Here is a 56044-nt window from a genome sequence, read left to right as displayed (position 1 = left end):
CTGCCGGTCACGGGAGTCGACGGCGCTGTCTCAAACTCCGACTGCGTGGAGGGCGCCGGCGAGGCAGGACGCGACGGGGCGGGCGTTCCCGGTGCCGGCTGCACGTCCGGCGTGGCGGGCCGGGAGGGCGCCGGAGGGGCGACAGGAGCCGGGGCCGGTGCAGGGGCCGGTACGGGCGCCGGTGCGGGCGCCGGGTTCACGGGCGGCGCACTCCTCGTCGCAGGCGGAGCGGACGCGCCCGTCTTACCGAAGGCCGAGTTGAGCCCCGGGCCGAAGCGGGTGGCGAGCGCCCCGCCGGCGCCTCCGGCAAAGCCGCCGGCGAGCGCACCGGTGAAAATCACTGCAGCGTTGAACGGTGTGCCGTTCTTGGCATTGATGGCACCGCCGATCGAGTTGATCACCGCTCCCGGCACGAAACCTTCGGTGGATCCCAGCAGCGCCTTCTTGAGGATCGGCGAGTTGCGGATAAAGTCACCGGTCGAGCGGAGGCCGGGCCCGATGGGACCGGGCAGCGACGTCAGGAACCGGCCTGCACTGGAGGTCGCACGGCCCACCTTGGCCCCTATCGAGGGGATCAGGCGGATGGCGGCCATGCCTCCGCCGAAACCGAGGGTCAGGAATCCGACGACGAGCGCGCCGACGTCGAGCTTGCCCGTGGCCAGGGTATTGAACGCTGTGAGAAGCCCGAAGGTGAGCGCCCCCAGTGCGAAGCCGACGATGGGGAAGAAGATGCTGACGATGCCGACCACGATGCCCAGGATGATCTGGAGTACGGGGTTGTTCTTGAACCATTCGAGGAATTTCTGGAACAGGCTGCGCGCGGGCACCACGGTGACGTGCTCGAGCTCGTCGCTCAGCTTTCCGGCGGCCTGCTCGCGCAGCGCCTTGGCGTCGGCGGCCAGCCTCCGGGCTCCGGTGAGCACGCCGCGTGCGTCGTCGATCTGCGCCCCGCGCTGCTGGGCGGCTCGGCGGTCGTCGGCGCTGGCGTCCGAGGCGGGCTGCGGCGGAGCTTCGGCCGCGAGGGTCGCGACGGGCAGCGCCTGGTCCATGGCGCGGTCGATCTCGCTCTGGGTCTCGGAGAGCGTCCGGGCGTAGGCCGAGTAGGCCTCCGCCGCCTCGCGGAAGGACGTCGCGGCCTTGCGCAGCTTCTCCGGATACTTCGTGCCGACCACCTCCCGAAGCTTTTCCATCGCCTCTCCGCGCCCCTCTGTCACTTCCTGGCTGGTGAGGACGTCGGCTGCAGCGGCGGCGTCGTCGCCGAGGCTGGTGTACGTGGGGACGAGCTTCCCCAGCAGGGCCTCAGGGTCCCCGGGGGTGGGGTCGGCGTCGAGGCCCAGTACCTCGAAGCTGTTGACATGACGGCGTGGCATCTACGTGTCCTCTCTTGTAGTACCGGCCGGGCCGGCAGGCGGAAAAGCTGGAATCGGTTCGGGAAGAGCTGGTGCATTGGTTTCGGGAACCTGCACGGCGATGAGCTGCCCGTCGCCGAGGTGGAGGAGGCCCCGCCCGGAGGTCGTCGGGGTGCCCACGACGCCGCGGCCGAGCCGGACGCCGATCAGTTCGCCGTCGGCGATCGACTGCGGGGCCAGGAGCAGCCCCTGCCTGTTCCGCCGGGCGAGGGCAACCCATCCCCCGATCGCGTTGCCGAGAGCTTCGGCGTTTCCTCCTGCGAGGACCGCCCAGCCCTCCCCTGCGGCGCCGCCCGCCAGGGCCTGGACATCAGCGGAGAAGTCGTTGGCCAGCACCATTTCGGCGTCGTCGATGATGAGCATCCCGCGCTCCTGGGGAACCCGTGACAGGGCCTGCCGGAGGTCGGCGGACGAGGTTTCCGGGTCGACGAGCACCGCGGCCACGCCCGGATGCCCATCGAGGGCGCGCAGCGGGCTGCGCCGCGGCGCGATGACCACGATGCCGTCGCCGCGACGCAGCGCCTCCAGGGCCATGGTGAGCAGCACCGTGCTGCGGCCGCTCTTGGGCGGCCCGGCAACCAGGAAGGTGGACGTGTCGCTGAGGTCGGGACCGAGCGGGACCAGGTCGTCACCGCCCAGGCCGACCAGGATCCGATCGGCCGGCAGGGCCGCGTCGGCCTGGGCACCAGCCTCCGCGTAGCTGATGCGGTCGGGCAGGGCTCGAAGCGGACGCGGGCGCATCCCGTCCGGGACGTTCCGGTCGCGTTCCCGCAGGCGGGAGGCCAGCTGCTCGAGGGCCAGTGCCTGGGCGGCGCCGCTGACCTCGTCGGCGCCCTGGAGCGCCGGGAGGACGCCGATCTGGACCTCGACCCCGTCCCTCGGGCGCAGTGCGCGGCCCGGCGGCATGTTCTCGGGCACGGCCTTCGGGCGGATTCCCACCATCGACCAGTCGGCGGAGTCGTTGAGCCGGAGGACGAGTTTGTCCTCGGTGGTGCCGGCATAGCGGCTTGAGGCAAGCGAACGGTCGCCGGCGAGGATGAGGTGCAGCCCGACGGTGGCTCCGTCACGCAGGATGGTGGTGAGGCGCTCAAGGAGCGACCCGTTGTCATAGTTGGCGTATTCGCGGTCAAACACTTCGAACCGGTCGACCAGGACGACGAGGTGGGGCGGCCGCTCCTCCTCGGGCAGCTGGCTCCGGAGTTCGTGGAGGTCGGAGACGCCGCGGGCGCCCAGCATCCGCTGGCGGGAGTGGAGTTCCGCGGTCAGCCGCGTGATCAGGCGTCCGAGCCGCTCCGGGGAGCGGTGGTCGATCACCGCCCCGACGTGCGGCAGGTCCGCGAGCGCGTTGAGCGCGCCGGTCCCGCAGTCGATGCCGTAAAGGTGGGCGTCCTTCGTGCTCACGGCCGTGGCGATGGCCGCGGCGAGCGTCCGAAGCGCCTGGGAGCGTCCGCTCTGCGGCGCGCCGATCAGGTGGAAGTGCCCCATCGTGTCGAGGTCGAACTGCAGCGGCAGCTGCTGCTGGAGCTGCGGGTCGTCGATTAGACCCCAGGCGGCCGGGGCGAGGGAGGCATCGGTGCGTCGCGCCTCTGCTTGCGTAACCGCAGTGTCAGCTGCCAGCTCGATCCGCTGGGGAAGGGGCGGCAGCCACGGCCGGGACGGCGGGGCGATCCCCAGCTGATCGGCGGCCCGCGTGAGCGCCGCGGCGAGGAACGCCATGTCGGTGGTGAGTCCACCGGCCGACGACGGATCAGCGCCGCCGTCTGCACCGCCCGTCCCCGGGGTGCCCGGGTGCGCCCCGGGGTGGCCGGCACCCGGGGTGGGCGGAGCAAGCGGAGGAACGCCGTCGCCCAGCTCGGCCCAGGGAACCCTTCCGACGGCGGCGGCCGCCACCGCGGCAGCGCCGGCCGGTCGTGCCGATGCCCGGCGTCCGCCCACCCGTGCGGCCTGGAACGGCAGGAGGACCGAGGCGCTCATCCGGGCGAAGGCCCGTCCCGGCGTGGACGGCGAGAGGGTCGCACTGTCCGGGGCGTCGATGATGTCGCGGCTTTCCGAGGCGTCGGTGGTGCGCAGGGCGATGCGCAGCGTCGTGTTGGCGCGGATGTCGGCCGAGACCGCCCCGGAGGGGCGCTGGGTCGCCAGGATGAGGTGAAGCCCGAGGGACCGGCCCCGCTGGGCGAGGTTGACCATGCCGCTGACGAAGTCGGGGAGCTCGCGGACCATTGATGCGAATTCGTCGATCACGATGACCAGGCGCGGCAGGGCGGGAAGTGATGGGTCGAGGCTGCGCCGGTCGAGGTAGTCCGGGAGGTCCTTGGCGCCGGCGTCGGCCAGCAGATGTTCGCGCCGGCGCAGCTCCGAGTTGAGGGAGGTCAGGGCCCGCTCGACGAGGTGCGTGTCGAGGTCGGTGACCATGCCGACGGTGTGCGGCAGGTCGGCGCATTCGGCGAAGGCACTGCCGCCCTTGTAATCGACCAGGACGAAGTTCATCTCGTCAGGCCGGTTCGCCACGGCGAGCGATGCAACGAGGCTCTGGAGCAGTTCGGACTTGCCGGAGCCCGTCGTCCCGGCCACGAGGCCGTGGGGGCCGTCCCGTTCGAGGTCGACGACGAAGGCGCCGTCGAGCCCTACCCCGAGCCGGGCCTGGGTGCTCCGGGCCGAGAGCAGCCACCGTCCGGCCACCTCGTCGGCGACTGAGTCTGACAGGCCAAGGAGGTCGACGAGCCGGACGGCCTTGGGCAGCACGGTGCCGTCGCTGTCGCCGACGGCGCGCAGGGGCGCCAGGCTGCGTGCCACCGTCTCATACCAGGCGGGGCGGGGCGCGTCGGCGCGGATCTGCTGGGCGGTTCCATCCGCGCCGAGCACCTCGCCGCGGCCGTCCTCGCCCACCGATAGAACGACCGAGCACTCCTCGGGCAGCCGCTCCGCCTCTCGGTCGATGCAGATGAAGAAGACTCCGACGCCCGGGCCCTCGCGGAGCAGGGTGACGATACCGGGAAGGAAGCGCAGGCGCCGGGCCCCGTCGAGCACGACAAGGATCCGGTTTTCGTCGACCGAGGGGTCCTGCGCGCCGGTCCGGGCGGCCTGGCGGGCCTCGACGAGCTGAACGAGTTCGGCCACCCGCCGGGCGGTGGAGTCGGCGGTGGTTCCGAGGTGGAAGGCTCCGGGCTGTCCCTCGCGCCGCACGTGCGGCAGCCAGCGGCTCCAGTCCCACGCGGATGCGGAATCGGGCTTGCCGCCCGTCAGGATGTAGAGGTCGAGGTCGTTGGGGCTGTGAAGGACCGAGGCCTCGGCCACGAGCCAGCATGCCGGGCCGGGTCCGCCGGCGATCCCGGTGACACCGGCCGCCTGCAGGTCCACCGTCACCGGCACCTCGGCCAGTCGGGGCGAGGTCGCCCTCCGGTGCTCGTCCTCGTTGGCGTCCTCGACAAGGATGCTCGAGGGCACGCTTCCGGTTCCGGCCCGCAGGACGAGGAAGTCGATGTCGGAGCGCCGCCGCTCCCAGAGCCGGTCGGTGGGCGTCGCCGCCATGGCCAGCAGCGCCGCGGGGTCGGGGTGCACCGAGCGGAGGATGCGCTGTTCCAGGAGCACCGCCGCGGAAATGTCCTCACCGATCCGTTCGGTGGTCTCCCGGTAGTCGGTGACCCGCCGCTCGTGGTCCTGCAGCTGGCTCTTGCGGTTGCCGCTGCGGCTCAGCAGGGCGGCGACCGGGGACAGCAGGCCGAAGAGGATGAACCGCCAGTTACCGGTGATGACCACCGTCAGCAGCGAGGCCACAATCGGGATCAGCACCAGGGGCAGCAGCGGGATCGCGTTGCGGGGCGGTTCCCCGGGCTTGCGGGGAAGCCGGAACCGGGTGGCCGGCGGCGTGTGCCGCAGCCGCGGCGGCCGGTTGAACTCGCGCCCCAGGCCGTCGTCGGCCACGCTGACCGAGGCGACGCGCAGTGTCCGGGAAGCGACGTCGAGCAGCAACCCGTCGATGGAGAGCAGGGTGCCCTGGTCCCATGCCGCCTCGGCACCGGGTGCCAGCGGATCTCCCGAAATGTCGACGCCGGTGGTGCGTGCCGACACCCGGGTAGCGCCGGAGGCCTGGACGGTGATGGAGGCCGTGATGTCGCTGCCTCCCGGAGTCCGGATGAGGCAGTGCTGCCCGGAGCCCACGTCGTAGTGGCCGGCCGCGAGCCGGTAGGTCACCCCGGCGTCCTGCCCGCCGACGATCCGGACTTCGACGAGGCCGGGCGAGGTGACCTCGTCGGGCCCGGGGCCCCCAAGGCCGAGGGTGATGCCGTCGTGGATTCCGGCCCCGGCCAGTGTCTGGAAGGGATCGAGCACCGACCCGCCCGCGAAGAGTGGTCCCTCGGAAGGGCCTCCAAGCTCCTCGGCAATCGCCGCTGCGAGGCTTCCCACCGGTGTCGTCGGATCGGCGTCCACCTCAAGCGGGATGGGGACAACCGAGGACGGCTGGAAGGCGGTGACGGCGAAGCGCATGGAGTTCCTCTGTCGGGGCGGGTCGGGATCGGGGAGGCCGGTCAGCGGCTGAGCGTTGCACCCAGCTGGTTGTCGGTCTCGTTGAAGGCCTGGCCTACGTTGCGGACGTACTGGCCAATGCCTTCGAGGCTCTGGTTGACCTGGTCGAAGCCCCGGGCAAACTCCTCGAAGAACGGCTGGAAGCGCTGCTGGGCCGCGGGGGTCCGGTAGCCCTCGGCCAGCAGACCGTCGATCTTGCTGCGCACCACCGTGAGCTTGGCCTGCAGCTCGGCGAAGTGGTTCATCATTTCGCTGGAGGTGCTTTCGGTGGCCTCGCTGTCGACGTCGAACTTGGGCATTGGTTTCTCCTTCGGTTGGGCCGGGGTTCCGGCTGGTGTTGATCACCTAGTACACGGGGGCGGTGCGGGGCGGGTTCAACGCCCAGCCGATTTGAGGTGTGAAGCGGCTCACAGGCCGGTGGCCGTCAGCGTCCGGCCGAGGATGGGAACGGTGAGCATGCCGTCCCGGGAGACGGTCCACCGCCAGTGGGCCCCGCGCAGGGATCCCGGGTACACCGCAATCCAGCCGCTGCCCGGCGCCGAGCAGCGGGCCACGACGTCGTCGAGTTCCTGCTGTGACCGGCCCGGCTGGATCAGCAGCACACCCGTCAGCTGCTGGAGGATCGAGGTGCTGGTGATGAGGCCGGCCTGCCTGGGGCTGGGAACCGGCGGCGGGAGGAGCCCGAACCGATCGAGGTCCTCAACGGTGGCCACGGACGCCGAGCGGGGAAGTTCGGAGGGGCCAAGGGACAGGAGAACGAGCTGCGGCGCGGCCAGGCTGAGCTGGGTCACGACGGACCGGGCGATGTCGAGGGCGAGCGCGGGGTCCCCCTCGATGCCCAGGGCTCCCCGGCACCGGGCGAAGTCGAGGAAGACCTGCTCGGCGGGGTCCCCGCCGACGCGGGCGACGGCGGGTGAGCCCGGTCCGGCGGCGGCCGGAAGGGGCCGGGTGCCGGGGTGCCCCGGCAGTGGATCCTCAGGAGAGTCCCCGGGGTGTCCGAGCACCTCGGCTCCCCCGGCGCGCACGCTGACCGCCACCGCCGGGGGAAGGGAGGTGGAGCTGCGGAAGGCAGCCGCCGCGGCGGCACCGGCGGCTGCGTCCTCCTGCCAGAGGGCGACCAGCTCGGAGCGGCGGCGCAGCGAGGCCCGGCGTCGCCAGCCGGCCACGACCCAGGCGCGTGCCGCCCGGATCAGGGCACGAAGCCGGCGCAGACGCAGCCGGATCCGGCGGCGCAGCACGATCGCCGTCGTCAGTACCGCCACCCCAAGGCCACCCAGGACGGCGAGCACGATCGGCCACCGGAGGCGGTCGACGAGGGCGTTGGATGCTCCATCGTCCGCAGCGTCCCCCGCCGCCTGCTCCGCTTCGCCGCCGGGCTGATTGGACGCGTTTCCGGGGTCGGCTTCGCCGCCGGACCCGTTGGCGGCGTCGGCGGGCTCGTCCAGCAGCGCTGAGCGGACGTCGGGGCCCTGCGCGTCATCGGGCAGGATGAGGATCCAGCCGGCCTCAAGGGCCGCCGGGTCGGTCAGCGCCGACCCGTCGGACTGGCGGCGGCCCGCGTTGAGGTCGAAGATCTCCTGCGCCCGGCCGGGGTCGCCGAGGGTGCGTTCGGCGACCTGACCGAGGGAGTCCGGGGCGCCGCCGTTCTGGCCGGGTGCACGGACGATGGCGACCTTGACCTCCCGCCCCTGCTCCTGGTTCTGGGCGGGGATGGAGGCCGCGGCCGCCGGGGGCAGGCTTCCCAGCACCGGAGGCCCTCCGGTGACGACGGCGGCGAGCACGGCCAGCTGTGCGAGGCCGAGGGAAGCGGTGCGGGAGCGTCTCAGGGCGTGCGGAAGCCCATTAGGTGGTGTCACGCCCTCCACACGTAAAGGAAGGGCGGGTGGTTCAACGCCCGGAGGACCGGTTTTTGGTCAGCGCTCCTGCAGGGCGTCCAGTGCCACCGCCATGGCGGCCGCGACCCTGCCGTCGAGGCGTGCGCCCGGCACCGTGACGTCGTACCGGTCCCGCAGTGAACGTCCCCGCTCGGAGGTCATCACGAGCTGACCGGAGGCATCGACGAAATCGAAGTGGAACACGAACGGTGCGGGCAGGGACTCGGTGAGCGGCACGAGGTCCCAGAGGCGGCGCGCGATGGCCACCCCCGCGCTGCGTTCGCTGCCCACGGCCTGCACCCCCGGGGCGTCGAGGTGCCAGGTGGAGCGCAGCAGCGACTTGCCAAAGTCCTTCCGGAAGCTCCCGATCGGGGTGCCGGCGGCGTCGAGGACATCGTAGGTCGCGCCGAGGTCGAAGCGCTGCCTTGCCTTGAAGGAGAAGATCGGGGTTCTCCGCGACTCGTCGGCGTAGAAGGTCACCTGCTCCTTGAAGGCCGCCCGCTTCTGCTGGGCAACGGCGAGGAGCCCGGCCGGCTGGCCGTTCCCGTCGACGGCACGGATCTCGTAGCGGTTCACCATCAGGGTGATTTTCTGCGCGACGGCGAAGCGTTCGATGCCCTGCAATGCGTCCATGCTTGTTCTCCTTCTCGGGTCGGTGCCGCGGACGGCGGCCTGGACCGTGCGCCCGCGGCCCCCACGTTGCGGATGCACGGGTGCAGGGACGACATTCGGCGCACCCGGTGCGTTCGGTTGGTCGCCAGCTTACCCACAGCCAGGGATTACGGGCTTGGCCGCTGCGGCCGACCGACGCCGCAGGTCCGGATGGAATTGCTGAAGTGTTGACTCCCCCTTGGTCCCATGACACTATTTGGTCAGTTGTGATACCGGTATCAAAGTGATTCGGTGCGGACTGCCAGACGGACGAAAGGACCAGCCTGTGCTCGGCTTCAAAGAAGAGGAATTCCTCACCCAGACCCGAAGTGCACTCGATCTGCAGGGGCAAATTGAAGAATTCGTAGAATCCATCGAACAGCGCGGTTTCGACAATGTATTCCTCATCGGCGCCGGCGGAACGTATGCCGCGATGCTGCCCTACGAACACCTGATCCGGTCCCGGTCGACCCTCCCCGTGCAGGCGGCGATCGGCAAGGAACTGATGCTGACGGACAACCCCACCTTCGGTGCCGGTTCAATCGCGGTCTTCGCCTCGGTTTCGGGCACCACGGAGGACGTGCTCGAAGCCATCGAGTACGCCAGGTCGCGCGGCGCCTACACCATCGGGTTCACCGGCTTCCCCGAAAGTCCCTTTGCCGCGGCCGTCGACGTCGCGCTGGTGACCGAGCCGAAAACCTGGCCCTTCGACCTTCCCCTGCTGCTGCTGTCGACCCGGATCCTCAACGGGCGCGGTGAGTTCGACGACTACGACGAGCTCACCCGGGAGCTCAAGTCACTTCCCGAAACCCTGGTCGAGGTGGCGCGGCAGGCCGAGCCGCTCGCCGAGGCGTTCGCCGAGAAAAACAAGGATGCCGACTACCACTTCCTCGTGGGTGCCGGAAACCTGTGGGGGTTCACCTACCTCTACTCGATGTGCATCCTCGAGGAGATGCAGTGGCTGCGCACCACCCGCGTCCACGGCGCCGAGTTCTTCCACGGCTCCCTCGAGCTGATCGAGGAGGACACCAGCCTCCTGCTCTTCGTCGGCGAGGACGAGAGCCGTCCGCTGATGGAGCGCGTGGGCAAGTTCGCCGAGAACTACAACAAGAACACGACGGTCCTGGACACCAAGGACTACGAGCTTGCCGGGATCAGCGGGAAATTCCGTGCCCTGCTCGCCCCGCTTGTCCTCGACACGGTGACGGGCAGGTTCAGCAAGCACCTCGAGCGGGTCCGCAACCATTCACTGGACCTGCGGCGCTACTACCGCGTCGTGGAGTACTAAGGGCCGCTGAAGGCCGCCGCGATGTTCCAGCAGATCCACGCCGCGGGCCCGGGAATTCCGGGTCCGCGGCTCGAGACGGGAAACCCATGAAAGTAGTTGGCTTCGGCGACAATATCGTTGACCGCTTTATCGACCGGAAAGTGATGTATCCCGGCGGCAATTGCGTGAATTTCGCGGTCCTGGCGAAAAAGCTTGGCGCGGAGTCGGCCTACCTTGGGGTTTTCGGTTCGGATGAGCTTGGGGAATTCGTCCGTTCGGCCCTGATCGACAACCGCGTGGCCATCGAGCGGTGCCTGACCCGCGACGGCCCCAACGGGCTGACCGAGATCCAGGTGCGTGCGGGGGACCGGATCTTCCTCGGCTGGAACGGCGGAGGTGTCACCATCAGCGACCCCTTCGTCCTGGGCCCTGGTGACCTTGACTACCTGGCGGGCTTTGACCTGGTCCACTCCAGCGTCTATTCGGCCTCGGTCCCCCAGCTGCCGGCCCTGCGCTCCACCGGGGCGCTCGTCAGCTTTGACTACTCCTCGGAGCCCGAACACCGCTCGGCGGGGTTCCTCGCCCGGACGGCGCCCTACGTGGACCTGGCGCTGCTCTCGCTGGGCGGGATGTCCGAGGCCGACGCCGTCGCCGAATTGGAGCGTGTGGTCGCGGCCGGAGCGCCCATCGCGCTGGGGACCCGCGGGGAGCAGGGCGCCCTGCTCGCGGCCGGCGGGGAAATCTATGCCGAGCCGGCGGCCCCGACCGACCCTTCGCGGTTCATCGACACTATGGCCTGCGGGGACGCCTTCCTCACGGCCGCCGTCCTCTCCCTGCTGGAGGGGGGATGGACCCGGGAGCGCTTTCCCGGGCCGCCGGCCTTCCGCAGGGCGCTCTCGGCCGCGGCCGCGGCGGCGGCCGAGCAGTGCTATGTGGAGGGTGCCTTCGGCGGCGGCAGGGCCGTCGGCACACCGATTAGGATCATCTAGGACAGTTCTTGGCCAAGGGGCGGCATGCCGCTGCCCGCAGTAGAGGGGAATTCCGATGTCGACGGAGCGTCAGCGCCATCCGGCTGCTCCGACAATCTCGGAAGTCGCCGCCGCCGCCGGCGTGGGGCGGGCCACCGTGGCCCGCACGCTGGGAAACTACGGCTCGGTCAGCGACGTGACCCGCGCCCGCGTCATGCTTGCCGCCGAACGGCTCGGATACCAGCCGAACACCCTCGCGCGCAGCATGACGACGGGCATCACCAAGACCCTGGGCATTGTCCTCGCCGATGTCGGCAACCCCTTCTTCTCCGGGGTACTGCGGGCCATCGCGGAGACCGCGAAGGGCAGCGGGTATGACGCCATCGTGCTCAGCACCAATGAAAACCTGGAGCTGGAGCGGGATGCGATTCGGGTCCTCCTCGCCAAGCAGGTGGACGGCCTCGTCGTCGCCTCCGCCGCCGGACGCGGCGACGACGTCTCGCACCTCGCCGCCGCCGTCGACCGGGGCACGCCCATGGTGCTGATCGACCGGCTGGTCGACTCGCTCGAGGTGGACTCCGTTGTCATCGACAACCGGGACGCGGCCCGGCGGGCCGTTGGATCGATGATCGCCCAGGGCCACCGGCGGATCGCCTTCGCCTGGGGTCCGGTGACCCTGAGCCCGGCCACGGACCTCGATCAGATGCATCGAATCCTCGACCGTGCGCTGTGGAGCGACGGCGAGCGGCTCCGGGGCTACCTCGATGCGCTCGAGGAGGCCGGCCTGCCCTTCGACACCGCCCTGGTGACCCATGTGCTGAAGAACGAGGACCAGGCCACACGGGCCGTCAACGGCATGCTGGCCCTTGCCGACCCGCCGACCGCCATCTTCACCACCGAGACGGAGGCGACAGTGGGCGCCCTGCGCGCCATCCGCTCGCGGAACCTGCACATGCCTGCCGAGATCTCGCTCATCGGCTTCGACGACAGCCCGTGGGCGGCCGTCATGGACCCGCCGCTGACCATGATCGAGCAGCCGATGCGCCACCTCGGCGAGACCGCCGCGGCGCAGATCCTGCGGCGCATCGAGGGTGACGAGTCTCCGGCGGAGCGCCACATCGCCCCCTCCCGCCTGATTTCGCGCTCTTCGGACGGGCCGGCCCCCCGCACCTGACCGGGTTCCGCACCCGCCCGCGGCGGCCCTCCCGGGGCGCATTTGCCTCACCCTCTTCCCAGCCCGCACGATTCATGATTCACTGTGGTACCGGTATCAATCCGTCCCTAAATGCAACCTGCGGGAGCGCAGCGTGAAAGGGACGGCCGGTGTCAGGACCAGCCCCGCGGATCGGCGGCCTCAGTGAAAGAAGAACCAATGCGAAAGTGCACATACCCAAAGGCCGCGGCCCTTCTCGTCGGGGCATCGTTGGCGCTGAGCGGATGCGGCGGCTCGTCCGCGGCGGAGCCCGTCGATGTGTCGGCCGAACCCAAGTACTCGGGAAAGCTCGGCATCCTCACCAAGTTCGGCGGCGACCCGCTGGAGCCCTACTTCGAGGACCTTGCCGCCCAGTACACCGAACTGCACCCCGATGTCTCCTTCGAGCTGATCCAGGAGACCGACCAGAGCATCAAGGACAAGACCAAGACGCTCACCGCCTCCCAGGCGATGCCCGACATCTATTTCACCTGGGCGGGGAACTGGGCCGACAATTTCATCGACGGCGGCCTCGCGGCCGACCTCAGCCCGGTCATCGCCCCGGGAACCGACTGGGGGGACACCTTCGGTGAATCCTCGCTCGAGGCCTTCGAGAAGGACGGCAAGTACTACGCCGTGCCGCTGTACAACAACGGCAAGTTCATGGGTTACAACAAGAAGATCTTCGAGGAGGTCGGCCTTACGCCTCCGGCCAGCTTCGACGAGCTCATCTCCTCCTGCGCCGTACTCAAGGATGCCGGGTACGAGCCGATCGCCTTCGGCAACAAGGACGGCTGGCCCGGGCTTCACTACCTCCAGCAACTGTTCGCCTACAACGTCCCCGCGGACGTCCTCCAGGCCGACTTCGACCCGGAGACGGCCAAGCTCGATGATCCCGGCTACCTCACGGCCATGGAGGAGTTCACCACCCTGGTCAGCGAGTGCACCGGAAGCGGAAAGGACTCCAACGGCGTGCTGTACACCACGGCACAGCAGGCCCTGGCGGAGGGCAAGGCCGGCATGTACTACCAGGAGATCCTCGAGTTCGACTCAACGGCCGCCGAGGGGACCCCCCTGCAGAAGGACGGCCTGGGAATCTTCAAACTGCCCGCGGCCGGGGATGCGCCCGGGGACACCGAGGCCATCGAGGGCTCCCCCGAGGGCTACCTGATCAACGCTCGATCCGAAAACGCCGCCCTGGCGGTCGACTTCATGAAGTTCGCAACCACTGCGGAGAACGCGGCCACCCTCTCGGCGCCGCCCTACGGCCAGCCCAGCGCCGTCAAGGGCGCCGTATCGGAGGAAAACTCGAGCGGACCCGTGATCGAAGGAATCGAGCAGGTCAACGACGCCTCCGCCGGCATCATCTGGCTGGATTCAGTCACGGTGCCCGACGTCGCCGATGCCTGGCTCGCCGGCGGGGAAGCGCTGGTCGGCGGCAGCAGGAGCCCCGAAGAGGTCCTTGAGTCGGTCCGTTCCGCCTCAGAGGCAGCGAAGTAAGCGCTGTTGTCATGACTGTTGCCAACTCTGCCCGTGCCGCTGCCGTTCCGGTTGCCGGGGCCGGAGTCCCGAACCTTTCCTCCCCGCCCGCCAGGGCGGGGAGGAAGGACGCCCGCGGGTGGCGGAACCTTATCTGGGTCCTTCCCGCCATCGGGCTCCTTGCGGCCTTCGTCTACCTGCCGCTGGTGCAGAACCTGGGGTTCAGCGTCCTCGAATGGGATATCTACAGCGGCGGCCAGACCTTCGTCGGTGCGGAGAACTACGCCAGGATGTTCGAGGATCCGATCTTCTGGAAGTCGGTGGTCAACAACCTCTGGTACGCGGGGATCTCCATCGTGTTCCAGGTGTTCGGCGCCCTGGCGCTGGCGGCCCTGATCGAGGGACTGCGCAGCGACCGGTGGCGGCGCACCCTCCGGGCCGTGTACTTCATACCGTCGGCGGTGTCCCTCACCGTCGCGGGGCTGCTGTTCTACTTCATCTACGAGCCGCAGATGGGAATCCTCAATGCGGCGCTGGACGGTGCCGGTATCGGCCAGTTCACCCAGGCCTGGCTCGGCCAGGAAAACACGGCGATCTTCGGCATCATCGCGATGAGCCAGTGGCAGGGTTTCGGCTACTGCACTCTCCTGTTCGCCGTCGCCCTGCAGCGCATCCCGACGGAGCTCTACGAGGCGGCGGCCATCGACGGCGTCGGCCCGTTCCGCCGCTTCTTCTCGATCTCCCTGCCCCTGGTCCGCGAGATGAGCAGTCTCATGATGATCGTCACCGTTTCGGGGGCGTTCCAGGTGTTCAACGAGGTGATGGTCATGACGGGCGGGGGCCCGAACAATTCAAGCCAGGTCCTGGGGACGTGGCTCTACCGCAGCGGATTCGTCAAGAACGACTTCGGGTATGCGTCCGCGATCGCGACGGCGATCTTCGTCATCACCCTGTCCCTGGCTGTGCTCCAACTCTGGTATTCCCGTCGAAGGAGAGTCGAATGGTGACGCGCGGTTCCGTGTTGCTCGTGCTGGGCAGGGGCTTCGTTTCGGCCTTCCTCCTGGCCCTGGCAGTAGTAGTCCTGTACCCGCTGCTGTGGATGGTGCTCAACGGGGTTAAGTCCAACGCCGAACTGTTCGGGAACCCTTTCGCCCTGCCGGTGGCGTGGCGGTGGGAAAACTACGCCACGGCCTGGAACCGGGGCGTCGGGGATTACCTGATGACGAGCGTCCTCGTCACCGTGACGTCGACCCTCGCCACGGTCTTCATCAGCGCCTGGGCCGCGTACGGCCTGACCCGGGTGCGGATCCCCTTCAGCCGGACGGTGCTGATCCTCATCCTGGCCGGGCTGATGCTGGCGCCCACGGTGGCGCTGATTCCGCTGGTTCGGATGTTCCAGGCGATGGGTCTCTACAACACGTTCTGGGCCCTGCTGATCCTCTACACGGCGTTCCGGATCCCCTTCACGACCTTCCTGATCCGGGCCTACATGATGGATCTTCCGGCGGAGGTCGACGAGGCCGCCGCGGTCGATGGAGCGTCAAAGGCGCGCGCCTTCTGGCAGGTGATTCTGCCGATGTGCCGCCCCATCATCGTCTCGACGGTGATCCTCAACATCCTGTTCACCTGGAACGAGTACCTGTTCGCGATGATCTTCACCAGCGGCGGGGATTTCCAGACCCTTCCCGTGGGCCTGACGAACCTCATGTCCCGGCACGGGACGGACTACCCGGTTGTCTTCGCGGGGATGGTTATCGCGGCGGCGCCTGTGATCGTGCTGTTCTTCGCCGGCCAGCGTTATTTCATCCGGGGGCTCGCCGACGGCATCGGGAAGTAGGCGGCCGAGGCGCCGGCGGGCCTACGTCGAGGAGGCATCGGGGGACGGCGTGCCGAACCAGCGCAGCAGCTGCGCGTCGAGGCCCGGCTGGTCCGCGCCGGCCCAGGCCACGTGCCCGTCCGGCCGGATCAGCACGGCCGGTGCGTCAAGGTTGTCGCTGCCATCCAGCACGCGGTCCTCAACACCGTCCACCCGGTCCTCCCAGCCGCGGACGGACAGCCTCCCGGTCCGGTCGAGCAACAGGCCGCGCCCGCGGTGCATCAGTTCGTACAGCCGCCCCCGAGCCAGAGGCAGGTCACGGAGCCGCCTGCCGACCAGGTCCGGTCCGACCCCGAAGTCGTACCGGATTCCGATGGCCGTGATCTTCCCGACCAGGAAGCGGCTCACGACGTCGAAGTCCATCAGCTCCGTCAAGAGCCGGCGGACGGCCTGCGGGCCCGGCCCGGGAGACATCAGCTCGCTCTGCGCGCGGGTGTTGTTGAGGACATCGGCGGCCACCGGGTGCCGCTCGGCATGGTAGGTGTCCAGCAGGCCGGCCGGCGCCCAGCCCTGAATCTCGGCCGCCAGCTTCCAGCCAAGGTTGAACGCGTCCTGGATACCAAGGTTCAGCCCCTGCCCGCCGAGCGGAGGATGGACGTGCGCGGCGTCGCCCGCCAGGAACACCCGTCCGACCCGGTAGTGCTCGGCCTGGCGGGTGGCGTCACCGAACCGGGAGAGCCAGCGGGGCGAGTGGACACCGAAGTCGGTGCCGGCGATGGCCCGCAGCTGGCGTTTCACCTCCTCAAGCGTCGGAGGTACCGCCCGGTCCCCGGTGACGCCGGCGGCGGGGACGACGACGCCGTGCAGGCCGTTTCCCGCCGGGCCGACCCCGAACCCCTTCTGGGTTCTGCGGACCTTCTCCACGACCGCCTTCACTTCCTCCGGCGGGGCAGTCAGTTCCATCTCGCCCCGAAGCCATTCGTTCCCGGCCGGCTCCCCCGGAAAAGGAACGCCGAGCAGCTTGCGGACTAGGCTGTGGCCGCCGTCGCAGCCCACAAGGTAGCGTGCGCGCAGCTGCGTTCCGTCGGCGAGGTCCACCGTCACGCCCCCGGGGTCCTGCTGCAGGCCGGCCACCTCCCTGCCGCGCCGGATATCGGCGCCGAGGCCGGCCGCATGCTCGGCGAGCAGGCGGTCGGTGACCGGCTGCTGGATGCCGAGTACGTAGCCGTGGGCGGTGTCCAGGTGGTCGGGCCACGGTCTGTCGATTCCCGCGAAGTGGCCGGCGCCCGGATACCGCCGGCCGTGCGCGAGGAAACGGTCGAGCAGCCCGCGCTGATCGAGGATCTCGATACTGCGGGCATGCAGGCCGAGGGAGCGGACCTGCGTGGTCGGCTCGGCGTCTTTCTCAAGCACCACGACGTCCACACCGTGGAGCCGCAGTTCGGCTGCCAGCATCATCCCGGTCGGTCCGCCGCCGGCGATGATTCCATCGATCATGAGGTCCCCTTCAGCAATTGGCGCAGCGGCCGGTCCTGCCGCGCCGTCCCAAACACACGCCCTGTCGTCCGGCCGCAGTCCGCCATTGTGCCCGCGGGAGGGGGCCTTGCGGCAAGATCCCCCCGGCGCTGTATCCTGAAGACGGCAGGGAGATGGCGATCTCGCTGCCTTTTGTGTAAGCACCTCCGGCGTCCGCTGCGGACGGGAGTGCTGAGTAGGATGAGGAAATGACTGGCACTCCTCGACGCGCGTCCTCCCCGTCCGGGCACGCCGGCCCCCGGCGGGCGGCCCGATGACCGACCTGCAGGCCCTCTGGGCCGGCCCCGAGTGGCGCAGCCAGGCCGAGCAGTGGATCCAGCTGGTGCTCGAAAGTTTCTCCGTCCGGCAGACCGGGCCCATCGAGCAGCCCCGCATCCGTTTCTGGTCCACCCAGCTCACGGTGCCGACGGACCTGGGCGTGCTGTGGTTCAAGGAGAACAATCCCGGGCAGCTCGCCGAGGCCTCGGTGGTCGCGGCCCTGGCCGAACTGGTGCCGGACCACGTGGTGAAGCCCCTCGCGGTGGAACCCAGCCGCGGCTGGATGATCACCCCCGACCACGGGGCCACCCTCGCGTCCTTGAGGTCAAACGACTACCAGCTGTGGGCCCGGGTCCTCACCGACTTCGCAGACCTCCAGAAGGCACTTCTTCCGCACGCCGACCGGCTCACCGCCGCCGGGCTGGTGAACATGAACCCGGAGGTGGCGGCGAACTTCGTCGAGAACCAGCTGCTGCTCCACACCGGGCTGCCCGCCGAACATCCGATGTTCCTCTCGCATCAGGGCGCCGACCACGTGCTGGCCCAGCTGCCGCGGATCCGGGCCGCGGTGGAGACGCTGCGCGCCCTCGGCGTCCCGCTCTCGCTGGACCACAACGACCTCCACCCGCGCAACGCGTTCCTTCCCGGCTCGAGCACCGAACCGCTGCGCTTCTTCGACTTCGCCGACGCCTACTGGGCCCACCCCTTCAGTGCCCTGCTCGTGCCGATCACCCTCATGTGCGAGCAGTGGGCGACGACGCCGGCGGATCCCCGCGTTCGGCTCGCGGTGGGGGCCTACCTCGAGCAGTGGACCGACTTCGCGCCGCTTCCCGCCCTGCAGGCATCCCTCGACTCCGCGCTGCACCTTGGGCGGGTCCACCGCTACGGAGCGTGGCTGCGGCTCCTCGTCTATGCCGATGACGCCTCGATGAGCACCTACGGCCCGGGTGCGCTTGAATACCTCGCGGACCTGACCAAGCCGATCCTGTCGGCGTGAACCTGCGGTCCTGTGCAAAACCGGCCGGTTCCGGCTAGGGTCGGGGCACACCGTCGAACCGTAGACAGGGGTATGCAGCATGATGAACAAGATCGTCTTCGCAGCAGGAATGGCCGCCGGATTCGTCCTTGGCACGCGGGCCGGCCGGGAGAGCTATGAGGTGCTCAAGGCCCGGGCGGAAAGCCTGTGGAACAGCCCCCGCGTCCAGGAGAGCGTCTCCGGGGCCACCGGGGTCCTCAAGGAGAAGCTGCCCGCGGTCCAGGAGCAGGCAAGCGGCGCGGTGAAGAAGGCCCAGGACGCGCTCTCTGGCGTGCTGCACAAGGATGCCGGACACGACGGCGCCGGCCGCTCTGCCGACGTCACCGGCCCAAGCGGCGGAAAACCCGGCGTCGTGGCCGATCCTCCCTTCGAGAACCAGTCCGACGCCACAAGGCCCGACCTCACTCCCTGATGCCGCCGCGGAGGGGAGCCGCCGTCCGGCAGGAGGACGGCCGCGGGGAGAGCACCAACCAGCGCCTCGACCGCAACTGGCTCGAGCTGCTCCAGGAGCTGCGGGTCATGCAGACCGGCATCCAGATCCTCACCGGGTTCCTGCTGACCCTGCCCTTCCAGAGCAGGTTCGATGAGCTCGACCGGTTCCAGGTCGTCGTCTACCTTGTCCTGGTCACGCTCTCGGCCATCATCACCGCCGTGGTGCTGAGCGCGGTAAACCTCCACCGCGTCCTCTTCGGCCTCCAGGTCAAGGCGGCGCTGGTCCGCAGCGGCGACCGCATCATGCGGGCCAGCATCGGCCTGACCGGCCTGGTCCTGTCCGGAACGGCGGGCTTCATCTTCGACATCGTCCTCGGCCGGATGGCGGGTTTCGCGGTCACCGCCGGGCTCCTCGTCATCGTGGTGCTGCTGTGGGTCGTCTATCCCCGGCTGGTGCGCAGCCGCGCCGTCGCCGGCCGGGCCGGCGGGTCAGTCTGAACCGGCAGGCGGGTCGGTCCGAGCCGGCCGGCTCTGCGGCCAGGACCCGCGCCGGTCCAGGACGGCCGCCAGCTGGTCGGCGCGGTCGGAGACCAGGCCGTCGACGCCCTGGTCGAGGAGCCGTTCCATCGCTTCCGGTTCGTTGATGGTCCAGACGTGGACCTGGAGCCCGGCCTTCCGGCACCGCCGCACGTAGCCGGGGGTGACCACAGGGATCCCGCGGTAGCTCAGGGGCACCTGCACGGCGTCCACGCGTGCCGCCCGGCGCAGCGGCCCGGTCAACCCGAGGTGGCCGCCGAGGCGGATCAGCCCGTTCACGGCCATGCCCGCCGAGGACGCCGTCCGTGCCTCGAGACGCCGCAGCACCCGGAGCCTGCGGAGGTCCGAAAACGAGGCGACGAGCACCCGGTCGTGGGCGCGGAGCCGATTGATGAGGTCCGCGAACGGTTTCACCGACCCCTCGTCCTTGATGTCGATGTTCAACCGCAGCTCCGGCCACCGGAGCAGGACCTCCTCGAGGGTGGGGATCGGTTCTCCGCCCCGGATCCTCACCCCGGCCAGTTCCGCGCGGGTCCGGGCAGCGATCGGGCCGCGGGCGTCGGTGACGCGGTCGAGGGTTTCGTCGTGGAAGACCATCACCACGCCGTCCCGGGTGCTCCGCACGTCAATTTCGAGGTACCCGAATCCCAGCCGGGCCGCCTCCGCGAAGGCGGACAGGGAGTTTTCGGCGCCGGCCGGGGAGAAACCGCGGTGGGAGAACCCCAGCGGGCGCTGCCGGCCGTCGGGGCCCGTGTTCTGGAAGTAGGCGAGCGTCATGGGTGCAACCCTAGTGCGCCGCCCGTCATCCGATCAGGCGGTCCGGAGTGCCTCGAGGCGCTGTTCCAGGACCTGCGCCACGCCGTCGTCCTCGAAGGCCGGGGCGCGAAGGTTGGCTGCGGCAAGGGCGTCGGGGTGGCCCGAGGACATGGCGTAGCCCGATCCGGCCCACTTCAGCATCTGGATGTCGTTGGGCATGTCACCGAAGGCGACGACGTCCTCCGCCTCAATGCCCAGGCCCTCCGCGTAGCGCGAGAGGGTCACGGCCTTGTTGATGCCGGGCACCGCCATCTCCAGCAGCGCGATGCTCGGCGCCGAGTGGGTGGTGGAGACGAGGTGCTCGACAGCGGGGGCGACGGTCCGCAGGAATTCATCGGGTGTCACCTCGCGCTCCCGGGCGAGGAACTTGATCACCTGTTCGCCGGGCAGGGACTCCTCGAAGGGAAGGGCCTGCACGCCGCCGAGCAGCTCGGAGGTGCCGGGGTCGGCGAAGCCGGACTCGATCTTGAAGCCGTTGATCGTTTCGGCGGCAAATCCCGCCGCCGGGTACAGCCCGCGGATGATGTCGCGTGCCTCGAGAATGCTGCCGGCGTCGAGGAGATGGGCATCAAGGACGCGTTCGGCCCCCAGGTCGTAGGTCACCGCTCCGTTCGAGCAGATGACCGTGCCCTGGTGCTGCAGCTGCTCCCGCAGCGGATCGAGCCACCGCGGAGGCCGGCCGGTCACGAAGACCACCTCGACTCCGGCGGCCGCGCAGTCAAGGAGGGCCTGGACCGTCCGCTCGCTCATCCTGCCGTCGTGGCCGACGATCGTGCCGTCAAGGTCGCTCGCCACGAGGCGCATGCATTACTCCTTCAGAAAGATGGGACATCAACCCTACCCCCGCCCGGGCGGGTGCCCGTACCGGGCGGCGGCTGTCAGTGGTCGGTGAGTTCGTGCCGGGTGGGAGGGTTCGCCCCGGCCCGGGAGACGGTCACGGCCGCGGCGCGCGCCGCATAGGCCAGGACGTCGGTGAGCTGCGCGGTGGTGATGCGCCGCAGCTCACTGCGCCGTTGTGCCCCGTCGAATTCGAGGTCGACGAGGGCTCCGAGCAGGGCCGCCATGAAGGAATCCCCGGCGCCCACGGTGTCCGTGACGCTGGTGACCGGCGCGCTGACCTCGGCGCTTCCGGCGGCGCAGATACCCCAGGGCCCCTTGGATCCGCGGGTGACAACCATCACCGACGGGCCAAGGGCCAGCCACTCCCGTGCCGATTCGAGGGCAGGGCGGCCGGGGTAGAGCCATTCGAGGTCCTCATCGGAGGCCTTCACGACGTCGGACAGCGCCACGAACCGTTCGGCCTGGCTGCGGGCGAACCCGCGGTCCGCAATGATGCTCGGCCTGCAGTTGGGGTCATAGGAGATGGTGGCCAGCGGATGGGCCACCTCGACCAGGGCCAGCACGTCGTCGGCCCCGGGCGCCAGCATTGTGGCGATGGATCCGACATGCAGCAGGGTGGTTCCCTGCAGCAGCGCCTCCCGGCGCTCAAGGAGTCCGGGCAGCTCCCAGACGAGTTCGAACTGGTACGCCGCTCCACCTGCGGGATCGAGGCGGGCCGTTGCGACACTCGTTGGCTTGGAGTCGGGGCCGATCGGGAACAGCACCGAGTTGTCCGAAAGGTAGCTGCGGATCAGGTGCCCGTAGTCGTCATCGCCGTAACGGCCGATGAACTGCGCGGGGTGGCCCAGCCGGGCCAGGCCCACCGCGACGTTCATGGGGCTTCCCCCCACGTGCACGCGGGGCGGGGCGGTGTCGCTGACGACTTCGTCGATGAGGGTTTCCCCGATTACGGTGAGCACCAATTCAAACTACCAGCCCGGGCTGAACGCGCGCTTGGAATGACGCCCGCCCCCGGCTGGAGTTATCCGCCCTCCGGAATTGCTGTTTTTGCGGGTGGGGGCTTGCCCCGGAAGCGCCGGACACTGTAGATGATAAGGACCAGGGCGATCAGGGAGGACAGCACCATGCTGATGCCGGTGGCCGAACCCCCGAAGAGCCACCACCTGGATTCAAGGGGCCACCAGGCCGGCACCCCGGGCTGGACGGTCCAGACAACTCCGCACCCCATGACGGCGAAGGCGCAGAGGCAGCTCGCGGCAATGCGCGGGATGGTTTTGACGCCGATGGCTGCAGCATGGAAGGCCCGTGCCTTCATGGGGGCAAGCCGCCGGCGCGCCCAGGCGTACTGCTGCGAGAGGATGGCGAGGCCGCCGACGAGCATCAGCAGGCCGGGGCCGGGAAGGACAAGCGCTGCGCAGCCAACAACCACGCAGGTCCAGCCTGTTACTTCGATGCCGGTGCGCCGCACCCACCCATGCACCCTGATTTTTGCGGCCATTCACACAGGATGACACACGATCCTGAATGAATTCGACCGGCGGATCCCGCTCCGGGTGGAGCGGGGGAACAAAAGGTAAAGTACATTCGTTTGCATATAAACCTCCGGCCGGGGGTGGAGTTCTTCGAAGAGGGGTTTGACTGTGACGGCAAATACGAGCGGTTTGCACCATGTGACGGCGATTGCGGGGGATCCGCAGCGCAATGTCGATTTCTATATCCGCGGCCTCGGGCTGCGCCTGGTGAAGCGGACGGTGAACTTCGACGATCCGGGCACGTACCACCTCTACTACGGCGACGAATCCGGCCGGCCGGGCTCGCTGCTGACCTTCTTCCCCTGGAAGGGGGTTCCGGCGGGCAGGATCGGCGCCGGACAGTCGACGACCACGGCGTTCTCGGTGCCCCAGGGCACCCTGGGCTGGTGGCAGAGCCACTTTAAGGACCTCGGCGTCGACTCGCAGATCACCGGAAGCTCCTCGGCGGAGGAGCGCCTGTCGCTGAGGGACCCGGACGGGCTGCAGATCGACCTTGTGGCATCCTCCCTTGAAGACCCCCGCGACCCGTGGGACTCGGCGTCGGTCCCGGCACAGTACGCGGTGCGCGGACAGCACTCCTCGGTGCTGACGGTCGCCGACCCCGAGGGCACCCTGGCGACCCTGACCCAGGACCTCGGCCTGGACATCCTCTCGGAGGGTGCGGACAGGTACCGGCTCTCGACCGGCGCAGGCGAGCCGGGCACGGTGGTCGACGTGATCGCCGACCCGCGCGCCGACCGCGGCCTGATCGCCGGCGGCACGGTGCACCACGTTGCCTTCCGCGTCCCGGACAAGGCCATCCAGGCGGCCTGGCGGGACGAGCTGACCTCCCGGGGGCATGCCGTGACCGAGATCCTCGACCGGCAGTACTTCACCTCGATCTACTTCCGCGAACCCGGCGGAACCCTGTTCGAAATTGCTACCGACACCCCGGGCTTCAATATCGATGAGCCGCTCCTTGAGTTGGGACGCGGCCTCAAGCTGCCGCCGTGGCTCGAGCCCAGCCGCGAGGCCATCGCCGCCGCCGTGGCCCCGCTGAGCCTGCCCGAGGAAAACAACCCCGAGCTTGCCGGGTCCACCGGGGACGCCGCGACGGAGCCGGCGGATGACTGAGACCCCGGCTCCCTCAGTGCACCCCTGGCCCCACGTTTTCGAGCCCGGCGACCCCGGGACTCCGGTGCTGCTGCTCCTGCACGGCACCGGCGGCACCGAGCACGACCTGCTCCCCCTGGCCCCGCGCCTGTCCCCCGGGGCCGGAATCCTCTCCCCCCGCGGGCCGGTGAGCGAGAACGGCATGAACCGGTGGTTCCGGCGCCTGCGGGAGGGCGTATTCGACACCGCCGATGTGGTTGCCCGGGCCGGGGAACTTGCAGGCTTCCTCGACTGGGCCCGGGAGGCCTACAGCCTCGGGGACCGGCCGGTGACCGCCGTGGGGTTCTCCAACGGGGCCAATATCGCCCTGGCCACCGCACTGCTCCACCCCGGGGAGCTCGACCGGGTGGTGGCCTTCTCGGGCATGTATCCCCTGGACGCGCACCCCGTCGACGCCGACCTGGCCGGCACCCGCGTGGCACTGTTCAACGGCGCCGAGGACCCCATGGCCCCCCAGGACAGCGTCGAACGGCTCACCGGCGTCCTTCAGTCCCGCGGCGCCGACGTCGAACGTGCCACCCACCCGGGCGGCCACGGAATCACCGCCGACGATCTCACAGCCGCCGCACTGTGGATGAGTCGGGATGGAGCCGTAAGGTGAAATCATGACTACACCGAGCAACTCAACCGCTTCCCTGTCCGCCAAGGCCGAGGAGTTCCTCAGCCTCCACCGGGCCCCGGAGATCCTGCAGGTCGTCAACGTGTGGGACGCCATTTCGGCCAAGACCATCGCCGAGGTTCCCGGAACCCGTGCACTGGCCACGGCGGGCCACTCCATCGCGTCGAGCCTGGGCTACCAGGACGGCACCGTCCCGCTCGATCTGATGATCGACGCCGTCTCGCGCATTGCGGCGGCGACCGAACTGCCCGTCAGCGCAGACCTCGACGCCGGGTACGGCAACGCGGGTGAGACCGTGCGGCGTGCCATCGGCGTGGGCATCATCGGCGCCAATATCGAGGACCGGATGGAGCCGCTGGCCGACTCCGGGGCGAAGATGGAGGCGGCGGTTAAGGCCGGCGAGGCGGAGGGCGTCCCCTTCGTGCTCAACGCCCGCACCGACGCGTTCCTGCGCGGCGCCGGCCGCGACCCGGAGGACGTCCTCGCCGAGGCCATCGAGCGCGGCAGGGCCTACCTCGAGGTCGGCGCGTCGACCGTCTTCGTCCCCGGCCTCTTCGACGAGGACACGGTGCGTGCCCTGGTCGAGGGGATTGGACACAAGCGGGTGAGCGTGATCGGGATCCCGGGTTCACTTCCTCCCGCCAAGCTCCAGGAGCTCGGCGTCGCCCGCATTTCCTACGGTCCCTGGACCCAGCGCGTCGCCCTGACCGCCCTCGCGGATACCGCTGCGGAGCTGCTTCGGGGCGGGTCGCTGCCCGAAGGAACCCGCCCGCTCAACTAGGGATTACCCGGCGGAACCCTGCCGGGTGGTGGCGGCCTGGTCGACGGCCGCCACCACCCGCTCCCACGCTTCGGTGCCGGGAGTGATCATCGCGAAGTGGTCGCCCGGAATCACCAGGAGCTCAGCCGACGCGCCCGCCTGCGTGGCGGCGGCCACGTAGCTTTCGGACTGGCTCAGCGGAACCGTGGTGTCCTCTTCCCCGTGCAGCGCGTAGACGGGCACGGAGAGCGGCACCGCGTTCAGGGGATCGGCCCACCGGTACCGTTCCGGCTCGGCCGTCGGGGAAGCGCCGAGCAGGTCCTCGACGGCGCCGTTGCTGAGGTTCAGGTCGTGCGCCTGGGCGAGATTGAGCACCCCCGACTGGCTCACGACCCCCGTCAAGGGCACCGCCGCCGGCCCGGCACCCGGGGCGTCGGCGGGAAGGGAGTCGCGTCCTGCCGCCCACACGGCGAGGTGGCCGCCGGCGGAGTGGCCCAGGGCCGTCACGGTCGTGAGGTCGAGTCCGTGCCGCGCCGCCGCCTCGGCCAGAAGGTCGATCCCGGCTCCGATGTCCTCGAAGGTCCCCGGCCAGCCGCCGCCGTTGCCGACCCGGCGGTACTCGAGGTTCCAGCAGGCATACCCCCGGTCCGCCAAATCCCGGGCCAGCGGTTCGCCGAGGTCGGCACCGTAGGTCGAACGCCAGTACCCGCCGTGGATGATCACCACCACCCCCGGCTTGGAAGCCCGGGAGGGCAGATAGAGGTCGGCGAACTGGCTCGGGTCGGAGCCGTAGCCGTAGCGCCGGGCGGCGCCGTCGGCCGGGGTCCCGGCACGGTCGGCCGGGCGGGCGCAGCCGGGCAGCACCGAGGCCCCCAGCGCGCCGAGGAGTGCCAATACGTTGCGTCGTCCCGGCTGCTTCACACCGGAAGCATAACCGTCGCGGGCGGCGGCTAGGATTGCAGAAACGCCGAGACCAGGAGGCCCTTTGTGAGTGCGTGGGATGACCTCGACGACCGCCTGCGCCCGGCGGTCGAAGCGTCGACGCAGGAGTTCACGCGGGTGCGGCCCCAGCTCGAGGCGGTGACCGAGGAGATGCGCCGCAGCATCTCGGCGATCTTCGACCCCTCGGACCTGCGGCCCCTGTTCGTCACCGCGCGCACCAAGACCGTTGAATCCTTCCGCGACAAGGCCTCCCGGACACTCGCGCCCACCGAGCCGGGGGCGCTGCCGGCGCTCGTCTTCCCCGACCCGCTGCGCAACCTCACCGACCTCGTCGGGATCCGGGTCATCACCACCCTCCCCCACGAGGTGGACCTCGCCGCGAACCTCATCAAGCGCCAGCGGCAGGACTTCGACTGCCGCGGGGACCGCGAGAAGGACATCGGGTCGATCGAATCGGGCACCTACGGGTACTCGAGCCGGCACCTGATCATGCGCAGCATCCACAACGACGTCGTGCGGCGGTACCAGCAGGCCCTTGATCCGGACTCGAAGGCCGGCGGCAGCTACCTCTTCGAGGTGCAGGTCCGCACCGTCCTCGCCCACGCCTGGTCGGAGATCGAACACGACATCCGCTTCAAGGCCTCCAATCCCAAGGCGTGGAGCCCCTACTTCGACCGGCAGTTCACCGGGACGGCCGCGATGCTCGAAACCGTCGAGTCGGCCTTCGCCGAACTCCACGAACGCTACGAGACGGTGACCGGGTTCTGGGACGAGGCCGGGGAGGGCAGCGCTCCGCTGACCCCCAACCGCGTCCGGCACGTCTGGCAGACCCTGCTGCCCCACGTCGACCGCAAGGCCGACGACAACTGGGGCTGGGCCGCCGAACTCCTTGCCGCCCACGGGCTGCGGACCACCCTCGAACTCGTGGCCCTGCTGCAGGCCGATACCATCACCACGGTGCGCCGCGCCCTCGACCACCGGTACTCCCCCGGCCCCGACCGGCTGCTCGACGACATGCTGCTGTGGCACTACGGGCAGCGCCACATCGACCTCACGGCCGAGGCCCCCGACGCGGAGTCCACACCGCGCCGGGACAGCCTGCAGCGCAGGATGCGCTCGATGCAGAACTACCGGGCCCTGCAGGAGAACTCCCGCTGATCCCCGCCGCCCAGCGCGCCGCGGCTTCAGGCCCGTCCGCGGCGTCAGGCCCGGCACCTAAGTGCCGGTTACTGGTTCTGGGAGTCGTCGGGCGAGGACTCGTCGAGGGTCCAGCCGGTGATGAAGCCGGCGTCCTCCCCGGCGTCCCGGGTGTGCTGCCATGCGCGCTGCCGCTGGTCCTGCAGCGACTGGCGCAGTGAGGCCTGGGTGGAACCGAGCGCCGGGACCCGATCGATCACGTCCATGGCCAGTGAGTACCGGTCGATCTGGTTCAGCATGGCCATGTCGAAGGGCGTGGTGGTCGTCCCCTCCTCCTTGTAGCCGCGGACGTGAAGGTTCGCGTGGTTGGTCCTCCGGTAGGTCAGGCGGTGGATCAGCCACGGGTAGCCGTGGTAGGCGAAGATCACGGGCCGATCCGTGGTGAACAGGTTGTCGAACGCCCGCGCCGTGAGCCCGTGCGGGTGCTCGGCGGTGTCCTGCAGCCGCATCAGGTCCACCACGTTGACCACCCGGATCTTCAGCGACGGGATGCCCGCCTTGAGCAGGCCCGCCGCCGCGACCGTCTCGAGCGTCGGCACGTCGCCGGCGCAGCCGAGGACGACGTCGGGGTCCGCTCCGGCATCTTCGCGGCCGGCGAAGTCCCACACCCCGATACCGCGTCGAACGTGCAGGCGGGCCTCCTCGGGCCCGAGCCAGGTGGGATTGGGCTGCTTGCCGGTGATGATCACGTTGACGGTGTCCCGGGTCTTCATGCAGTGCTCGGTCACGGCCAGCATGGTGTTGGTGTCCGGCGGCAGGTAGACGCGGATCACGTCGGCCTTCTTGTTCACCACGTGGTCGATGAACCCGGGGTCCTGATGGGAGAACCCGTTGTGGTCCTGCTGCCACACATGGCTGGAGAGCAGGTAGTTGAAGGAGGCGATCGGACGGCGCCAGGACAGGTCCTGGTGCACCTTGAGCCACTTGGCGAACTGGTTGAACATCGAGTCGACGATGTGGACAAACGCCTCGTAGCAGTTGAACACCCCGTGCCGTCCGGTGAGCAGGTAGCCCTCGAGCCAGCCCTGGCAAAGGTGCTCGCTGAGCACCTCAAGGACCCGGCCGGAGCGGGCCAGGTGCTCGTCGACGTCCTCGGTGCGTGCCTGCCACGCCTTGTCGGTGACGTCGTAGACCGCCGAGAGCCGGTTGGACGCCGTCTCGTCGGGGCCGAAGACGCGGAAGTTCGTGGGGTTCGCCGCGATGATGTCGCGCAGGTACCCGCCGACGGTGATCATCGGGCTCACCTTTTCGCTGCCCGGTGAGCTCACCTTCACGGCGTGGTCGAAGTAGTCGGGCAGCTTGAGGTCGCGCAGCAGCCAGCCGCCGTTGGCGTAGGGGGTGGCGCTCATCCGCAGGTCGCCCTCCGGCGCGAGGGAGGCGAGATCGGGGCGCAGCTCCCCGGTTTCGGCGAAGAGCTCCTCCGGTCGGTAGGAGCGCATCCACTCCTCGAGCTGGTGCAGGTGCCCGGGGTTGGTGTGGATTTCCGACAGCGGCACCTGGTGCGAGCGCCAGGTGCCCTCGACCTGCTTGCCGTCGACGACGTCGGGCCCGGTCCAGCCCTTGGGTGAGCGCAGGACGATCATGGGCCAGCGCGGCGTGCCCTCCGGGAGGTCCCCGCCGGACCGGGCCTGCTGCTGAATGTCCCGGATTTGGGCGAGGCATTCGTCCAGGGCCGCCGCGAAATCCCGGTGGGCCTGCGCGGTGGCGCGCGGGTCGCTGACGGTGACGAAGTGGGGCTCGTAGCCGTAGCCGGACATCAGCTGCCGCAGCTGGTCCTCGGGCATGCGGGCCAGCACCGTGGGGTTGGCGATCTTGTAGCCGTTGAGGTGCAGGATCGGGAGCACGGCGCCGTCGAGGGCGGCGTTGAGGAAGTTGTTGGAGTGCCAGCTTGCCGCCAGCGGGCCGGTTTCGGCTTCGCCGTCGCCCACCACGGCCACGGCGAGGAGGTCGGGGTTGTCGAACACGGCGCCGTAGGCGTGGACGAGGGCGTAGCCGAGCTCGCCGCCCTCGTGGATGGAGCCGGGCGTCTCGGGGGCCGCGTGGGAGGGGATGCCGCCGGGGTAGCTGAACTGCTGAAACAGGTCCTTGAGGCCGGTTTCGTCCCTGCCGATGTGGGAGTACACCTCGGAGTAGGTTCCCTCGAGCCAGGCGTTGGCGACGTTGGCCGGCCCGCCGTGCCCCGGCCCGGTGACGAACAGCATCGCCTGCCGCTGCTCCCGGATCACCCGGTTCAGGTGGGCGTAGATGAAGTTCAGGCCTGGGGTGGTCCCCCAGTGGCCCAGCAGCCGGGCCTTCACGTCGCCGCCTTCGAGCGGGCGCCTCAGCAGCGGGTTGTCCCGAAGGTAGATCTGGCCGACGGAGAGGTAGTTGGCGGCCCGCCACCAGGCGTCCAGCCGGTCGACATCGGGTTCTGGCATGGTGTTCCTCCTCGGGTTGGGCGACGCCGGCGGAGGACGCTCCGCCGGCCGGTTCTCAGTTTTCGACGGTCACATCGGAGGGTTTCTTATCCGGCCGCCAGCCGCGCCAGACCGGGTGCCGCAGCCGGCCCCCGCCGGTGCGTTCGCTGTACTGGACCTCGCCGACGAGGGCCGGGCGCACCCAGCGCGCGTCCGCGGCGTCGGGGGCGGGAACGTCGGGCAGCGGCGCCGTCTTGCGGGCCATCTTCTTGAGGCGGCCCCCGACCTCGGCCAGCTCCCGGTCGGTGAGCCCGGAGCCGACGCGGCCGAGGTACTTCAGGTTCACCCCGTCGGGCACCGCGACCAGGAGGGAGCCGATCTTTGAGGCGCGGTTGCCCTTCCCCGGACGCCAGCCCACCACCACCACCTCCTGGGTGCGCTGGTGCTTGATCTTCAGCCACGCCTCCGTGCGGGTTCCGGGCCGGTACACGCTGCTCCGGCGCTTGGCGACGATGCCCTCCAGCCCCAGGTCCCTGCTGGCCTCGACAGCCTCGGCCAGGGTGGCGTCAAGCTGCCCCGGAACCTGGATATGCCCGTCCTTCGGGGCGCTGACCGCGCCTTCGAGGATCTCCCTGCGGTTGCTGTACCCGAGCGGGAGCAGGGAGGTGCCGTCGAGGCCGAGGAGGTCGAAGAGCATGAGCCGGACCGGTGTGGTCGCCCGGGCGGCGTCGATCTCGGAGGCCGAGGTGAGTTTCATCCGGGTCTGCAGCAGACTGAAGTCGGGCCGGCCGCTGGCGTTGAGGGCCACGATCTCGCCGTCGAGCACCGCCGTCTCGGCATTCACACAGTCGGCGAGGTCCCCCAGTTCGGGGTAGAGCAGGCTCATGTCGTTGCCGTTGCGGCTGATCAGGCGAACGCCGCCGGCCGCGACGAGGGCGATGGCCCGCACCCCGTCCCACTTCAGCTCGAACGCGAAGTCGGATTCATCGGGCAGGACCGTGGAGGTGGCCAGGGCCGCCAGCATGGGCGGCACGAAGTCCGGGGCGGCGCCGGGCCCGGCCACCGGACGATCCGCCGGCGCAACCGGGACGGGGAGTCCGGCCGGGCCGGTTGCGGGGGCGTCGGGCCCGCTCTCGGGGGAGGAAGCGCCGGAGGCGGCACCGGAGGAGATTCCGGCCGGCTGGTCCTTCATAAGGTGGATGAGCCAGTTCCGTCCTCCCGACCCGGAGCCGCCGGTGTTGATCAGGGCGTACCGCCGGACGGCGCTGCCGGAGCGGGCCAGGCCGCCGTCCTGCCTCCCGTACAGGGTGCAGATCACCTCCTTGCCGTCGCGCCACTTTTCCAGCTCGTAGGTCCCCGCATCCCAGATGCTCATCTCGCCCGCCCCGTATTCCCCCTTGGGAATACTTCCCTCGAAGGTCCCGTATTCCAGCGGGTGGTCCTCCGTCTGGACCGCCAGATGGTTCCGGTCCGGCGTGGCGGGCGGGCCCTTGGGCAGGGCCCACGAGACGAGCACGCCCTCGCGCTCCAGCCGGAGGTCGTAGTGGAGGCGGCGCGCATGGTGTTCCTGGATGACGAAGCTGTTGCCCCCGGGCGGTCCGACGGCTTCCGGGACGGGCTCCGGGGTCCTGCCGGCGTCGCGCATGGCCCGGTACTGGGTCAGGCGGTCCGGGGCGGAGCCGGCGGTGCCGGAACCGTCCTGCGGGTCGAGGTCGAGGCCGGCCAGGATGTCCCCCTGCTCCCGGACGCGCCGCAGCACCTCCCGGTAATCGAGGTGGGCCAGGTCCGGGTCGTCGAGCTCGGCCCAGGTGCGCGGCGCGGCGACGGTCGGGTGGAAGCGTCCGCGCAGCGAATACGGCGCCACGGTGGTCTTGTTCCGGTTGTTCTGGCTCCAGTCCACCAGGACGCGCCCGCCGCGCAGGGACTTCTTCATGTCGCTGACCGCCAGGTCGGGGTGGTCGGCCTCAAGGGCGCGGGCCAGCTCGTGCGCGACGCCGGAGACCTGCTCGGAGGTCAGCTTCCCGTCCAGCCGGCAGTACAGGTGGAGGCCCTTGGAGCCGCTTGTCACCGGCCACGGCTCAAGGCCCATGCCGGTGAGGATCTCCCGGGCCAGCCGTGCCACCTCGGCGCACTCGGGCAGGCCCGCTCCCGGCCCGGGGTCAAGGTCCAGCACCATCCGGTCCGGGTTGCCCACCGCCGAGTGCGGGCCGAACCGCCACTGGGGCACATGGACCTCCAGGGCCCCGATCTGACCGAACCAGGTGAGGGTGGCCAGATCGTTCACCACCGGGTACACGTTCGTGTGGTCCTTGTGCCGGATCGGGTGGCGGGGCAGCCAGGCCGGAGCCGCGGCGTCGAGGTTCTTTTGGAAGAAAACCTGGCCGGGGGCGTCGGCGGTCCCCACCCCGTGCACCCAGCGCTTGCGGGTCGCGGGCCGGTCGCGGGCATGCCGGATCAGGGGCTCGGCCACCGCCGCGTAGTACGCCAGCACATCGGCCTTGGTGGTGCCGGTCTCCGGGTACAGCACCTTGTCCAGGCTCGAGAGCCGCAGGGAACGCCCGTCGACCGTGACGGTCTGCACGTTGCGGGAACCCGGGAGAGCCATTTCCCTAGTGTTGTCCGGATGGGCGCCGAATTCCACTATCGGGAGGCCGCGGATCCTCCCGGCGGCCTCACCCGGTGCGGCGGGTCAGGACGAGAACTGGGAGGTGTACCGGTCGACGTAGACCTGCCAGAGGGCCGGATCCTGGCCGAGGCTGCGCTCATTGAGGTAGTCGTCGAGGCCCATCAGGGTCAGGTGCCAGCCGGCGGCGGAAACGGCGATCTGGGCGGAATCCGCGGGCGAAATCGTCAGCACCAGCAGGGTGCCGCCGTCCTCCTGGCGCGTGAACTCCCACCGCAGGACCTCCCGGTCCCAGGTGAAGGCCAGCACGGTGGGCTTCGAGGCCTCAAGCACCGTGCCCTTCAGCGGGCGCTGGCCCGGCAGCTTGAAGATGACCTCGGCGTCCCGGCGCGGCAGGATGTCCATTTCGGCGGGGAACCAGTACTTGAGCTTGCCCGGATCCGTCAGGTGCTTCCACAGCACCGCCGGCGGGACAGCGAACCGCATCTCGAAGCGCAGGGCGGGTGCGCCGTCGTCGGTGGTGGTGCGGCTTGCTGTCGGTTCTGCGGTGGAGGAAGTCACCTATCCATCGTAGACCGCGGAAAAACCGGCTCTGGCTAGGTGTGCTGCCGGTGGTGTTCACTTGTTCCATGAGAGCCATCTGGAAGGGAGCCGTCGCGTTCGGGCTGGTGAACGTGCCCGTGAAGGTGTACAGCGCCACCGAAGACCACGACATCGGCCTCCACCAGGTCCACGACAAGGACGGCGGGCGGATCCGCTACCAGCGCCGGTGTGAAATCTGCGGGGAAGTGGTCGACTACAAGAACATCGACAAGGCCTACGACGACGGTGAGCACACAGTGGTGCTGACGGAGGAGGACCTGGGCTCGCTCCCGGTCGAGAAAAGCCGAGAGATCGAGGTCGTCGAGTTCGTTCCCAGCGACCAGATCGACCCCATCATGTACGACCGCTCCTACTACCTCGAGCCCGATTCGGCCTCCACCAAGGCCTACGTGCTGCTCCGCAGGACCCTCGAGGAAACCGACCGGACGGCGATCGTCCAGTTCTCCCTCCGGCAGAAGAGCCGGCTCGGTGCGCTGCGGGTCCGCGGTGAGGTCCTCATGCTCCAGTCGCTGCTCTGGGACGACGAGGTGCGCGAGGCCTCCTTCCCCGCACTCGAGGAAAAGGTGCGCATCTCCGCCAAGGAGAAGCAGATGTCCGCGGCCCTCGTCGATTCCTTCTCGACGGATTTCGATCCTGAAAACTTCACCGACGAGTATCAGGTGCAGCTGCGCACCCTGATCGACGCGAAGATCGAGAAGGGCGACACCCTGAGCACCGAGGAGACCTTCGGCGCGTCGGCGGAGGAGGACGACACCAATGTCCTCGACCTGATGGAGGCCCTGCGCCGCAGTGTCGAGAAAAACCGCGAGAAGAAGTCCGGCGGCAAGAAGGACTCGAGCAGTTCCAAGAAGAAGGGAGCGTAATGGGTTTCTTCACCGACTCCCACGGCAGGCAGGGCATCGCCCAGCGTCCCAATGCCCTGATCCTGGCCTGGGCCGGGCTCGGCGCGGCGTCCCTGATGGCCCTGAAGGATGAAAACCGCAGGGTGCTCGGCCAGGCCAGCACCGCCAGCCTCGCGATCTGGGCCGTCCTTGAGACCGCCGCCGGCCACAGCGGGTTCCGCAGGACCGCCGGGGCCCTGACCCTGGCCTGGCTGGTGCGTCGCTAGCGTTCCTCGAACACGTCCGGGACGCCGTCCTGGTCGGCGTCGACCGACTCCTTGGCTTCGATCTGCCGGTAGTGGCGGTTGCGTGAGCGCAGGATGACGGATGCGGCGAGCGCGGCGAGGAGCGAGCCGATCAGCACCGCGACCTTCGCATGGTCGTCCTCGGCGGTGCCCTGGCCGAAGCCGAGCTCCGCAATGAGCAGGGAGACGGTGAACCCGATGCCGGCCAGCAGGGCGGCTCCGACAATATCCACCCAGGACAGGTCGGGGTCGAGGTTGGCCTTTTCGGCTTTGGTCACGAGCCAGACTGCCAGCAGGATGCCGATCGGCTTTCCCACCACCAGCGCCAGGACGATACCCACGGCGATCGGGTCGGTGATGGCGTTGAGGAACCCCGAGGCGCCGCCGATCGTCACCCCCGCCGAGAAGAAGGCGAAGACCGGGACTGCGACACCTGCCGACAGCGGCCGGAGGCGGTGTTCCATGGTGTCCGCGAGCCCCTCTTCCTCCGGCACGGCCGGGTCCCCGGGCCGGGCTTTCCCTGCAGGCCGGACCGGAACGGCGAAGCCGAGCAGCACCCCCGCTACCGTGGCGTGGACCCCGGAGGCATGCACCAGCGCCCAGACGATGAACCCGAGGGGCAGCAGGATCAGCCACGGGGCCGCCGCGTGGCGCTGGAAGAACCGGGAGAAGCGGTGGGCGAGGAAGGCGTAGAGGGCAAGCGGAAGCACTGCCAGCAGCAGGGGCGAGGCGGCGATGTCCCCTGAATAGAAGAAGGCGATGATGCTGATGGCGATCAGGTCGTCAACGACGGCGAGGGTGAGCAGGAAGATCCGCAGTGCCCCGGGAAGATGGGATCCGACGACGGCAAGCACCGCCAGGGCAAAGGCGATGTCGGTGGCCGTGGGAATCGCCCACCCGCGCAGCGCGTCCGAGCCGCTGCCCAGGATCACCGCAACGTAGATCAGTGCGGGCACCACGACGCCGCCTACAGCGGCAGCCACCGGAACGATGGCCCGGTCGAAGCGTCTCAGGTCACCGGCCACGAACTCGCGCTTCAGTTCGAGCCCGGCGAGGAAGAAGAAGATGGCAAGCAGGCCGTCGGCCGCCCAGGCCCCGAAACTGAGTTCGAGGTGCAGCGGTTCGTAGCCGAATCTGGTGTCGCGCAGGGCGAAGTAGCCGTCGGCGGCGGGGGTGTTGGCGAGGATCAGTGCCAGTGTCGTCGCAAGGAGCAGGAGCGCTCCGCCTACCGTCTCCCTGCGCAGGATCGAGGAAATCCGTAGGTGTTCGGGGTAGCTGGCCCGGGTGAAGACCCGCTTGGCCGCGGGCCTGCCGGAGGGGTTTACGGGTGGGGAGGGGTTGGAGGACAAGAAAAGCTCCTTGTGTCGGCGGTCGCTTGAGACAGCGCCGACCAGACTTCCCGGCTCACCACCATCCAGTCTACCGGGCGGCGCACGGAACCGGAGCGGTCCGCAGCCCGGGCCCTTGCCCGGTACTCCGCGGGGGCCGGGTTTGGAGCGAGCGGGAAATGGCCTAAGCTATTGAAGAACCATTCGCCTGTGTAGCTCAGTCTGGTAGAGCATCCGCTTCACACGCGGAAGGCCCGGGGATCGAGGCCCCGCGCAGGCACCACTCGCCCTCCCGCAGTCTTTTCTGCGGGAGGGCTGCGTATTTAAGCCCCTTATGCGCCGGCTTCCCTACCCCGTTCCCCTTCCAGGCACGGCCGGCCCGCCGGCCGTATCCCGCCTGCGCTGTCCGGCATGGTGGAACCTCAAAAAAAGTCGGCTTACCACTTGGCACTCTACCCCTGAGAGTGCTAATTTAACTGCGGGTTGAGCGGAACCCGCTCAACTCTGGTAGACGAAAAACCACCACCGTCGGTGGCCGTTGTGCGAAGGAGTTGTTTTCAAATGGCCATGAAGTTCGACCCGTTCCGGGAATTGGACCGCGTCGCCGGCACGCTGCTGGAGCCCCGGCAGGGGCTGCGCCTGATGCCCATGGACCTGTACCGCGAGGGCGACCACTACATCCTGGCCGCCGACCTTCCGGGCATCGATCCGGGCTCCGTCGATATTGACGTCGACGGCCAGCTGCTCACCATCCGGGCCGAGCGCACCCTGCGCGGGGCCGAAGGGGTCAAGTGGCTGACCCGCGAGCGCGAGAGCGGATCCTTCCTCCGCCAGCTCAACCTCGGCCAGGGGATCGACATCGACGCCATCTCGGCCCGTTACGAGAACGGCGTGCTGAGCGTCAACATCCCCGTGACCGAGCGGGCAAAGCCGCGGAAGATCGAGATCATGTCGGGAACCGATTCCGAGGCCGTCAAGGGCGGGTCCGTCGAGGGCGGATCCGGGCAGAAGACCGTCGAAGCCTAGGAGCTGCAGGGCTCTCCCGTTCCCGGGCCGGGCCGGGCGCACCGAGCGCCCGGCCCGGCCTTCGCCTTTTCAGCCAGCGGATTCTCCTTGCAAACACCAGCGCCTGCGGAAAGGATGGCGGGATGGATTTTTCTCCCGCCACAGCCATCGTCACGGGATCCGATTCGGGGATCGGCAGGGCCACCGCGCTGGCCCTGGCCGAGGCCGGCCTCGATGTCGGCATCACCTGGCACTCGGACTTAGAGGGGGCGGAGGAGACCGCCCGCGGAGTCCGCGCCTTCGGGCGGAAGGCCGTCGTCGCCCAGCTCGACACCACCGACGCTCCCGCCTGCGGCGACGTGGTGGATGCGATGGCCGAGGAGCTCGGCGGCGTCGACGTCTTCGTCAACAACGCCGGGGTCAAGGGCGGCACCCTGTTCCTCGAGACCGACTGGGACACCTGGCGCGGCACCCTCGCCGCGAACCTCGATGGGGCGTTCGTCTGCATCCAACGGGCCGCGGCCCGGATGGTCAAGGCCGGCCGGGGAGGGCGCATCATCGCGGTCACCAGCGTGCACCAGGAGCAGCCCCGGGTCGGTTCCGCGGCGTACGACGCCTCCAAGCACGGGCTCGGCGGGCTGGTGCGGACCATCGCCCTGGAGCTGGCCGACCGGGGCATTACGGCCAACGCCGTGCTGCCCGGGGAGATATCGACCCCCATGAACGACGCCGAAGACGTGGACCCCCAAACCGTCGACCGGCCGGGCATTCCGGTGGGCCGTCCCGGCGACGCGAAGGAGGTCGCTGCGGTCATCGCCTTCCTCGCCTCGCCGGCCTCAAGCTACGTCAACGGGGCATCGTTCGTGGTGGACGGCGGGATGCTCCAGATGGGCCCGCAGGCAGGATCGCACCTCACCAGCGGGGCGTGGCGCTCGCTCTGAGACGCCGCACCCGGGCCTGTAACGTAGACCGGGTGAAACCCGTACCTCCCCGCCTCACCGCAGCCCTCTCCGCCGTTCTCCTCGGGGTAACGCTCAGCGCCTGCGGGTCCGATTACCCCCTGGGCCCGGAGCAGGAAGCAGCGGCACGCAACGCCGATTCGAAGCTCCAGGGGGCCATCACCGGCGCCGGCTCATCGGCGCAGGGACCCGCCATGGAGGCCTGGCGGGCGGCCTTCGCCACAGTCAACCCACGCGCCCAGGTGCAGTACTCCCCCGATGGCTCCGGTGCCGGTCGCGGAGCGCTCCTGGCCGGGGCGGTGACCTTCGCCGGGTCCGACGCGTACCTCAGCGACGAGGAGCTCGCCGAATCGACCGAGGCCTGCGGGCCGGACGGCGCCTTCAACATTCCCGCCTACGTCTCCCCTATCAGCATCGCCTTCAACCTCCCGGGCATCACCGAACTGAACCTCGACGCGGCGGCCATCGCCAAGATCTTCCGCGGTGAGATCACCGTCTGGAACGACCCGGAGATCGCCTCGCAGAACCCGGGCGTCGACCTGCCCGTGACGCGCATCGCCCCTGTCAGCAGGTCCGATGACTCCGGAACCACCGAAAACTTCACGGACTACCTCCACGCCGTGGTGCCCGAGATCTGGACCGATGAGCCCGACGGCACCTGGCCCGGAAACATCGGCGGGGAGAACTCCAAGGGCAACTCCGGGGTGGTCAGCACCGTCTCGGGCACCGAGGGTGCCGTGACCTACGCCGACGACTCCGCCGTCGGACCGCCCCTTGGACGGGTGAACCTGCGCGTGGGCAGCGAGTACGTGCCCGTCAGCGCCGAAGCCGCTGCGGCCGCCGTCGACCTCGCCTCGATGGTTCCCGGCCGCCCCGACTACGACATGTCCCTCGAACTTGACCGCACGACGACGGCCCCGGGGGCTTACCCCCTCGTGCTCGTTTCCTACCACATCTACTGCACGAGCTATGAGAACGAACAGTCGGCCGAGGTGGCCAAGGCGTTCGGCGAGTATGCGGTGAGCGAGGAAGGCCAGCAGGAGGCGGCCGAGGCCGCGAAGAGCGCCCCGCTCTCGGCCGAGCTCTCCCGCCGGGCCATGGAGTCGATCGCCGGGATCACCGTGACGAAGGGCTGACAGCGCCTTCCCGGGGACGGGCAGAACAACAGCGGGGCACCGGTTGGTGCCCCGCCGTCGTCGTTCATGCTCCGGGTCTGCGCCTATTGACCGGCGCGCGGTCCTCCCGACTCCGGATCGTCGAGGGACAGGTCCGGAAGGTCGCCGTTGGCCGGTGATGCCTCCGAGCTGACTCCGCTCGGGGGCGCGCTGATGTCTCCGCGCCAGGCGCCGCTCTCACCGCCGCTCTTCTCGATGAACTCCTTGAACCGCTTGAGGTCGGCCTTCACCTGGCGCTTGTCGGCCTTGACCACCGAGCCGATCTTCTCGCTGAAGGTTTCCGGGTGCCAGTCGAGCTGCACCATCAACCGGGTGGTGTTGTCGTCGATCCGGTGGAAAGTCACCACACCGGCATGGGATTCGCCGTCGGTGCTTTTCCACGCCACCCGCTCATCGGGGTGCTGCTCGGTGATCTCGGCATCGAACTCCCGCTTCACGCCGCCGATGCTCGTCACCCAGTGGGTGGAGGTGGCCGAAAGCTGGGTCACCGAGTCGACGCCGCCCATGAACTTGGGGAAGGTTTCGAACTGTGTCCACTGGTTGTAGGCCGTGCTGACCGGTACCGAAACTTCGATCGATTCCTGGACTGTTGCCATAACGCATTCCTCCTTGGGGTGGGCCGGAACCGCTCTCCGCGTCCCGGCTGGGACTCCACGTGATTCGCAAGATAATCAAACAATAAGTACGCTTAGTATATGTAGATCCGTTGGATTTGACCAATGTGCCCGGCTGTTCACCGACCAGCTCGCCGAGCGCATGCGTGCCCTGCAAGTGTGTAGGCTTATTAACCGGTCTAGCAGAAGGCCGATCACGAACACTTCCGGAGTTTGTGCATCGGTCCCTGAATCCCTGGGGTGCGCCAGCGGCCGATGCTCCACCTGGGACGACCGAACGAAACAGGACCAGAGATCATGGCCGACAGGGTTGCCGGGCAAACACCCACCGACTACCTTCAGGAACTCATCCTCGAAACCGACGACGTCGAAGAATTCCTCAACGAATTCGCGGCGTTTTCTGCCAACCAGTTGTTTGACCGCACCGGCGGGGTGCTCTGCGGAGTCACCCTTCTCCGGAGCAGGCGGGCGGGCACCGTGGCCAGCAGCAGCCCCGAGGCCAAGGAACTCGACGAGATCCAGTACCGCCATGGGGACGGGCCCTGCCTGACCGCCTGCGTTGAGCACCGGACCGTCCACGTGGCCGACGTGGCCACCGACGAACGGTGGCCCGACTACCTCTCCGACATTGCGCAGCACGGCGTCCAGTCGATCCTTGGGGTGCCCTTCGACCTCGAAGCGGGAACGATGGCGGCGCTGAACGTGTACTCCACGAACGGAGGCTTCGACGAGGAGTCGATCCGCACCGCCGAGGGTTTCGTCCGCCAGACCTCCAAGGCGCTGATGCTCTCGGTCCGCCTGGCCCAGCACAGCGACTCGGTGTCGAACCTCAAGGCGGCGATGAAATCCCGCACCGCCATCGATATCGCCATCGGGATCATCATGGCCCAGAACCGCTGCAGCCAGCAGGAGGCCTTCAACATCCTCAAGTCGGTCTCAAGCAGCCGCAACCGGAAGGTCCGCGATATCGCCGCCTCCGTGGTGGCCTCAATCGGCCAGGGCGAGCCCGAGACGCACTTCGAGGCCTAGGCTGCGCCGAAACTGCAGCTCACCACCCTTTGCGGCGCTCGGAACGTGGTTACCTGCAGCCTCGCGGGGGCGGTCCGGGCCGGACGGTGCGGAAGGGGTTCAGCGGCGCCGGCCCCGGCGGTTCTGCGGCGTCCCCGGGCCTGGCTTTCCCGCTTTCCCGGAGCCCTTCCGGGGCTCGGGCTTAGAGCCGGAACGTTTCGCGCCGGACGGTGCGGCCTTCTTCGACCCCTGCTGCTTCGACCCCTGCTGGGCCGCCTTCCGGGCCGACGCCTTCTGCGACGCACTTTTCCGTGGCTCCGGGACGTCTGCGGCCGAGGGCTGGCGCGAGCTGCGTTCGGTCCTGCCGCGCACGATCCCGATGAACTCCTCGACGTCCTGCGAGTCGTTCCCTTCGAGCCAGGCGATGCCGATCGTGGTTCCCGGAAGTTCCGGCACCGGCCGGTGCACCGCGTCCCGGCGGGCATGCAGCCGGGCCAGGGACATCGGAAGCACCACGACGCCGGCTCCCGACGCCGCCACCTCCACGGCTCCCGCCGGGCCTCCACACTCCTCGACATCGAGCAGGTTCTCCGCCTCGAGCTCGGCCAGCGGCACCTCGTCGAACAGCGAGATTTCATGCTCCTTGGAGGAGACCACCACCGCCTGTTCCTCGTACAGCGGGATGACGAACAGGTTCTCGCGGTTCACGGGAAGCCGGACAAAGAGGACGTCGGCGGCGGCGGAGTGCAGGGCGGCCACGGCGTCGTCGCCGTACTGCTGCAGCTCCAGCGGCACGTCGGGGTGTCGCTCCCGCCAACGGCCCACCCATTTGCCCGGGGTGACGCCGGCGACGAAGCCCACGGAAAGCGTTCGGGGCTTGAACTCTGGCACAACCTCACCCTAGTCCACCGGCGGCCGGGGCAGTGCCGGGGACGGTTACGCTTGGATCATGACCCCCGCAAAAACCCCGCAGACCATGAAACCGGCCACCGCGGCCAAGAAACTTGGCATTTTCCTGCCCGCCGCCCCCTCGGAATTCCAGGAGCGGGAACTGACGCGTGGAGAGTTCAACGAACTGCAGCAGAGCCCGCCGGAGTGGCTCGCCGAGCTGCGCCGCAACGGCCCGCACCCCCGTCCGGTGGTAGCGCAGAAGCTGGGGATTTCCGTCAGCGGGCTCGCCCGCGGCGGCGTCACCGAGGCACTGACCACTGCGCAGATTACGGCGCTGCTTCAGGATCCCCCGGCCTGGCTCGTCAGCGAACGCGCCACCCAGGCGGAGGTACGGGCCGAGGCCGCCCGCGTCAAGGAGCGCAACGCCCAGCGGGCCCAGCAGGACCCCGCTCCACAGCCGGACAAGAAGTAGCCGCGCCGGAACAGCCGTTGTCCGGATGAACCACTTTTAACGACGGTTTTCCTCCACTGCGTAGCACATTTGAGGCCTTTCCCGGGCTCCGGCCTCCGATTGACTTAATAGAACACGTATTCGAATATTGAGTCGTGACCCCACCAGCCGCAGGCGCCCTTGAGCAGGACGAGCCGTCCTTTTCGGGCTCCGGCGCGTCCGGTCCCCGGCTGGTAACGGCGCCATCCCCGGGCATCCTTCCGGCAGACCTGCAGCAGCGCATCAACCAGATGCAGGCCAGCCGGCTGGATTCGAAGCGGCTTCCCACGGTTCCGGCGCTGGCGAGGATCCTGCCCGGCGGCGGCCTGCAGTCCGGGGGCTCCTACTCGGTGCGGAACTCCGCCGCCCTGGCCATGGCGCTGCTGGCCGGGCCCTCGGCGCAGGGGGCCTGGTGCGGGGTGGTCGGGCTGCCCGAGTTCAGTGTGGAGGCCGCGCGGGAATTCGGAATCAACCTTGACCGGCTGATCCTGGTGCCCGCCCCCGGAGCCCAGTGGCTCACGGTGACCGCGGCCCTGGTCGATGTGGTGTCGGTGGTCCTGACGCGTGCACCCGAACACCTCGCCCCCACCGATACGGCCCGGCTCAAGGCGAGGCTCCGGCAGCGCGGGGCCGCCATGATCACCCTGGGGAGCTGGCAGCAGAGCGACTCAACCCTGGGCGTCGCCGAGAGTGTATGGGAGGGACTGGGCTCCGGGAGGGGCCACCTGCGCGCCCGCCGGATGAAGATCACCGCCACCCACCCCTCGGGCCGGTCCCGGCACGCCTATCTCTGGCTTGCCGACCTGCAGCACAAGCTGCGGGATCCGGCCGGCGGACACCTCCCCGCCGGCGACGGCACCCCGGGCTCCGCCGACGGCGGGGATCCCCTCTTCTGGCCCACCCTGATGAACTCCTGATGGACAGCGCACCCGCCGGAGACGGCTCCCCGCCCACCGCCACCCGGACCCTTCTGCTGTGGTGCCCGGACTGGCCGATCACGGCCGCCCTGCGTGAACATTCCCTCGAGGCCGATGCGGCCCTTGCCCTGGTGGCGAAGGGAGAGGTTTTTGCCTGCTCCCCGGCCGCACGCCAGGACGGGGTCCGCCGCGGGCTGCGGGTCCGCGAGGCCCAGGCCCGGTGCCCGCACCTGATCTGCCTGCCCTACGACCCGGACCTCGACCAGCGCAGCTTCGAACCGGTCACCGCCGCCGTTGAAGCCATCCTGCCCGGGGTGCAGGTTCTCCGGCCGGGCCTGTGCGCGGTCCGGGCCAAGGGCCCCTCGCGCTACTACGGCAGTGAGGAGAAGATGGCCTCCGTCGTCTTCACGACCCTTGCCGCCATCGGCCTGACGGATGTGCGGATCGGGATCGCCGACGGTCTGTTCGCCGCCGAGCAGGCGGCGCGGGTCGCCGAGGAGACCGACGACGCCGACGCGCCGTTGTGCATCATCCCGCCCGGGCGCTCCCCCTGGTTCCTCAGCACATTTCCCCTCGACGTCCTCGACCAGCCGAAGCTCGCGGTGCTGCTGCGGCGCCTGGGGATCCGCTCCCTCGGTGACTTCGCCGCACTGAAGGCGGCCGATGTCCGCAACCGGTTCGGCGAAGAGGGAGCGCTGGCGCACCGGATGGCCAGCGGGATCGACTCCACGGCCGTGGTGCCGCGCCTACCCCCGCCGCAGCTGGACACCACCGTCGATTTCGAACCGCCGCTGGTCCGCATCGACCAGCTTGCCTTTGCCTTCCGGATGTCCGCCGAAGCCTTCGTCGGCCGGCTGCGGGGTGCCGGGCTTGTCTGCACGGTCCTGCGGGTGGTGTTGAGCAGCGATTCCGGCGAGGTGTCGGAGCGCACCTGGCAGCACCCCCGCTGGTTCGACGCCGACGACGTGGTCGACCGGGTGCGGTGGCAGCTGCAGGGGGGAAGGAACGCCGACAGCGGCCTGAGCTCGGGCATCACCCGGGTGCACGTGGATCCGGTGACCGTGGAGGACCTCGGCGACCACGCCGACGGGCTCTGGGGAACGGGCCCGGACGAGAGCGTCCACCACGGCCTGGCCCGGATCCAGAGCATGCTCGGCCACGGCGCCGTCCTCACCGCGATTATTGCCGGCGGGCGCCTCCTGGCGGACCGCCGCGTCTACATCCCCTGGGGCGACGCAGCCCCCGGTTCCGCCGGCACGCTCCCCCGGGACCGGAACCTGCCCTGGCCCGGGAGGCTGCCCGGGCCCGTCCCCGCCACGGTGTTTGCCGAACCGGTTCCGGCCGTCGTCGTCGATGCCGCGGGAAACGGCGTCGACGTCGACGGCCGGGGGGTGCTCAGCGCGGACCCTGCGTTTTTTTCGGCCGGCCGGAACACCGGACCGCGGTGGCCGGTGCAGTCCTGGGCCGGGCCCTGGCCGATCACCGAACGCTGGTGGGACCCTGCGGGCCGCGTCCTGAACCGGTTCCAGCTGGTCGATCCGTCGGGGTCGGCCTGGCTGTTCCTCCTCGAGGACCACCGGTGGTGGGCCGAAGCCACCTATGACTGATGCAGTGCCACTGATGCACTGATGCACTGACCCGCCGGCCGATGCGCCGGCCGAACCGCCACCAACAGCAACAGCAACAGCAACAGCAACAATCAGGAGCCGACCATGGGATGGAGCAACCCGCCCGTACCGTGGTCGGACTTTGAGCGGAATCTTTCGGATTCGACCCGGCCGGGGCTGCCTCCTCCGGGCGCCGACGGCGGGGACAGCCCGGCCTGGTCGCGCAAGCGCCAGCCCTACACCCAGCCGTCCGGCCCCGAACCGCAGGCCGGGCCCGCGGTGCCCTATGCCGAACTCCACGTTCACTCGAATTTCAGCTTCCTCGATGGGGCCTCAAGCCCCGAACACCTCATTGAGGAGGCGCGGCGGCTCCGGCTGCAGGGACTCGCACTGACCGACCATGACGGGCTGTACGGGGCGGTCCGCTTCGCCGAGGCGGCCGAGAAGCACCAGGGGCTCTCCACCATCTACGGCGCCGAGCTCTCCCTCGGGCTGTCCAAGCCCCAAAACGGGGAGGCGGATCCCGAAGGCAGCCACCTGCTGGTCCTGGCTCGGGGATCGGCCGGCTACCACCGCCTGGCCGGGGCCATCACCGCGGCCCAGCTCTCCAGCGGTGCGGAGAAGGGCAGACCCCGGTACGACGTCGGGGAGCTCGCCGCGCGGTCAGCGGGACACTTCTTCATCCTCACCGGGTGCCGGAAGGGCGCGGTCCGGCAGGCCCTCGCCTCCGGGGGCGCACCGGCGGCGGAAGCGGAACTACGGCACCTGGCCGAACTGTTCGGCCGGGACAATGTGGCCGTCGAGCTCTTCGACCACGGCAATCCCACGGACAGCGTCACCAATGACGCCCTGGCCGCCCTGGCCGCCCGGGTGGACCTGCCGCTGGTGGCCACCAACAATGTTCACTATGCCGACCCGGGCCGGTACCGGACCGCCACGGCACTGGCGGCGGTGCGGGCGCGCCGGAGCCTCGACCAGATGGACGGCTGGCTTCCGGCGGCGGGCACCGCGCACCTGCGCAGCGGCGCCGAAATGGCGGCGCGGTTTCGGGCGTACCCGGGCGCCGTGGAGCGAACCGTCGACCTTGCGGCGGACCTGGCGTTCCGGCTGCGCAGCGTGAGGCCCGGCCTGCCGAACCTCGACCTGCCGGAGGGCCACACGCAGATGAGCTACCTGCGCCGGCTTGTGTGGGAGGGGGCGGACCGGCTCTATCCCGGCCGGGAGGAGGTCCGGGACCGGATCCAGCGGGAGCTCGATGTCATCGAGAGCAAGAACTTCCCGGGCTACTTCCTCATCGTCCACGACCTGGTGCAGTTCGCACGAAGCCAGGGCATCCTGTGCCAGGGGCGGGGATCGGCGGCCAATTCGGCCGTGTGCTACCTGCTGGAGATCACGGCCGTGGATTCGATCAAGTACCAGCTGCCCTTCGAGCGTTTCCTCTCCAGCATGCGCGATGAGGAGCCCGACATCGACGTCGACTTCGATTCGGACCGGCGCGAGGAGGTCATCCAGTACGTCTACCGCAAGTACGGGCGGTTCAATGCCGCCCAGGTGGCCAATGTCATCACCTACCGTCCCAAGTTCGCGGTGCGGGACATGGCCAAGGCACTGGGGCACAGCCCGGGACAGCAGGATGCCTGGTCCAAGCAGGTGGAGCGGTGGGGAGGCCTTGTCTCCAGCACCGACCACGACATCCCCGAACCGGTGGTTGAGCTCGCCCGGAGCATCCTGACCTTTCCGCGGCATCTGGGCATCCATTCGGGCGGCATGGTGCTCACGGACCGGCCCGTGGGGGAAGTATGCCCCATTGAGCATGGAAGGATGGAGGGGCGCACCGTCCTGCAGTGGGACAAGGACGACTGCGCGTGGATGGGGCTGGTGAAGTTCGACCTGCTCGGCCTCGGAATCCTCGCCGCCATCCAGTACAACTTCGATCTGGTGGAGGAGCACTTCGGCGAGAAATGGGAGCTGGCCACCATCCCCAAGGAGGAACAGGGCGTCTACGACATGCTGTGCTTCGCCGATTCGGTGGGGGTCTTCCAGGTGGAGAGCAGGGCCCAGATGGGGATGCTTCCCCGGCTGCAGCCCCGCCAGTTCTATGATCTGGTCATCGAGGTGGCCCTGGTGCGGCCCGGGCCCATCCAGGGCGGGGCCGTCCACCCCTATATCAAGCGCAAAATGGGCGAGGAGGAGGTCCGCTACCTCCATCCGGACCTCGAACCCGTCCTGGAGCGGACCCTCGGTGTGCCGCTGTTCCAGGAACAGCTGATGCAGATGGCCATGGTGGTTGGGGGCTGTTCGGGGGCCGACGCCGACCTGCTGCGCCGTGCCATGGGGTCCAAACGCGGTGAGGAACGGATCGAATCGCTGAAGACCCGGCTGTACGAGGGCATGGCCGCGAAGGGGATCCCGCCGGACACGGCGGATGCCATCTACAACAAGATCCAGGCGTTCGCGAACTTCGGCTTCGCGGAAAGCCACTCCATCAGCTTCGCGCTGCTGGTCTACGTCAGCGCCTGGCTGAGGCTCCACTACCCGGGGGCCTTCCTTGCCTCGCTGCTGCGGGCCCAGCCCATGGGCTTCTACTCGCCGCAGACCCTTGTCGCCGATGCCCGCCGCCACGGGGTCCAGGTGCTGCGCCCGGATATCCTCTCCTCCGGGGTTTACGCCGGCCTTGAACCCCTTCCCGGCTTCACCCCCGGGCCGGAACGCCGGGGCCGCACCACCGGAGCCCACTGCTGCGTCGAGGACCAGCAGCCGCCGGTTGAACCGTTCGACCGCAGCGTCCCGTTCGATTCGACCCGGCACCGGCGCGACGGCAACTACGCCGTGCGCCTCGGCCTGGACAGCGTCCAGTCCATCGGCGCGAAGGTCGCCCGGAGGATCGTGGACGAGCGCACTCATTCTGGACCCTTCGAGGACATGGGCGACCTCGTCCGGCGCACCGAACTCACTGCCGCGCAGCTCGAACTGCTCGCCGCCGCAGGGGCGTTCGACTCAATGGGCCTGTCCCGGCGGGAGGCGCTGTGGAACGCCGGCCCGGCCGCCACCGAACGGGAGGGGCAGATCAAGGGAACGGCCGTCTACATCCAGCCCCCGTTGCTTCCTGAACTGTCGGGGATCGACACCGTGGGCTCGGATCTGTGGGCCACCGGGATCACCCCCGATGACCATCCGGTGCGGCATGTGCGGGCGAGGCTGAAGCGCCGGGGAGCCCTCAGCGCGGCCGAACTGCAGGTGGCCAAACCGGGGCGGCGGGTTGAGGCAGGAGGGGTGGTGACCCACCGGCAGCGCCCGGCAACCGCCAGCGGGATCACCTTCATGAACCTTGAGGACGAGACCGGCCTGGTCAATGTGATCTGCTCCGTGGGCGTGTGGCAGCGCTACCGCCGGGTGGCCCGGGAAGCCAGCAGTGTGATTGTCCGCGGCATACTCGAACGCTCGGCCGAAGGGGTCGTGAACCTGGTGGCGGACCGCATCGAGGTGCTCCAGCTCAAGGCGACCACGCGCTCCCGGGACTTCCGCTGACCACCGCGGGCCCGGCCTCGGATGCCAGACAACAGAAGGCACCTGGCATGAGAAGGCACTGAAAAACAAAAAACACCCCGGCCGCCGGGCCGGGGTGTTTTGTCTGGTGCGCGAGGGGGGATTTGAACCCCCACACCCTTTCGGATACTGGCACCTGAAGCCAGCGCGTCTGCCGTTCCGCCACTCGCGCAAATAAGTTTCCAAGCTCACCGATTCGTTCCGGTTTCACTTGTGAACAGCAGAAATAAGCATAACGGAGCATCCCAGAAAATACCTAAACGAGCCGCGGCGGCAGTCCGCGCGCCCCGCCGCACCCACCCCGCACCCGGCGGGCTTCCGGGCGGCGCGGCCGCGGCGGGCCGGGCCCTCAATAAGGTTATTACCAGGCCATCCCAGTAGTATCGAAGGGAACGCACCCGCGTTTATACGGTCCTGGGCACTTTCGCCCGGGACCTTGGGTACCGTACAAGTTCACGAGCACGGCACCGGACACGACATCAGGCAGCGAGCGGTTAGGAGGTGGCACATGGGCATTCTCGACAATGTTGAACGTGGCTTGGAAAAGCTGGTCCGGGGCGCCTTCAGCACCGGATCCCGCTCCCGGGTCCAGCCCGTGGAGATCGCCAGCTCCCTGCGGCGCGAACTCGACCACAAGTCGCTGGTTCTGGCCGAGGGACGCACCCTGGCCCCCAACGTCTTCACCGCCCGGCTCTCGGATCCTGACTTCGAACAGGCCCAACAGTGGGGATCGGCCCTCGCCGAAGAGCTGTGCGACGTCGTCATCCGGCACGTCAACAGCCAGCAGTACACCCTCCAGGGCCCGGTGCGCGTGTCCTTCGCCAACGACTCGGCGCTGAAGCCCGGTGTCTTCGAGGTCGACTCGAGTATTGAGAAGCAGCCGGGGTCCCGGTCGCCCGCCGCACCGGCGGCCCCCGCGCGCCAGCCCGTGCAGTACCAGCCCATCCTCGAACTCGGCGGCCAGCGCTACTCACTGAACGCCGGGTCGATCGTCCTTGGCAGGTCCTCCGAGGCGGACATCCTCGTCGAGGACACCGGCGTCTCACGGCGCCACCTTGAAATCCGCACCGACGGTGGACGGGCCGTCGCCATCGAGCTCGGGTCGACCAACGGCAGCTTCGTCAACGGCCAGCGCGTCCAGGGCCAGACCGAACTCACCGACGGCTCGATGATCACCATGGGCCGCACCCGCATGACCTTCCGACTGGTTCCCGTCCAGAACGGTGGACACCGGATATGAGCGAACTGACCGTGACGCTGCTGCGCTACGGATTCCTGCTTCTTGTGTGGATCCTGGTGATCAGCACCGTCAGCGCCCTGCGCCGCGACCTGGTGGTGGGCCAGCGCAACAAGACCGGCACCCCCACCCCGAGGCAGGCCCGGAAGCACCCGGAACTGGTGGAGGAGCCTGCGCCGTCCCGGCCCCAGGCCCGCCGGCTCGTGGTGACCGAAGGCCCCCTGACGGGCACCACGCTGGACCTCGCCGCGAGCCCGATCCTGCTCGGCCGTGCACAGGAGGCGACCCTGGTGCTCGAGGACGACTATGCCTCCGGCCGGCACGCGAGGCTGTTCCCGCAGGGAAGCCGGTGGTTCATCGAAGACCTTGGCTCGACGAACGGAACCTACCTTGCGGGGAACCAGCTGACCCGTGCCCTCCCCGTCGACCCCGGCGTGCCCATCCGGATCGGTAAGACGGTTATCGAATTGAGGCCATAGCCATGGCCTACTTCCTGCGGTTCGCCGCGCGCTCCGACGTGGGCATGGTCCGCGCCAAGAACGACGACTCCGCCTATGTAGGCCGCTACCTCGCCGTGGTCGCCGACGGGATGGGCGGCCACGCCGGAGGCAACATCGCCTCGGCCTCCACCGTCCTGGACCTGGTCCACCTTGACCGCAGCCATCAGCGCGGCGACGCCGGCACCGAACTGGCCGACGAGATCCAGACCGCCAACTCCCTGCTTTCGGAACTTGTCAGCACCAACCCGCAGCTTGCCGGGATGGGCACCACGGTGACCGCCCTGCTGCTGAACGGGGACCGGCTCGAACTTGCCCATATCGGTGACTCCCGGGCCTACCGCCTGAAAAACGGCGTCTTTGAGCAGATCACCACCGATCACACATTCGTGCAGCGCCTGATCGATGAAGGCCGGCTCCGCCCCGAGGAAGCCGATGTCCACCCCCACAAGAACGTCCTGATGCGGGTGCTGGGCGACGTCGATGCGAGCCCGGAGCTGGATCTGCAGACCCTCGAGGTCGAGCCGGGCGAGCGGTGGCTTCTCTGTTCGGATGGACTCACAGCGGTACTGAACGACCGCATGGTCGAGCAGATCGTTCGGGAGACCCCGAACCTTGACGAGTGTGTCAACGCGCTGGTTGAGCTCACCCTGGCCGGTGGGTCACCGGACAACGTCACGGTCGCCGTCGTCGAGGTCGCCCTGACCACCGGCGACGAGCCCGAGCCGGAGCTGCGCCCGGTTCTGCCCTCGGCCCGTGAGGCGGCGGGGGAGCGCGAGGTCTCCGCGGGACCCGCCGGCGCCGCGGCCGCCGGTACCGGAGAGCCCACAGAACCGGCCGTACGCGCCGACCTGATCCGTGAGGACCTCCTCAGCCGGCCGCACCTCCTGGTGGGTGCCGCGGCGCTTGCCACCGAGACCGGCCAGATCCCGATCGTCACCCAGCGCTCCACCGAGCGGCGGGCCGCCCTGATGCTCACCCACAAGGCCCAGACGCCCGAGGGTCCCCTCGAGGAGGCTCCGGCGCGCCGGGTCCGTCGCTGGCTGGGCCCGGCCTTCGTCACGCTCGGAGTGCTGATCCTGCTCGCCGTGCTCGGATTCGGCTACACCTGGACGCAGACCCGGTTCTACGTGGCGGCGGCGGGGGACCGGGTGGCCGTCTACAACGGCGTCCCGCAGACGCTGGGTCCCATCCAGCTCAGCCACGTCTATGAGCGGACCACCATTCCGGTGTCGAACCTCCCGGAGTTCCGGCGCTCCCAGCTGGAGGGCGGCCTGCCCGCCAGTAACCTCCGGGAAGCCGAACGCATCATCGAGGACCTGCGCGGTGAACTGCGCGCCGTGGGCTGCGCGCCGGAGGGAGGCCCTCAGGCCACCGACGGCCCGAGCGCCGAACCGACCCCCGGTTCCTCCGCCTCGGCGTCCCCCTCGCCGACGCCATCCCCCTCGCCGACGCCATCCCCCTCGGCATCACGTTCCGCATCCCCGTCCGCATCCCCCTCGGCAGCCGCGGGCGCGACGGCGACGCCGCAGGCCCGGCCGTCACCCTCGGGTGCTGCGGCGGACCCCGGTGCCGTCACCGCCGACTGTGGAGGCAACCTCGAATGAGCGATGTACTGACCGTCCCCCGCTCGCGGCGCAATGTCGAGGCGGCCCTGCTGCTGCTTGCCTTCGCCGTAGCCGTGGGCGCCAACTTCGTAGCCGGGCTTGAGCGCGAGGAGCCTTTCAACGACTACTTCTGGCGGCAGGCGTCAACCCTGGTGGGCATGGGGATCCTCGTCCACCTCATCCTCCGCATCCGAGCGAAATATGCAGATCCGGTAATACTTCCGATCGTCATCGCCCTGAACGGCATCGGCCTTGCCATGATTCACCGGCTGGACCTGCCCCGGATGGAGAATCCGGACTTCGTTCCCGTGGCGCCGCAGCAGCTGACCTGGACGGCGGTGGCGATTGTTGCCGCCTCGGTTCTGCTGATCTTCCTGCGCGACCACCGCATCCTCCGGCGGTTTACCTACATTTCGCTGATCGTCAGCGCCATCCTGCTGCTGCTGCCGCTGACCCCGCTGGGGCTCGAAATCAACGGCGCTCGGATCTGGATCAATGTCGGCTTCGGCACCTTCCAGCCGGGAGAGGTCGCCAAGATCACCCTGGCCATCTTCTTCGCAGGCTATCTCTCCACGAACCGGGATCTGATCCTGCTGGCCGGCAAGAAGCTCGGCCCCCTCCAGCTCCCACGGTTCAAGGACCTTGCCCCAATGATCGCCGCCTGGCTCGTGAGCATCGGCGTGCTGATCCTGCAGCGCGACCTCGGGTCCTCGATCCTCTTCTTCGGCCTCTTCATGGCCATGATCTACGTGGCGACGAGCCGGGTGAGCTGGGTTCTGATCGGTCTCGCCATGATCGGCGTCGGCGCCTTCATCGCCCTTGAGCTGTTCAGCCACGTGGCGCTCCGCTTCGACAGCTGGCTCAACGCCTTCGACCCCGAGGTGTACAACCGGGCCCCGGGCGGAAGCCAGCAGGTGGTGCAGGGGCTCTTCGGACTGGCCAACGGCGGGCTGGCCGGAACCGGCTTCGGCCAGGGCCGGCCCGACCTCGTGACATATGCCAACAGCGACATGATTATTGCCGCGCTTGGCGAGGAACTCGGCATGATCGGAGTGTTCGCCATCATCCTGCTGTACATCCTCCTCGTCTCCCGCGGATTCCGGGCCGCCCTCGGCACCAAGGACGGGTTCGGGAAGCTGCTGGCCTGCGGCCTTTCCTTCACCATCGCCCTCCAGTGTTTCGTGGTCATCGGCGGCATCACCCGGCTGATTCCCCTCACCGGGCTCACCACCCCGTTCATGTCCGCCGGCGGGTCCTCACTGCTGGCGAACTGGATCATCGTCGCCCTGCTGCTGCTGATTTCGGAGACCGCCCGCCGACCGGTGCGGACGGCCGCCCCCAGTGAACCGGCCGCAGTTCTGTCGGCTTCAGGCAGGGGGGCGCTTCCACGGCGCCCCAAGGAGGGATCACGTTGAACCAGGCAATCCGCAGCGCATGGGTGGTGGCGATCGGGATGTTCGCCCTCATCCTCGGATCGCTGACCTACGTGCAGTTCTTCGAGGCCGAGGAACTCAACACCAACGACTGGAACAACCGGCAGCTCTACCAGGACTTCGGCCGGCCCCGCGGGGCGATCCTCGTGGACGGCAAGGCAGTGGCGGAGTCGGTGCCCTCCAACGACCAGTTCAACTTCCAGCGGGTCTACAACGAGCCGAACCTCTACGCCCACCTGACCGGCTTCTACTCCCTGGTCAACGGGTCCACGCAGCTCGAGCAGGCCTCGGCCGGCCTGCTCTCGGGCACCAGCGACGAGCTGTTCTACGACCGGATCGTCGGACTCCTCTCCGGTGCCAGCAGCCAGGGCGCCTCGGTTGAGCTCACCATCGACCCCCAGATCCAGCAGCTCGCCTGGGACCTGATCCCGGAGGGCCAGCGCGGCTCCATCGTGGTCACCGAGCCCGCGACCGGGAACATCCTCGCCATGGTCTCCAAGCCCTCCTACGACCCGAACCTGATCGCCGTCCACGACACCGAGATCGCCGCCCGGAACGTCGAACAGCTCTCGGCGGTCCCCGGCCTGTCCATCTACCGCAACCCGGCCACCGAATCCCTGGTGGCCCCGGGGTCGGTCTTCAAGCTGGTGGACGCCGCCGCGGCGCTCGAATCCGGCGACTACGACGCCGAGTCCCAGATTCCCAACCCGCCCGTGCTCCCCCTTCCCGGCACCACCATCGGCCTGCCCAACTACGTCAATGGAACCTGCGCCACGCGCACGACCGCCGACCTCGAGTTCGCCCTCGAGCAGTCCTGCAACACGCCTTTCGCCCAGATCGCCTGGGACCTCGGCGAGGATGCCATCCAGGAACAGGCCCGGCTGTTCGGCTTCGGGGAACGGCACCAGATCCCCGTGGCCGTCGAGGCCAGCCAGTTCCCCAGCGACCTCAGCCAGCCCGAGCTCGCCCAGTCGGCCATCGGCCAGTTCGACGTCAAGGTGACTCCGCTCCAGATGGCCATGGTCGCCTCGGCGATCGCCAACGACGGCGTCCTGATGAAGCCGAACCTCATCAAGGCCGTGCGGGCCGCCGACCTCGAGCTGATCGATTCACCCTCACCGGAGGTCCTCCACGAATCGGTCAGCGCCGGCACGGCGGATCAGCTGACCGAGTGGATGGTGAACGTCGTGGACAACGGAACCGGGCGGGGCGCCCAGATTCCGGGCGTCGAGGTGGCGGGCAAGACCGGCACCGCCGAGGTCGAAGGGCGCGGGGACAACGCCTGGTTCACCGGCTTCGCCCCGGCGGAGGACCCCCAGGTCGCCGTCACGATTGTCATGGAGGATGTCGACCTGGCCACGGGATCGCAGCTCACAAGTCCAAATGCCAAGCAGATCATTGAGGCGGTGTTGAACCAGTGAGGCCTACGTCGGGTATCACCCTGGGCGGCAGATTCCAGCTGACCGAACGCATCGCCATCGGCGGCATGGGCGAGGTGTGGAAGGCCCGCGACAAGGTGCTGGGCCGGGTCGTCGCCATTAAGATCCTTAAAGAGGAATACTCGGGGGACCCCGCGTTCCTGAACCGCTTCCGCGCCGAGGCCCGCCATACGGCCCTGCTGAACCACGAGGGCATCGCCAACGTCTTCGACTACGGCGAGGAAGAAGGCTCGGCCTACCTCGTGATGGAACTGGTGCCCGGCCAGCCCCTCTCGGCGGTGATCGAGCGCGAAGGCGTGCTCTCCCCGGACCGCGCCCTCTCGATCATTGGCCAGACCGCCACCGCCCTCGCTGTCGCCCACCGGCAGGGACTCGTGCACCGCGACGTGAAGCCGGGAAACATCCTCGTCCTCCCCGACGGGCGCGTGAAGATCACCGACTTCGGCATTGCCCGGCTCGCCGACCAGGTGCCGCTGACCGCGACGGGCCAGGTGATGGGCACCGCCCAGTACCTCGCGCCCGAGCAGGCGACCGGGCAGCAGGCCACCGGCTCGAGCGACATCTATGCCCTGGGCGTCATCGGGTATGAGCTGCTGGCCGGCCGGCGCCCCTTCTCCGGAGAGTCGCAGATCGCCATTGCCCTGGCCCAGGTCAACGACGCCCCTCCGCCGCTTCCGGAGCACATCCCGCACCCGGTGCGGGCACTGATCGCCTCGATGCTCGCGAAGGACCCCTCCGACCGGCCGGCGGACGCCGAATCCCTGTCCCGGGCGGTTGACGCCATCCGAGCCGGTTCGATCCGCGCCGCCGAGGCCGCGGTCCCCGGCATGCTCCTGTTCGGAGGGGACGCCGAGGCAACAGCCGCCGTGCCCCGCCAGGACACCGCCGCCACGCGCGCGGTGCCCGCTCCGTCCACCTCGGCGATGCCGACAATTGCCGCCGCAGCCGCGGTTCCAGCCGCCGCAGGGACCGGCGGTCTTGCCGCTTCCCGGGACTGGACCGAGGAGGAGGTGGAACCGGAGGCGCCGCGGGACCGCGAGGAGCACCGCCGGAACCCCTGGCTGCTTCCCGTCATCATCCTTGTGCTCATCGCCCTTCTTGCGCTGGCGTCGATGCTCATCTGGCCGCTCCTGGCGGGCGAACGCGGAGACCCCGCGCCCGCCACGACAAGTTCCGCCCCCCGCTCGACCGCTCCGAGTCCGCGCCCCACCCCCACGACGAACTCGCCGACGCCGGAGCAGACGACGCCGGAGCCCGCGGCGATCGTCATCGACCCCAATGCATACCTGGGACGGAATGTTGACGAGGTCACCGCGGAGCTCACCGCCCTGGGCCTGTCGGTGAACCGCACCGGCGAGCCATCGCCCGAACCGGCCGGCGCGGTGACCGACATCAACCCGGTGGGCACGGTCAGCCCCGGGCAGACCATCCAGCTGACCTTCTCCGAGGGCCCCCGCCAGGTCGCCGTCCCCGGCGGTCTCGCGGGCCAGGACGAGGGAACGGTCCGCCAGCGCCTCGTCGAAGCGGGCCTGACTCCGGTCAACGCCGGCTCCGAGGTGTCCGACCAGCCGGCGGGCTCGGTCCTCCGCGTCGATCCGGCCGAAGGCACGAACCTCAATGAGGGTTCCGAGGTCCGGTACATCGTCTCCTCGGGCCCCCCTCCCACGACGCCGCCCGCCGACGAGGAATCGTCCTCGCCCACGCCCGACGCGACGAGCCCGGGATCGTGAGGCCGCCGTGGAGGGAATCCCGATGACCGCCGAGCGTGTCCTCAACGGCCGGTACGAGGTCCTTCACCTGATCGGGCGGGGCGGCATGGCCGACGTCCACCTCGGCCGGGACATCCGGTTGGGGCGCTCGGTCGCGATCAAGGTCCTGCGCAAGGACCTCGCCCGGGACCCGCTGTTTCAGTCACGGTTCCGCCGGGAAGCGCAGGCGGTGGCGGGGCTGAACAACCCCAATATCGTCGCCGTCTACGACACGGGCGAGGAGGAGATCCCCGACCGGCCCGACCACGAGGTGCGGGTGCCGTTCATCGTGATGGAGTACGTGGAAGGCCGCACCCTGCGGGACCTGGTGAGGTCCGGGGAGCTGAACGAGCAGGATGCCGTGCGGTATCTGGCCGGCGTGCTGTCCGCGCTTGCGTACAGCCACCGCGCCGGAATCGTCCACCGCGACATCAAGCCCGCGAACGTTATGGTGACGCCTGAAGGCCGCGTGAAGGTCATGGACTTCGGCATCGCGCGGGCGATGGCCGACTCGGCCGCCACCATGACGCAGACCCAGGCCGTGGTGGGCACTGCCCAATACCTTTCGCCCGAGCAGGCCCGGGGCGAGACCGTCGATGCCCGCAGCGATCTCTACTCGGCCGGGTGCCTGCTGTACGAGCTGGTGGCCGGGAGGCCTCCCTTCGTGGGCGACAGCCCGGTGTCGGTGGCGTACCAGCACGTGCGGGAGGAACCGAAACCTGCCAGCAGCTTCAATCCGCAGGTCAGTCCGGCTCTCGACTCGGTGCTGGCCAAGGCCCTGGCGAAGGACCGGCAGGATCGATTCCAGGACGCCGCCTCCTTCGCGGCGGCCCTTGAGGACGCCCGCCGCGGCAAGGTCTTCAGCGACACCGGATCGCTGCCCACCCAGGCTCTGGCGACCGTGGAGCCTGCGACCCGGATGGTTCCGGCAGCGGCACTGCCTTTCCCAGCGGAGGAG

Annotated in this window: 45 protein-coding genes, 2 tRNA genes and 2 pseudogenes (1 of these 49 running past the window's edge); 31 read left to right on the top strand and 18 right to left on the bottom strand. The window is 69.2% G+C overall.

What is annotated here, in order from left to right; translation table 11 throughout:
• The 5 genes and pseudogenes from I6N91_RS17370 to I6N91_RS12740 form a co-directional block, all read right to left on the bottom strand.
• A pseudogene (locus I6N91_RS17370) lies at nt 1-1370 on the bottom strand (hypothetical protein); the annotation flags it as partial.
• Entirely contained in the window at nt 1371-5894 is a 4524-nt protein-coding gene (locus I6N91_RS12755; protein ID WP_198813102.1) for an FtsK/SpoIIIE domain-containing protein, read from the bottom strand.
• A gap of 41 nt (nt 5895-5935) precedes the next feature.
• Nucleotides 5936-6232 carry a WXG100 family type VII secretion target gene (locus I6N91_RS12750; RefSeq protein ID WP_133404328.1) on the bottom strand — a complete coding sequence of 99 codons (297 nt, stop codon included), beginning with the start codon at nt 6230-6232 and terminating at the stop codon, nt 5936-5938.
• A gap of 108 nt (nt 6233-6340) precedes the next feature.
• The gene (locus tag I6N91_RS12745; protein WP_198813100.1) at nt 6341-7789 is read right to left on the bottom strand and encodes a hypothetical protein; all 1449 of its coding nucleotides are present in this window, start codon (nt 7787-7789) and stop codon (nt 6341-6343) included.
• A gap of 57 nt (nt 7790-7846) precedes the next feature.
• Nucleotides 7847-8440 carry a hypothetical protein gene (locus I6N91_RS12740; protein WP_198813098.1) on the bottom strand — a complete coding sequence of 198 codons (594 nt, stop codon included), beginning with the start codon at nt 8438-8440 and terminating at the stop codon, nt 7847-7849.
• A gap of 304 nt (nt 8441-8744) precedes the next feature.
• Here I6N91_RS12740 and I6N91_RS12735 point away from each other — a divergent pair, with 304 nt between their 5' ends.
• The 6 genes from I6N91_RS12735 to I6N91_RS12710 all read left to right on the top strand — a co-directional run bounded on the left by I6N91_RS12735 (nt 8745) and on the right by I6N91_RS12710 (nt 15201).
• Nucleotides 8745-9746 (top strand): SIS domain-containing protein, encoded by a 1002-nt coding sequence (locus I6N91_RS12735; protein ID WP_198813096.1) that lies wholly within the window; start codon nt 8745-8747, stop codon nt 9744-9746.
• 86 nt (nt 9747-9832) lie between these two features.
• The gene (locus I6N91_RS12730) at nt 9833-10714 is read left to right on the top strand and encodes a PfkB family carbohydrate kinase (protein ID WP_198813094.1); all 882 of its coding nucleotides are present in this window, start codon (nt 9833-9835) and stop codon (nt 10712-10714) included.
• A gap of 55 nt (nt 10715-10769) precedes the next feature.
• Nucleotides 10770-11867 carry a LacI family DNA-binding transcriptional regulator gene (locus I6N91_RS12725; protein ID WP_198813092.1) on the top strand — a complete coding sequence of 366 codons (1098 nt, stop codon included), beginning with the start codon at nt 10770-10772 and terminating at the stop codon, nt 11865-11867.
• 198 nt (nt 11868-12065) lie between these two features.
• Complete coding sequence (locus I6N91_RS12720; RefSeq protein WP_198813090.1) at nt 12066-13385, top strand: ABC transporter substrate-binding protein; 1320 nt, start codon at nt 12066-12068, stop codon at nt 13383-13385.
• A gap of 11 nt (nt 13386-13396) precedes the next feature.
• A complete protein-coding gene (locus I6N91_RS12715; protein WP_198813087.1) occupies nt 13397-14371 on the top strand; it encodes a carbohydrate ABC transporter permease in 975 nt (324 codons plus the stop codon).
• Nucleotides 14365-15201: a carbohydrate ABC transporter permease gene (locus I6N91_RS12710; protein ID WP_198813085.1), complete on the top strand. Its 837-nt coding sequence runs from the start codon at nt 14365-14367 to the stop codon at nt 15199-15201. The genes I6N91_RS12715 and I6N91_RS12710 overlap by 7 nt, the downstream gene beginning before the upstream one ends.
• A 21-nt stretch (nt 15202-15222) precedes the next feature.
• Here the strand turns inward: I6N91_RS12710 and rox are convergent, their stop codons facing one another.
• Entirely contained in the window at nt 15223-16677 is a 1455-nt protein-coding gene (gene rox, locus I6N91_RS12705; protein ID WP_198813083.1) for a rifampin monooxygenase, read from the bottom strand.
• A gap of 292 nt (nt 16678-16969) precedes the next feature.
• Between rox and I6N91_RS12700 the strand changes: the two genes are divergently transcribed.
• The 3 genes from I6N91_RS12700 (at nt 16970) to I6N91_RS12690 (ending at nt 18940) form a co-directional block, all read left to right on the top strand.
• A complete protein-coding gene (locus tag I6N91_RS12700) occupies nt 16970-17971 on the top strand; it encodes a phosphotransferase (RefSeq protein ID WP_198813081.1) in 1002 nt (333 codons plus the stop codon).
• Nucleotides 17972-18050: 79 nt separating this feature from the next.
• Nucleotides 18051-18422, top strand: coding sequence for a YtxH domain-containing protein (locus tag I6N91_RS12695; protein WP_198813079.1), 372 nt, complete (start codon nt 18051-18053; stop codon nt 18420-18422).
• Nucleotides 18422-18940 (top strand): DUF6328 family protein, encoded by a 519-nt coding sequence (locus tag I6N91_RS12690; RefSeq protein ID WP_198813077.1) that lies wholly within the window; start codon nt 18422-18424, stop codon nt 18938-18940. Before I6N91_RS12695 ends, I6N91_RS12690 begins: the two co-directional genes overlap by 1 nt.
• Here I6N91_RS12690 and I6N91_RS12685 read toward each other — a convergent pair.
• From I6N91_RS12685 to I6N91_RS12670, 4 genes are all read right to left on the bottom strand, one after another.
• Nucleotides 18932-19756, bottom strand: a complete 825-nt coding sequence (locus I6N91_RS12685) for a glycerophosphodiester phosphodiesterase (protein WP_198813075.1) — start codon at nt 19754-19756, stop codon at nt 18932-18934. The two genes, I6N91_RS12690 and I6N91_RS12685, sit on opposite strands and share 9 nt — an antisense overlap.
• Before the next feature lie 33 nt (nt 19757-19789).
• Nucleotides 19790-20599 (bottom strand): HAD family hydrolase, encoded by an 810-nt coding sequence (locus I6N91_RS12680; RefSeq protein ID WP_198813073.1) that lies wholly within the window; start codon nt 20597-20599, stop codon nt 19790-19792.
• 74 nt (nt 20600-20673) lie between these two features.
• Nucleotides 20674-21594, bottom strand: coding sequence for a carbohydrate kinase (locus I6N91_RS12675; protein WP_198813071.1), 921 nt, complete (start codon nt 21592-21594; stop codon nt 20674-20676).
• Between the two features lie 62 nt (nt 21595-21656).
• Nucleotides 21657-22133 carry a PGPGW domain-containing protein gene (locus tag I6N91_RS12670; protein WP_198813068.1) on the bottom strand — a complete coding sequence of 159 codons (477 nt, stop codon included), beginning with the start codon at nt 22131-22133 and terminating at the stop codon, nt 21657-21659.
• A 142-nt stretch (nt 22134-22275) separates the two neighbouring features.
• On the opposite strand from I6N91_RS12670, the gene I6N91_RS12665 reads away from it, so the two are divergent.
• From I6N91_RS12665 to I6N91_RS12655, 3 genes are read left to right on the top strand one after another with little or no spacing between them, the layout of a single operon-like run.
• On the top strand, nt 22276-23280 hold the full coding sequence (locus I6N91_RS12665) for a ring-cleaving dioxygenase (RefSeq protein WP_198813065.1): 1005 nt from the start codon (nt 22276-22278) through the stop codon (nt 23278-23280).
• Nucleotides 23273-23920, top strand: coding sequence for an alpha/beta hydrolase (locus I6N91_RS12660; RefSeq protein ID WP_198813062.1), 648 nt, complete (start codon nt 23273-23275; stop codon nt 23918-23920). The genes I6N91_RS12665 and I6N91_RS12660 overlap by 8 nt, the downstream gene beginning before the upstream one ends.
• A gap of 4 nt (nt 23921-23924) precedes the next feature.
• Nucleotides 23925-24719 (top strand): isocitrate lyase/phosphoenolpyruvate mutase family protein, encoded by a 795-nt coding sequence (locus I6N91_RS12655; RefSeq protein ID WP_198813059.1) that lies wholly within the window; start codon nt 23925-23927, stop codon nt 24717-24719.
• Between the two features lie 3 nt (nt 24720-24722).
• Here the strand turns inward: I6N91_RS12655 and I6N91_RS12650 are convergent, their stop codons facing one another.
• Nucleotides 24723-25559 (bottom strand): S9 family peptidase, encoded by an 837-nt coding sequence (locus I6N91_RS12650; RefSeq protein ID WP_198813128.1) that lies wholly within the window; start codon nt 25557-25559, stop codon nt 24723-24725.
• A 126-nt stretch (nt 25560-25685) separates the two neighbouring features.
• On the opposite strand from I6N91_RS12650, the gene I6N91_RS12645 reads away from it, so the two are divergent.
• The gene (locus I6N91_RS12645; RefSeq protein WP_198813057.1) at nt 25686-26798 is read left to right on the top strand and encodes a GTP pyrophosphokinase family protein; all 1113 of its coding nucleotides are present in this window, start codon (nt 25686-25688) and stop codon (nt 26796-26798) included.
• A 68-nt stretch (nt 26799-26866) separates the two neighbouring features.
• On the opposite strand, the pseudogene I6N91_RS12640 reads toward I6N91_RS12645, so the two are convergent.
• The 3 genes and pseudogenes from I6N91_RS12640 to I6N91_RS12630 all read right to left on the bottom strand — a co-directional run.
• A pseudogene (locus I6N91_RS12640) lies at nt 26867-29266 on the bottom strand (phosphoketolase); the annotation flags it as partial.
• A gap of 43 nt (nt 29267-29309) precedes the next feature.
• A complete protein-coding gene (locus I6N91_RS12635; RefSeq protein WP_198813052.1) occupies nt 29310-31838 on the bottom strand; it encodes an ATP-dependent DNA ligase in 2529 nt (842 codons plus the stop codon).
• Nucleotides 31839-31922: 84 nt separating this feature from the next.
• Nucleotides 31923-32417 (bottom strand): SRPBCC domain-containing protein, encoded by a 495-nt coding sequence (locus I6N91_RS12630; protein ID WP_198813050.1) that lies wholly within the window; start codon nt 32415-32417, stop codon nt 31923-31925.
• A 68-nt stretch (nt 32418-32485) separates the two neighbouring features.
• Here I6N91_RS12630 and I6N91_RS12625 point away from each other — a divergent pair, with 68 nt between their 5' ends.
• Complete coding sequence (locus I6N91_RS12625; RefSeq protein ID WP_198813048.1) at nt 32486-33322, top strand: Ku protein; 837 nt, start codon at nt 32486-32488, stop codon at nt 33320-33322.
• Entirely contained in the window at nt 33322-33567 is a 246-nt protein-coding gene (locus tag I6N91_RS12620) for a hypothetical protein (RefSeq protein ID WP_198813046.1), read from the top strand. The genes I6N91_RS12625 and I6N91_RS12620 overlap by 1 nt, the downstream gene beginning before the upstream one ends.
• On the opposite strand, the gene nhaA is transcribed toward I6N91_RS12620, so the two are convergent.
• A complete protein-coding gene (gene nhaA, locus I6N91_RS12615; protein ID WP_198813043.1) occupies nt 33564-34934 on the bottom strand; it encodes a Na+/H+ antiporter NhaA in 1371 nt (456 codons plus the stop codon). The two genes, I6N91_RS12620 and nhaA, sit on opposite strands and share 4 nt — an antisense overlap.
• Before the next feature lie 185 nt (nt 34935-35119).
• Between nhaA and I6N91_RS12610 the strand changes: the two genes are divergently transcribed.
• The 4 genes from I6N91_RS12610 (at nt 35120) to pstS (ending at nt 38013) form a co-directional block, all read left to right on the top strand.
• Nucleotides 35120-35196: transfer RNA gene (locus I6N91_RS12610), tRNA-Val, on the top strand.
• 278 nt (nt 35197-35474) lie between these two features.
• Entirely contained in the window at nt 35475-35939 is a 465-nt protein-coding gene (locus I6N91_RS12605) for an Hsp20/alpha crystallin family protein (protein ID WP_198813040.1), read from the top strand.
• A gap of 122 nt (nt 35940-36061) precedes the next feature.
• Entirely contained in the window at nt 36062-36859 is a 798-nt protein-coding gene (locus I6N91_RS12600) for an SDR family oxidoreductase (RefSeq protein WP_198813039.1), read from the top strand.
• Nucleotides 36860-36891: 32 nt separating this feature from the next.
• Nucleotides 36892-38013 carry a phosphate ABC transporter substrate-binding protein PstS gene (pstS, locus tag I6N91_RS12595; RefSeq protein WP_198813038.1) on the top strand — a complete coding sequence of 374 codons (1122 nt, stop codon included), beginning with the start codon at nt 36892-36894 and terminating at the stop codon, nt 38011-38013.
• Nucleotides 38014-38096: 83 nt separating this feature from the next.
• Here the strand turns inward: pstS and I6N91_RS12590 are convergent, their stop codons facing one another.
• Nucleotides 38097-38648: an SRPBCC family protein gene (locus tag I6N91_RS12590; protein ID WP_198813037.1), complete on the bottom strand. Its 552-nt coding sequence runs from the start codon at nt 38646-38648 to the stop codon at nt 38097-38099.
• Nucleotides 38649-38963: 315 nt separating this feature from the next.
• On the opposite strand from I6N91_RS12590, the gene I6N91_RS12585 reads away from it, so the two are divergent.
• Nucleotides 38964-39695 (top strand): GAF and ANTAR domain-containing protein, encoded by a 732-nt coding sequence (locus I6N91_RS12585; RefSeq protein WP_198813036.1) that lies wholly within the window; start codon nt 38964-38966, stop codon nt 39693-39695.
• A gap of 99 nt (nt 39696-39794) precedes the next feature.
• On the opposite strand, the gene I6N91_RS12580 is transcribed toward I6N91_RS12585, so the two are convergent.
• Complete coding sequence (locus I6N91_RS12580) at nt 39795-40565, bottom strand: LysR family transcriptional regulator substrate-binding protein (protein WP_198813035.1); 771 nt, start codon at nt 40563-40565, stop codon at nt 39795-39797.
• A gap of 58 nt (nt 40566-40623) precedes the next feature.
• Here I6N91_RS12580 and I6N91_RS12575 point away from each other — a divergent pair, with 58 nt between their 5' ends.
• From I6N91_RS12575 to I6N91_RS12560, 4 genes are all read left to right on the top strand, one after another.
• Nucleotides 40624-41037 (top strand): DUF5997 family protein, encoded by a 414-nt coding sequence (locus tag I6N91_RS12575; RefSeq protein ID WP_198813033.1) that lies wholly within the window; start codon nt 40624-40626, stop codon nt 41035-41037.
• Between the two features lie 134 nt (nt 41038-41171).
• Nucleotides 41172-41972, top strand: coding sequence for a hypothetical protein (locus tag I6N91_RS12570; protein WP_198813031.1), 801 nt, complete (start codon nt 41172-41174; stop codon nt 41970-41972).
• Nucleotides 41972-43579, top strand: coding sequence for a DNA polymerase Y family protein (locus I6N91_RS12565; protein ID WP_198813028.1), 1608 nt, complete (start codon nt 41972-41974; stop codon nt 43577-43579). The genes I6N91_RS12570 and I6N91_RS12565 overlap by 1 nt, the downstream gene beginning before the upstream one ends.
• Nucleotides 43580-43684: 105 nt before the next feature.
• Complete coding sequence (locus tag I6N91_RS12560; protein WP_198813025.1) at nt 43685-47107, top strand: error-prone DNA polymerase; 3423 nt, start codon at nt 43685-43687, stop codon at nt 47105-47107.
• A 104-nt stretch (nt 47108-47211) separates the two neighbouring features.
• Here the strand turns inward: I6N91_RS12560 and I6N91_RS12555 are convergent.
• A tRNA-Leu gene (locus tag I6N91_RS12555) sits at nt 47212-47297 on the bottom strand.
• Between the two features lie 336 nt (nt 47298-47633).
• On the opposite strand from I6N91_RS12555, the gene I6N91_RS12550 reads away from it, so the two are divergent.
• The 7 genes in view from I6N91_RS12550 to pknB are tightly spaced (at most 22 nt apart) and all read left to right on the top strand, a layout consistent with a single transcriptional unit that may run on beyond the window.
• Nucleotides 47634-48365 (top strand): DUF3662 and FHA domain-containing protein, encoded by a 732-nt coding sequence (locus I6N91_RS12550; protein WP_198813022.1) that lies wholly within the window; start codon nt 47634-47636, stop codon nt 48363-48365.
• A complete protein-coding gene (locus tag I6N91_RS12545) occupies nt 48362-48841 on the top strand; it encodes an FHA domain-containing protein (RefSeq protein WP_198813020.1) in 480 nt (159 codons plus the stop codon). The genes I6N91_RS12550 and I6N91_RS12545 overlap by 4 nt, the downstream gene beginning before the upstream one ends.
• A gap of 2 nt (nt 48842-48843) precedes the next feature.
• Entirely contained in the window at nt 48844-50466 is a 1623-nt protein-coding gene (locus I6N91_RS12540; protein ID WP_233091808.1) for a PP2C family serine/threonine-protein phosphatase, read from the top strand.
• On the top strand, nt 50463-51881 hold the full coding sequence (locus tag I6N91_RS12535; protein ID WP_198813017.1) for an FtsW/RodA/SpoVE family cell cycle protein: 1419 nt from the start codon (nt 50463-50465) through the stop codon (nt 51879-51881). The genes I6N91_RS12540 and I6N91_RS12535 overlap by 4 nt, the downstream gene beginning before the upstream one ends.
• Entirely contained in the window at nt 51878-53320 is a 1443-nt protein-coding gene (locus I6N91_RS12530; protein WP_198813014.1) for a penicillin-binding protein 2, read from the top strand. Before I6N91_RS12535 ends, I6N91_RS12530 begins: the two co-directional genes overlap by 4 nt.
• The gene (locus I6N91_RS12525) at nt 53317-55068 is read left to right on the top strand and encodes a protein kinase (protein WP_198813011.1); all 1752 of its coding nucleotides are present in this window, start codon (nt 53317-53319) and stop codon (nt 55066-55068) included. Before I6N91_RS12530 ends, I6N91_RS12525 begins: the two co-directional genes overlap by 4 nt.
• 22 nt (nt 55069-55090) lie before the next feature.
• A protein-coding gene (gene pknB, locus I6N91_RS12520) for a Stk1 family PASTA domain-containing Ser/Thr kinase (RefSeq protein ID WP_198813008.1) crosses the window boundary here: on the top strand, nt 55091-56044 show its 5' end (the start). 963 nt of this gene lie beyond the right edge of the window; 954 of the gene's 1917 nt are visible here — the first part of the coding sequence; its start codon is at nt 55091-55093; the stop codon falls past the right edge of the window.

Source organism: Arthrobacter sp. MSA 4-2, assembly GCF_016405885.1.
In the GTDB taxonomy this organism is placed as follows: domain Bacteria; phylum Actinomycetota; class Actinomycetes; order Actinomycetales; family Micrococcaceae; genus Arthrobacter_D.
This window is presented reverse-complemented; position numbering and strand designations above follow the sequence as displayed.

Bases quoted from the DNA above. Each gene is read 5' to 3' on its own strand.
- I6N91_RS12755 (WP_198813102.1), bottom strand. From the start codon at position 5,894: ATGCGCTTCGCCGTCACCGCCTTCCAGCCGTCCTCGGTTGTCCCCATC.
- I6N91_RS12750 (WP_133404328.1), bottom strand. From the start codon at position 6,232: ATGCCCAAGTTCGACGTCGACAGCGAGGCCACCGAAAGCACCTCCAGC.
- I6N91_RS12740 (WP_198813098.1), bottom strand. From the start codon at position 8,440: ATGGACGCATTGCAGGGCATCGAACGCTTCGCCGTCGCGCAGAAAATC.
- I6N91_RS12730 (WP_198813094.1), top strand. From the start codon at position 9,833: ATGAAAGTAGTTGGCTTCGGCGACAATATCGTTGACCGCTTTATCGAC.
- I6N91_RS12725 (WP_198813092.1), top strand. From the start codon at position 10,770: ATGTCGACGGAGCGTCAGCGCCATCCGGCTGCTCCGACAATCTCGGAA.
- I6N91_RS12720 (WP_198813090.1), top strand. From the start codon at position 12,066: ATGCGAAAGTGCACATACCCAAAGGCCGCGGCCCTTCTCGTCGGGGCA.
- I6N91_RS12715 (WP_198813087.1), top strand. From the start codon at position 13,397: ATGACTGTTGCCAACTCTGCCCGTGCCGCTGCCGTTCCGGTTGCCGGG.
- I6N91_RS12710 (WP_198813085.1), top strand. From the start codon at position 14,365: ATGGTGACGCGCGGTTCCGTGTTGCTCGTGCTGGGCAGGGGCTTCGTT.
- rox (WP_198813083.1), bottom strand. From the start codon at position 16,677: ATGATCGATGGAATCATCGCCGGCGGCGGACCGACCGGGATGATGCTG.
- I6N91_RS12700 (WP_198813081.1), top strand. From the start codon at position 16,970: ATGACCGACCTGCAGGCCCTCTGGGCCGGCCCCGAGTGGCGCAGCCAG.
- I6N91_RS12695 (WP_198813079.1), top strand. From the start codon at position 18,051: ATGATGAACAAGATCGTCTTCGCAGCAGGAATGGCCGCCGGATTCGTC.
- I6N91_RS12690 (WP_198813077.1), top strand. From the start codon at position 18,422: ATGCCGCCGCGGAGGGGAGCCGCCGTCCGGCAGGAGGACGGCCGCGGG.
- I6N91_RS12685 (WP_198813075.1), bottom strand. From the start codon at position 19,756: ATGACGCTCGCCTACTTCCAGAACACGGGCCCCGACGGCCGGCAGCGC.
- I6N91_RS12680 (WP_198813073.1), bottom strand. From the start codon at position 20,599: ATGCGCCTCGTGGCGAGCGACCTTGACGGCACGATCGTCGGCCACGAC.
- I6N91_RS12670 (WP_198813068.1), bottom strand. From the start codon at position 22,133: ATGGCCGCAAAAATCAGGGTGCATGGGTGGGTGCGGCGCACCGGCATC.
- I6N91_RS12660 (WP_198813062.1), top strand. From the start codon at position 23,273: ATGACTGAGACCCCGGCTCCCTCAGTGCACCCCTGGCCCCACGTTTTC.
- I6N91_RS12655 (WP_198813059.1), top strand. From the start codon at position 23,925: ATGACTACACCGAGCAACTCAACCGCTTCCCTGTCCGCCAAGGCCGAG.
- I6N91_RS12635 (WP_198813052.1), bottom strand. From the start codon at position 31,838: ATGGCTCTCCCGGGTTCCCGCAACGTGCAGACCGTCACGGTCGACGGG.
- I6N91_RS12625 (WP_198813048.1), top strand. From the start codon at position 32,486: ATGAGAGCCATCTGGAAGGGAGCCGTCGCGTTCGGGCTGGTGAACGTG.
- I6N91_RS12620 (WP_198813046.1), top strand. From the start codon at position 33,322: ATGGGTTTCTTCACCGACTCCCACGGCAGGCAGGGCATCGCCCAGCGT.
- I6N91_RS12605 (WP_198813040.1), top strand. From the start codon at position 35,475: ATGGCCATGAAGTTCGACCCGTTCCGGGAATTGGACCGCGTCGCCGGC.
- I6N91_RS12600 (WP_198813039.1), top strand. From the start codon at position 36,062: ATGGATTTTTCTCCCGCCACAGCCATCGTCACGGGATCCGATTCGGGG.
- I6N91_RS12590 (WP_198813037.1), bottom strand. From the start codon at position 38,648: ATGGCAACAGTCCAGGAATCGATCGAAGTTTCGGTACCGGTCAGCACG.
- I6N91_RS12585 (WP_198813036.1), top strand. From the start codon at position 38,964: ATGGCCGACAGGGTTGCCGGGCAAACACCCACCGACTACCTTCAGGAA.
- I6N91_RS12575 (WP_198813033.1), top strand. From the start codon at position 40,624: ATGACCCCCGCAAAAACCCCGCAGACCATGAAACCGGCCACCGCGGCC.
- I6N91_RS12565 (WP_198813028.1), top strand. From the start codon at position 41,972: ATGGACAGCGCACCCGCCGGAGACGGCTCCCCGCCCACCGCCACCCGG.
- I6N91_RS12560 (WP_198813025.1), top strand. From the start codon at position 43,685: ATGGGATGGAGCAACCCGCCCGTACCGTGGTCGGACTTTGAGCGGAAT.
- I6N91_RS12550 (WP_198813022.1), top strand. From the start codon at position 47,634: ATGGGCATTCTCGACAATGTTGAACGTGGCTTGGAAAAGCTGGTCCGG.
- I6N91_RS12545 (WP_198813020.1), top strand. From the start codon at position 48,362: ATGAGCGAACTGACCGTGACGCTGCTGCGCTACGGATTCCTGCTTCTT.
- I6N91_RS12540 (WP_233091808.1), top strand. From the start codon at position 48,844: ATGGCCTACTTCCTGCGGTTCGCCGCGCGCTCCGACGTGGGCATGGTC.
- I6N91_RS12535 (WP_198813017.1), top strand. From the start codon at position 50,463: ATGAGCGATGTACTGACCGTCCCCCGCTCGCGGCGCAATGTCGAGGCG.